Here is a 54,624-nt window from a genome sequence, read left to right as displayed (position 1 = left end):
TCGCGAGCGGGGCTTCCGCGCACCGCTGCAGGTCTATCGCGCGCTCGACACGCTGGTGAAGTCCGGTTTCGTGCACCGGCTCGAAAGTCTCAATTCCTTTGTCGCCTGCGCCGAGCCGCACGATCACAGCCATTCGATGACCGCCTTTGCAATCTGCGACACTTGCGGGCAGGTGACCGAATTTTCCGACCATGATGTCGGACACCGGCTCGACGAATGGGTGCGCTCGACCGGCTTTGCCGCCAAGAAGGCGGTGATCGAGTTCCGCGGGACGTGCGCGAAGTGCCTGGCCAAGGCGGCTTGAGGCGCCTCTACTTCAGCGGCGGCGTTGTGGCGTTTTCGAACTCGTTCAAGAAAGTCTCATAGACCACGTACCGCGTGGTCCGATGTGCCAGCTGCTCGACAAGCAGGGGTCTTACCTCGTCCTGCCAGGATAGTTTGCCGAGTCCTGAGCCGATTTTCGGCAAGGCAACGGATTCCACCGAGTTCCTGTCGGCCCATTTAGCAAGCCCGCGAATTGCTTTGCGCAGGTAGGGAAGCGTGGCGTGGTACATATCCGGTTGCGTTGCTAAATAGATGAATCCTGGCTGGTCGCCGTCTGGCTCTGACGTCCAAAGCTGACCACCTGTAAACTTGCCAGTCCGAGCGTGTTTTTTGAACGCGGCCTGCACATTTGGCCACTTCCTCGAAATCTTCAGTGCAAGTCCGGTACCAAGGCCCTCTTGATTGCCTTCTGCCACCCCTTGGGCGATGTAGTTTTCCTCTGCTGCAAGCAGGTCTCCAGCGACAAAAACGATCATCGCACTTTCAATGCGCCTCTTCCCAATTGTTGGCGGCGCGGGCGTCGACATGCAGCGGCACCGACATCGAGACCGCCGGCATCGCGGCGTTCTCCATCACATGGCGCACGACGGGGATCGTCGCCTCGACCTCCGCTTCCACCGTCTCGAAGACCAGCTCGTCATGCACTTGCAGCAGCATGCGGGCGGAAAGCTTCGCCTTTTGCAGCGCGTCGTCCATACGTATCATGGCGCGGCGGATGATGTCGGCGGCGGTGCCCTGCAGGCGTGCGTTGATCGAGGCGCGCTCGTTGAAGGCACGGATTGAAGGGTTCGACGACCGTATCTCCGGATAATGGATGCGGCGGCCGAAGATCGTTTCGACGAAGCCGTGCTCGCGGGCATAGGCCTTGGTTGCGTCGATATAGTCGCGGATGCCGGGGAAGCGCTCGAAATATTTCTTGATGTAGGCGCCCGCCTCCTCGCGCGGGATCGAGAGCTGGTTGGCCAGGCCAAAGGCGGAAATTCCGTAGATGATGCCAAAATTGATCGCCTTGGCGCGGCGGCGTATTTCCGAGGGCATGCCCTCGACCGGCACGTTGAACATCTCCGACGCGGTGATGGCGTGGATGTCGGCGCCGTCGGCAAACGCCTGCTTGAGCTGCGGGATCTCGGCGACATGGGCGAGCACACGCAGCTCGATCTGGCTGTAGTCGGCGGAAACCAGCTTGTTGCCCTTGTCGGCGATGAAAGCCGTCCTGATCTTCCGCCCCTCGACCGTGCGTACCGGAATGTTCTGCAAATTGGGATCGGAGGACGACAGCCGGCCGGTCGTCGTCGCGGCAAGGGCGTAGGAGGTGTGGACGCGCTTCGTATCGGGATGGACGAAACCGGGCAGCGCATCGGTATAGGTCGATTTTAGTTTGGTCAGCTGGCGCCAGTCGACGATCTTGCGCGGCAGCTCGTGGCCTTCGGCGGCGAGGTCTTCCAGGAGCTGCGCCGAGGTCGACCACTGGCCGGTCTTGGTCTTGGAGCCGCCGGGCAGGCCCATCCTGCCGAACAAGATGTCGCCGAGCTGTTTCGGCGAGCCGATATTGATGCGCTCGCCGACGAGCTGGTAGATTTCATCCTCTAGCCGCGCGGCGCCCTGTGCCAGTTCGCCGGAGAGCCGCGACAGGATCTGCCGGTCGACGGAGATGCCGCGCTGCTCCATCCTTGCCAGCACCGGCACCAGCGGCCGTTCCAGCCGCTCGTAGACCGAGACGAGGCCCTTGGCGGCAAGCCGTGGTTTCAGCACCCGCCAGAGCCTGAGCGTCACATCGGCGTGCTCGGCGGCATAGGCCGTTGCCTTGTCGATATCGACCTGGTCGAAGCCGACGAAGCTCCTTCCCGAGCCGGCCAGTTCCTTGAGCGGAATGGTCGAGTGGCCGAGCCATTTTTCCGAGAGAGCCGCCATGCTGTGGCCGCCGGACGTGCCTGCATCAAGCACGTAGGAAATCAGCATGGTGTCGTCGAAGGGGGCGATATCGATGCCGTGGCGGCTCATGACGACGAGGTCGTATTTCAGCTCCTGAACGATCTTGAGAACCGACCTGTCCTCCAGCAGCGGCTTCAGAATGCCAAGCGCCTCACGGATCGGAATCTGGTTTTCGACCACTCCGCCGCCGAGCAGGTCGCCGTTGCCGCTTTTGTGGGCGAGCGGCACATAGGCGGCGCGACCGGGCGCGGTGGCCATGGAGAGGCCGATCAGCTCGGCCTGCATTGGGTCAGCTGAGGTGGTCTCGCTGTCGAAGGCGACGATGCCGGTCTCCATCGCCTCGGCCACCCACGCCTTCAGCGCTGCTGTGTCGCGGATGGTGACGTAGGCGCTGGTGTCGATCTTGCTGGCGGTGGCGTCCTCGAAGCGAAGCGCCGAGAGAAGCGAAGGGGTGTCGCCTTCCTTGGGTTCCACCTTGACGGTGGCCGGCACCGCTTCCCCGGCTTCGTCTGTCACTGTGCCTGCCGCGCTTTCGGCGGCTGCCGGCACTCCAAACCCGACATCGGGACCATGCGCGGTGTCGGCGCGCTCGATAATGACGGGAACGGCCTTGACATCAGCCGCATCCGTTCCGGTCGCTTCCGCCACGCGGCGGGTCAGCGAGGAGAATTCCATCGTCTTGAGGAAGCCGATCAGCTTTGGCCCGTCGGGCGGGTGCAACACGAAATCATCGAGCCCACCGATCCCCGGCACGTCGTTCTTCAGCGTCACCAGTTCACGCGAGATGCGCGCCTTGTCGGCATTGGCGATGATCGATTCGCGACGCTTGTCCTGCTTGATCTCGCCGGCGCGCGCCAGCAGCCCGTCGAGGTCGCCGAACTGCTCGAGCAATTGCGCCGCCGTCTTCGGCCCGATGCCGGGCACGCCCGGAACATTGTCGACCGAATCGCCGGTCAGCGCCTGCAGGTCGATCATCTTTTCGGGCGGCACGCCCCATTTCTCGACGACTTCGGGAATGCCGATCTGGCGGTCCTTCATCGGGTCGTACATGCCGACCGTTGCGCCGACCAGCTGCATCAGGTCCTTGTCGGAGGAGATGATGGTGGTGTCGGCGCCGGCTTCGCAGGCAAGCCGGCAATAGGTGGCGATCAGGTCGTCGGCCTCGAAGCCTTCCATCTCGATGCAAGGCAGGTTGAAGGCCCTGGTCGCCTGGCGGATCAGGCCGAATTGCGGGATCAAATCCTCCGGCGGCGCCGAGCGGTTGGCCTTGTATTCGGGGTAGAGATCGTTGCGGAAGGTTTTCGACGAATAGTCGAAGATGACGGCGAAATGCGTCGGCACCACGCCGACATCGGTGTTGCGGGCGTCCTGCGTCAGCTTCCACACCATGTTGCAGAAGCCGAGCACGGCACTGGTCGGCAGCCCGTCGGATTTGCGGGTCAGTGGCGGCAGTGCGTGATAGGCACGGAAGATGTAGCCGGAGCCGTCGACAAGGAAGAGATGATCGCCTTTTTTCATGGGACGAAGGGATAGCGCGGCGCAGCGCCGTGGTCCATGCCAAAGGCGGCCTCAACCACCGGTTCCCGCAACATCCCTGACAAGTCGATCGGATCACGGGTATGTTACAAAAGTGTAATCTTCGTGCCCTTGAATCGCCACGTTCGGAGACACAGATAAACGCCATCGGCATTTTTCGCCGAAGTCCGGAGCAAGGCCCGTCCCCCGCCTATCCCGGACACTTGCGGCAGCCTATCCCCCCTCTCCGGGCTGCCGCATCGTTTCGAGTAAAGGCCGCCGTGGTTCCCCCTCCACCACGGCGGCATTTTTTTTACCTTTCGACGCCCGTGGTCCAACGACCGCCGGCTTTTCGTTTCTGCCTCGCAGCTTTAGGGTTGCCGCTCAGAATCGAAAGGCTGATAAAAATGTCCACAATTTCCCCCGTCCTCGACCGTCTCGACAAAAATCTCGACGAGAGCCTGGAGCGCCTGTTCGGCCTGCTCAGGATCAAGTCGATCTCCACCGATCCGGCCTACGCCGCCGACTGCCGCAAGGCGGCGGAATGGCTGGTGGCGGAACTCAAGCTGATCGGGTTCGATGCCAGCGTGCGTGACACGCCAGGCCACCCGATGGTGGTGGCGCATCATGACGGGCCGGCGGGCGCGCCGCATGTCCTGTTCTACGGCCATTATGACGTGCAGCCGGTCGACCCGATCGAGCTCTGGGAAAGCGACCCGTTCTCGCCTTCGGTGAAGGAGATCGAGCCCGGCCACCAGGTGATCACGGGGCGTGGCTCGGCCGACGACAAGGGGCAATTGATGACCTTCGTCGAGGCTTGCCGCGCCTGGAAGCAGGTGCATGGCGGGCTGCCATGCCGCATCACGATCCTGTTCGAGGGCGAGGAGGAGTCCGGCTCGCCCTCGCTGAAGCCGTTCCTCGAAGCAAACGCCGCCGAGCTCAAGGCCGACTTCGCGCTTGTCTGCGACACCGGCATGTGGGACGGCGATACGCCGTCGATCTGCGTCGCGCTGCGCGGGCTAGTCGGCGAGGAGGTCACGGTGAAAGCCGCCGACCGCGACTTGCATTCCGGTCTCTATGGCGGTGCTGCCGCCAATCCAATTCGCATCCTGGCCAGGATCCTGGCCGACATCCACGACAAGGACGGCCATGTCACCATTCCGGGGTTCTATAACGGTGTCGAGGAGACCCCTTCGCAGATCCTGAAGTCATGGGAGACGCTCGGCGAGACCGCCGAGACATTCCTTGGGCCTGTCGGACTGTCGATCCCGTCTGGCGAAAAGGGCCGCTCGGTGCTCGAGCTCACCTGGGCGCGACCGACGGCCGAGTTCAACGGCATTACCGGCGGCTATACCGGCAAGGGGTTCAAGACAGTGATCGCGGCGGAAGCCTCGGCAAAAGTGTCCTTCCGCCTCGTCCACAAGCAAGACCCGGAAAGGATCCGCGCCGCTTTCCAGGCCTTCGTGAGGGAGCGCATCCCGGCCGACTGCTCAGTCGATTTCCACCCACATGGCGGCTCGCCGGCGATCCAGCTTTCCTACGACTCGCCGTTTCTCGCCAAGGCCAAGGACGCGCTGTCCGACGAGTGGCCGAAGCCGGCGGTGACGACGGGAAGCGGCGGCTCGATCCCGGTGGTCGGCGATTTCCAGACCTATCTCGGCATCGAATCCTTGCTGGTCGGTTTCGGGCTCGACGATGACCGCATCCATTCGCCGAACGAGAAGTACGAGATGAGTTCCTTCCACAAGGGACAACGCTCCTGGGCACGCATTCTCGATGCGCTGACACGCTGACAGGGCAAGAATTCAACTTTCTGTTGATTTTTCATCGGATCGCGGCGAGGACGGGCTAGAGCGACGTGCGTCCGGTTGGGTGCACAAATCACCGCACGGGCTGCGACCGGAGAATACGATGAGCGATATCCGCTTCCATAAGAACGACCTGCCCGGGCTCTTGCACTACGACGTCGGGTCGGTCGCTATCGACACGGAGACGCTGGGGCTCAATCCGCATCGCGACCGGCTTTGCGTGGTTCAGATCTCGCCGGGCGACGGTTCCGCCGACGTCATCCAGATCGCGCCCGGCCAGAAGAAGGCGCCAAACCTCGTCAGCCTGCTCAGGAACCGCAGCATAACCAAGCTCTTCCATTTCGGCCGTTTCGATCTCGCCGTGCTCTACAATGCCTTCGGCGTCATGCCGGAGCCGGTGTTCTGCACCAAGATCGCCTCGCGGCTTACCCGAACCTACACCGACCGGCACGGGCTGAAGGACATCTGCTTTGAGCTTCTCGGCGTCAGCCTATCGAAGGCGCAGCAATCGTCGGACTGGGCGGCGGAGACGCTGTCTCCCGAACAACTCGAATACGCAGCCTCCGACGTGCTCTATCTGCACCAGCTGCGCGATGTGCTGACGGCCCGGCTGGCGCGCGACAACCGGACCAAGGAGGCCGAGGCCTGCTTCCGCTTCCTGCCGACGCGTGCGAAACTCGACCTGATGGGCTGGGATGAGGCAGACATCTTCGCCCACAGCTAAGGTGGAACCAGATGTTCGCCGCGACGTTCTGTCGGTCCACGGAGAGGATGAAATGGCTGCCCGGAAACCAATCGAAACGGCACCCAAGGATGGTTCCAAGGTCACCGTCTACTGGAAGGACAGCGACGGCGTGATGAACGAATCCATCGCGCAGTACCGGTCGCTCGACCGGCTGAAAGCGGCCGGCGGCGACTGGGACGAGAACGACACCGGCTGGTGGGCCTATACGGACGGTCATACGCAAAGGAAGATCGAGCCGATCAGCTGGCGGCCTGCATCTGGGGACGACGACGAATGACGCCGCTGGCGGGGCCGTCTCGTTTCCAATAGTTTGGGCCTGTTGCAATCGGGGGTCGATTCGGAGCTTTCTGCTCCACGACCGTTCGCTCAGGAGGGATCTGCAATGGGCACTGAGAGCCTGCTTGTCTTCATCGTCATCGGTGCGATCGCCGGCTGGCTCGCCGGCCTGATGGTCAAGGGTTTCGGCCTCGGCCTTGTCGGCAATATCGCCGTCGGCATTGTCGGTGCCTTTATCGCTGGCTGGCTCTTCCCAAGGCTGGGGTTCGCCATAGGCGGTGGCATATTTGCCTCCATCGTCCACGCCACGATCGGCGCGGTCATCCTGCTCGTGCTGATCAAACTGGTGAAGCAGGCCTGATCCTCGAAGCACATCAAGGGCGCGCCATGAAACAGAACATGCTCTATCTCATCATCGGCGCGCTCGTCGTCGTGGTCATCGCGCTCGGCGTCTATGTCTATCGCGAGCAAACCAGGCCGAAGGGCGTGGAACTCAAGATCGACGAGAAGGGTATTTCGATCCAGGAGAACTGAGCGTGTCGGGTGCTGCCGCGCAAGGGTGCCGATGACCTATCCCCATCCTGTCCATCGTTCTCGCCCTTCAGGCCAGGCTCTCAGGTGATATCCCGAATCGACTTCAAAGCCAGCGAGGCTGTACGAGCCGCGCTCTCGACCATCGGACGCACGGAAGACCTGCGCTTTTCGCCGGACAATCGATTGCTGGCAATTGCTGGATATACGCGAGAGCGCTGTCTGATCCTGCGGGTCGACGTCGAAGCGGCGCCGAGCGGCCCACGAATCACCGTCCATGATTTCATGGAGCTGACGTCGGAAAGCATGGGCGAGGTCCATGGTCTCGATTTCATCGATGACCGAACCCTGGTGATTGCCAATCGTGATGGGCTGGTTGCGATATTTGCCCTGCCCTCGGGAGAGCCAGCCGGCCGCCAGTGCCACATTGTATCCATTCGCGAGATCAAGGGCGGGCTGTTTTGCAAGCTGAAAACACCAGGGTCGGTCGCGGCCAGGCATGAGTCGCGTGGCCGGGTCAGCCTCCTGGTCTGCAACAATTACAGAGACCGGGTCACGCGGCATGTCGTCGACCGGTGGGGCTACCGCGCGTGGAAGAACCAGGCGCTTCTGAAGCGCGGCCTGAACATACCCGATGGCATTGCGCTCAGTCATGATGGCCAATGGATCGCCGTCAGCAGCCACGGCACCAACGATGTGAAGCTCTACAACATGTCCGCGCGGTTGGGGCCGGATACCGAACCCGCCGGAATCCTGCAGAACGCCAATTACCCGCATGGCCTGCGTTTTACGGGCGATGACCGGCAGATCCTTGTCGCCGATGCAGGCAGCCCACTGCTTCACGTGTACGATCGCGACGCGGGCTGGAGCGGCAGCCGCACGCCCTCCCGCTCTGTTGCCGTCCTTGACGACGAGACTTTCGGGCGCGGCAGGGCCAGTGTCGAAGAAGGCGGCCCGAAGGGTCTCGACATCGATCGCTCGAACAGCGTTGTGGCGGTGACCTGCGAAGAGCAGACGCTGGCCTTCTTCTCGCTGACATCGATAACCGGTCGACCACCGAAGTTTGAGCCCAGTTAATGCAAGTCATTGGTTTTGTTGCCGCTATTGCCGACGAGACCAAAAATTGACGCCAAGGCAGGGCCGCTCCATCCTTCGATGCGCCCGGAGAGAAAAGCCAGGCCGAATATCGAATGAGAGTGACGTATCGACACATCCGCGGTATGATCTTGGCACAGGGAGTTTTGGGGCCAACCCACCTACTTTTAGGAGGTTGCCATGAGGCACCAAACACTGGACCAACTGCATACGGTGGCAAAGGTACACAGAGACCCAACACCTCCTGGAATGGACCGAACCCAGCGTCTCGAACGTTGGTCAAAACTTCTCGAACGGCAGCCCAATCGGCTCCTTACCGCACTTACCGGGACCGAATATCGTTCGTCGCCAGAGCGCGACGTAATGCGTGGCGAAGGCTCGCCAATATCGGTTGCCTTCGACGATCCGATTCTGCGGGATGAGGGGTTGAAAGACGACACTTATGGCGAAGCAAAGCGTTTCTTCGAACTGACCGACGATCAGCTCCACGAAATCGTCTGCTACTGCCATGTGGGCGAGACGATGCAATCATCCCGGGCAGCGCTTTGCGTTCGTGATGCGATCGACTAACGGATGATCCACCAAGGTGAATGACTTTGGTGACAAGTCATATGCAGATTCAATTGTTTAGAGCGCGATCGAATGTAAACCCACTTTACCGGTCGCGCTCTAATGACGGCATTACGGCTACCTTGCTATGAGCGGTTCGCGCCGAACGACGGTGGCTGAGCAGTTGACGCCGAATGCGAGAAGGCGCCGCCGTCTCGCCAGGGATTCCGTTGTTGCAGACCGCCAGAAGCAAGAAACGCAGCGGTGACATGCATAACGCATTGAATTAACTTTGAACCATTTAACCCGCCCTTAAATCGCCGCATCTACTCTCCACCCCGGACGCCATGGAGCGACGTGCGACCGTTCGGACGCACAGAGTACGCTCTTGAAGCTTCGCATCGTGCTTTCCGAAAATCGATTCCGATTTCGGGCCGATGCGATAGGCATCGGGATAGACAGCACAGCGCATGGCGAACCGCAGAGACAGCCGCATCGACCCCAGCTTCGAGGGACCGCCACGGGCGAAATCCTCGGCCGGTTTTTCGGTGAGCGAGGAGGATCGCGTCGTGCCGAGCAACCGGAAGACCTCTGCAAAGCGCCAATCGGCCAAGACAAAATCGTCGCGTCGCGGACGCGGCAAAAGCCGGCGCGGTCTGTTCGGCGTGCTCGGCCGGTTGTTCTACTGGTGCTTCGTGCTGGCCATCTGGGGCGGGATCGCGACTGCCGGCATCGTCGTCTACTACGGTGCGAAAATGCCGGCGGCCACCACCTGGGCCATTCCCGACCGCGCGCCCAATATCAGGATCGTCTCCGTCGATGGAAAGCTGCTCGCCAATCGCGGCATGAGCGGCGGCGAAGCCGTCGGCCTGCATGAAATGTCGACCTATATTCCCGAGGCTGTCATCGCCATCGAAGATCGCCGCTTCTATTCGCATTTGGGCATCGATCCGATTGGTCTGTCCAGAGCCATGGTGGCCAACGTTGTCGGCGGGCGTTTTTCGCAGGGCGGCTCGACGCTGACCCAGCAATTGGCGAAGAACCTGTTCCTGACACCCGATCGCACGCTGGAACGCAAGGTGCAGGAAGTGCTTTTGGCGCTGTGGCTCGAGCACAAGCACACCAAGGACCAGATCCTCGAAATGTATCTCAACCGGGTCTATTTCGGCTCCGGCGCCTATGGTGTCGAAGCGGCCTCGCGCCGCTATTTCGGCAAGAGCGCGCGCGATGTCACGCTGCCCGAGGCCGCACTTCTCGCTGGCCTGTTGAAGGCGCCGTCGCGACTGTCTCCGGCGCGTGACCCGAAGGCGGCCGAGCAGCGCTCGCAGCTCGTTCTTGCCGCCATGCGCGACGAAGGCAAGATCAGCGCCAAGGAACTGACCACGGCGATGAGCGCACCAGCGACGCGGGTGGCATCCTACTGGACGGGCTCGGAAAACTATGTCGCCGACACAATCGTGGAAGAACTGCCCGACCTGATCGGCGATGTGCGCAGCGACATCATAGTCGACACCACCGTCGACCTCACGCTGCAGAAGCTCGCCGAACAATCGATCCGCCGGCTGATCGACGGGAGCGGCAAGAAGCTCAATGCCAGCCAGGGTGTGCTGGTGTCGATCGACAATTCCGGCGCGGTGCGTGCCATGGTCGGCGGCTATGATTATTCGACCAGCCAGTTCGACCGTGCCTCGGAGGCGCGCCGCCAGCCGGGCTCGGCGTTCAAGCCCTTTGTTTACATGGCGGCACTGGAGGCCGGCCGCACGCCCGACAGCGTGCGCAATGACGCGCCGATCAGAATAGGCAAATGGACGCCAACCAATTACGGCGGCAAGTATTTCGGCAAGGTGACGCTGGCGACGGCGCTGGCGAAGTCGCTGAACTCGGTGGCCGCCCAGCTGACCATGGAAGTCGGACCTGACGCCGTGGTCGAGGCGGCGCATCGCATGGGCATCCAGTCCGACCTCACGGCCAACACCTCGATCGCGCTCGGCACATCTGAAGTGACGCCGCTGGAATTGACGTCGGCCTATGTCCCCTTCGCCAATGGCGGCTACCGGCCGGAGGTCCATTTCATCCGCCGCGTGACGACAACCGGCGGCAAGGTGCTCTACGACAACAATGGCGGCGGCGCCCCGCGCGTCGTCAAGCCCGAGATCGTCGGTATGATGAACTCGATGATGACCGGCACGGTCGAAATCGGCACTGCCAGGAAGGCGGCCTTTGCCTGGCCGGCAGCCGGCAAGACCGGCACCAGCCAGAATTCGCGCGATGCCTGGTTCATCGGCTATACCGCCAATCTCACCACCGGCGTCTGGTTCGGCAATGACGATGGCAGCCCGATGAAGAAGGTCACCGGCGGCGCGCTGCCGGCGCAGGCCTGGCATGAGTTCATGGTCGCCGCGCATGATGGCGTGCCGGTGCGGCCGCTGCCTGGAACTTGGCGGTCGACGCCTGCGGATACGATCGTGCAGGACGAAATACCGTCCAACACGGCGCAACCGGCGCCGGTGCCGTCCGCTTCGGTTGGCCAATCCGCGCCGTCCGCCCAAAAAGCGTCATCGCCTCGCGCTGTGCGTCCCGCCGAAACGGTCGATGGCGGCGGCTTCGGCATTCCGGGCGGTGACAGCGCCACCGCATCGATCAAGCGCCCGGTGCCGCCGGGCGATGTCGGCGGCCCGGTCAAGAAGCGGCAGACCTCGATCCTCGACATCCTCACCGGCGGCTGACCCCTCGTCATCGCGACAGTGTTCCGCTACATCTCCGGGTTAAAAGTGCTAGAGCGTACTTTGTGCGTCCAAAGGGACGCACGTCGCCCTAGAGAGATCGCGAAATGGCCGAAACCGACACCAGAAAGACAATCGTGCTGACCGGAGCCAGCCGCGGCATCGGCCATGCCACGGTCAAGCGCTTTTCGCGTGAAGGCTGGCGCGTCATCACCTGCTCGCGCCAGGCCTTTGCCGAGGACTGCCCGTGGCCGGCCGGTCCGGAAGACCACATCAAGGTCGATCTCGCCGACCAGGAGGATGTCGGCATCGCGATCTCGGAAATCCGCCATCGGCTGGAGGCGCATGGCGGCCAGCTTCATGCGCTGGTCAACAATGCCGGCATCTCGCCGAAGCTCAAGGACGGCAACAGCCGCATGAATTCGATCGACACGCCGATGCATGTCTGGCGCGACGTCTTCCAGGTCAATTTCTTCGCGCCGATCATGCTGGCGCGAGGATTGTTTAAGGAGTTGGCGTCGGCCAAAGGCTCGATCGTCAACGTCACCTCGATCGCCGGCACCCGCGTGCACCCCTTCGCCGGCACCGCCTATGCGACGTCGAAGGCGGCGCTCGGCTCGCTGACGCGCGAAATGGCGCATGATTTCGGCCCGCACGGCATCCGCGTCAACGCCATTGCACCCGGCGAGATCGACACGGCGATCCTGTCGCCGGGCACCGAAAAGATCGTCGAGACGATTCCGCTGCGGCGGCTGGGCACCACGGCAGAAGTCGCCGACATCATCTTCTTCCTGTGCTCGCAGCAGGCTTCCTATGTGACGGGCTCGGAAATCCACATCAATGGCGGCCAGCACGTGTGAGACTTGAGGCTAAGGACTGCTCATCCGGTTATGGTGAGAACAGCCTTGCCGCTAATGCTGCGCCGTCGCAGTGCGTCCAGGGTTTGGGCGATGTCTGTCCACTGCACGGTCAAGGCCACGCGGGTTTCTAGCCGGCCAGCCGCGACCAGAGCGAGCAGCGAGGCGATGTCCGCGCCAATGCCCGGGCCAGAGGCGTAGTACGCGAAAGTCTGAAGCCTCGCCCCCTCGTGACCCGGAACGAACTGACGGAATCCAACTGATGTGAGTTCGCCACTGCTCGAACCGAACATGACGATGATCCCGCCAGGTGTGACACGTTCGATCGCGTGTGCGAGGCTTTCACCGCCGACTGACTCAGTGATCAGCGAAAACGGCCCCTCAGCCAATTCGATCGACTCGACAACTTGCTCGGCTCCAAGGCCGCGGAGATCGTCGGCATGCCGGGCGGCGGCGATCGCGGTCACAGACGCGCCCTCCTGGCGGGCGATCTGGATCTGGAAACGACCGACCGCGCCGCTTGCGCCGGTGATCAGGATCTGCTGGCCGGCCAGGTCGCCGCCATGGCGCAATGTCCTTAGCGCCGTCGTGCCCGCGACCGGAAGCGTGGCTGCGGAAACGAAGCTGACTCCATCCGGCAGGACGGCGAGACGATCGGTTGAAACGGCAACACGTTCGGCCCAGCCGGCCTGGTCGACCAAAGCCGCAACCCGGTTGCCCACGGCTGGCCCGGAGCCATCGGCTGCTGCCCGTTCGACAACCCCAACGATGTCCTGGCCGGGTATCCAGCCGTTCGGACGTATGGTGAGCAGGCGCAGCTCGCCGCGGTTCAACGAGGTTGCGTGGACCGAGACAAGCGCCTCGTTCGCGAGGGGCCGAGGTTCCTCGGACTCGGCGAACCTCAGCCCGGTGGCGCTGTCGGGAGCCGTGACTAGGGCGAGCATGGGGATCGTACCTTCTTACTGGTTTGTGGACGCCAGCTTCCTCCTGGAAAGCACGGCAAGCTGGCCCACTCAGAATACTCATCGAGATCGCAAGTCATGCCGGCGATGGGCGCGCGCGCAGCGTCAACGCGATCAACTGCTGCCTGCCATATTTTTGACCGGGGGGCGCAAACCGAAGCCTATCGACTTTTCCGGTTAAAGAATTTAGCTATCATGGCGTTTAATCGCTAAAAGCCGTCAATCATGAGACAGCCTCTTCGCTGGCCCTGGCCAGATCTCGATGTGGATGATGTGCTCGCGCCGGCAATCGCTGTGCGCGTTGACGTCACCGAAACCAGAGCAGAGGTGCCCGCCCATCGGCACCGCAAAGGCCAACTCGTCTTCGCGCTCGGAGGCGGCGTCACATGCCACGTTCCAAGCGGCCTATGGATGGTCCCGCCTCATTGCGGGGTCTGGATTCCCGGCGACATGGAGCACAGCAATGTTGCGACGGCCAACGCCCTGATTTTTTTCGTGTACGTTGAGCCGGAAGCCGCCGATCTGCCGGACCGGTGCTGCACCCTTTCGATCTCGCCGCTGCTCCGCGAACTGATCATCGAGCTGTCTGATGGCGTGCAGGACGACCACGCGAGGGATGAGCTTTTGACCAAGACCCTGCTGACCGAATTGCCGCGTATGCCTGTCCAGCGGCTGCATCTGCCGATTTCATCCGAGCCACGCTTGAGGAGGATCGCCGAAGCGTTGGCGCAAGACCCTGCCGACCGTAGCACATTGGCGGAATGGGCCAACCGCGTCGCGCTCAGCGAGAGCAGTCTCGCTCGCCTCGTGGTTAAGGAGACAGGGCTGAGCTTCGGGCGCTGGCGCCAGCAATTGCACTTGATCGTCGCAATTCGAGAACTGGCCTCCGGTGCCAGCGTCCAGCAGGTCTCGGGTGATCTCGGCTATGGTTCCGTCACGGCCTTCATCACCATGTTCAAGAAGGCGCTTGGGAAGCCGCCGGCAAAATACCTCGGCAGTATCACTCAAAATGGTGGCTCTGCATTCGTGGCGTGATCAACTCGCTGCGGGCGGAGATCGACTGTGCGATCTTCCGCCGGCCATCGGCCAGTGGCGACCAGTACGCATGATCGTGCAGGATCGGCTCAGGCAGCGGACGGTTCAGCCGCCTCTGGCTTGTGACCAAGCACCACTTCGACGATACCACGGGCGATCTCGCGCTCGCCCATGATCACCGTGTCGGCACCGAGCCCTTTGAGATGCTCGACCTCGGCATCGGAGTGGGCGCGGGCGATGACGTTGATCTTCGGGTTGGCGGCGCGGGCGCGCAGCACGATCTGTCCCGCCTCGAAGGCATTGGGGATGGCGAGGATCAGCCGCTTCGCGCCCTCGGGATTGGCAGCGGCGAACACCTCGCTGTTCGCGGCGTTGCCGGACACGGTCTCGATGCCGTCATCCCTGAGCTTCGCCAGCGTCTTGTCGGCATCCTCGATGACGAGGAAGGGCAGGGCGGCCTCCTTCAATGATGCGCCGACGAGGCTGCCGACACGGCCGTAGCCGACCAGGATTGAATGGCCGGTAAGCGCTGTCCTGGGCGGCGGCCCGTCCTCTTTCACCGGTGCCGCAACCGAAGCCAACTGGCCTGGCTCCGTCGCGGGGCCAATCGGCTTTGCCTCGTCGAGCGGCGCCGTCTTGCCGGCGCGCCTTTCCAGCCACGGTTTCATCCAGTCGACGGCAAGGAACATCAGCGGGTTGAGAACGATCGACAGGATAGCGCCGGCGAGGATGAGGTCGCGTCCTTGTTCGGGCAGCAGCTTCAGCCCGACGCCAAGCTCGGCCAGGATGAACGAGAATTCGCCGATCTGGGCAAGGCTTGCCGAAATCATCAGCGCGGTCGGTATCGGATAGCGGAAGGCGACGACGATGACGAAGGCGGCCAGCGATTTGCCGATGACAATGATGGCCAGTGTCGCCAGGACCGGCCAGCCATTGCTGATCAGGCTGAACGGGTCGAACAGCATGCCGACCGAAACGAAGAACAGCACGGAAAAAGCGTCGCGCAGCGGCAGCGATTCCTCGGCCGCCCGATGGCTGAGTTCGGATTCACTCATGATCATGCCAGCGAAGAAAGCGCCCAGCGCCAGCGAGACGCCGAATAGCTTGGCCGCGCCAAAGGCGACGCCGAGCGCGATGGCAAGCACCGCCAGCCGGAACAATTCACGCGACCCGGTATGGGCGACGTAGTGCAGGATCCAGGGGATGACCCGGCGGCCGACCACCAGCATAACGACGACAAAGGCCGCGACCTTGGCCAGCGTGACCCCAACGACGCCCCAGATGCCGTAGCTGGCCGGCAGCGACAGCAGGCTGCTATGGGCCTCCACTTGCTGCTGGCCGCCCAGCACGCCAGCCAACGCCGGCAAGAGCACCAACGCCAGCACCATCGCCAGGTCCTCGACGATCAGCCAGCCGACGGCGATGCGGCCGCGCTCCGTCTCGATCAGCCGCCGTTCCTGCAAGGCACGCAACAGCACCACCGTCGAGGCGACCGACAAAGCCAAGCCGAATACCAGCCCAGCGCCGATCGACCAGCCGAGCAGCCAGGCAAGACCGGCGCCAAGCGCTGTCGCGAAGCCGATCTGCACGATGGCGCCGGGCACGGCGATGGCGCGGACCGACAACAAATCCTTCAACGAGAAATGCAGGCCGACGCCGAACATCAACAGGATCACGCCGATTTCGGCGAGTTCATTGGCGAGGCCGGCGTCGGCGACGAAGCCCGGCGTGTTCGGCCCGACCAGAACGCCGGCGATGAGGTAACCGACCAGCGGTGGGATGCGGAAGCGATTGGCGATTGCGCCGAAGACGAAAGCCAGCCCCAGACCGGCGACGATGGTGGCGATAAGGGGCGTGTCATGCGGCATGGTCTATGGAGCGCCTTTCAAAAATCACGATGTCGGATATGCGCCGCCAAAAGAAGCCGCCGCTTTGGCAATATGGGGGCTTGGGTGGCCGCGAGGCAACCCACAATGCCATGAAATCGATGACAAGAATGGCAGAAGGCAAGCCGCCTCGAGGCTGGCAATGGTTGCTGCAAAAAGGAGAAGGCTTGCGCGGCTGATGCCTGCGATCAGGCCGCCTGCAGCAGGTTCTCGATATCGACGATGGTGTGGTTGGTCAGTGTCTTCGGAATTTCCACTGTGATCTTCTCGGCAACTTCCTTGTGCAGTTTTCGGCGCATGTCGCCCAGCACCTGCGGCGGTGCGATCAGCACCATTTCCTTGAAGGCGCCGCGGTGCGCAAGCTTGTACAGCCGCTCGGCAATTTCGTCGGCGAAACGCTCCTTGCCGAGGCGATGCCAGTCAGTGTCCTCGACTGCGCTGCGGTGGACGGAAGGGCCGTCGCTGTAGCGGCCGGGGCGGTCCGAACCCTGCTCTCGCGTCGCCGGATTTGCCTGCTCCATCTCCTGCACGACCTGGAGGTCGGGATATTGGGTGTCGCCACGGTTCTCGAGGAACAGCGCCTTCTCGCCGTCGGCCACCACGATCCACAGTCCGCGTTTCAGCTTGAGGTTGTTCACGGAGCGCTCCTTTTTCCTGTTTTTCATGGTTTTCTAGGCCCTTCTCTGGAGCCATTGCCGCAGCTGAACAGCCAGGCTCGGATTCGCAGGGCAAACGCGCGCCGAGGCAGGAATGTTCCGATGACGATAAGAACAGCGAGCGAGCAAACCGACCACCGAGGATGACGGTGTTCTGCGCGTGTCGGCTTTAATCTACTAGATTGGTAGAATTTAGAAAAAATTGTTTTGCGATACACCTCGCTTGCCGCTAGAACGGCCGCAGATCAAGGCCCGCAACAGCGGCTTGGATCCGCTCCATTCGTGGGTGTGGAATTTTTTTCTCCTGCCTTTGGTGCTTGCAGAAAAGCGATTGCTTCGCACGAAGCGATGCGCGAGTGCTTTCCTTCTGCTTTTTCGCTCCCGCGCGTAGAACTGACAGCGTATTCAGGATTCCACTCGCCATGCCGCAGGCCACACCCAAGCTCAACGCCTTTCCCGTCTTCATGCGGGTCGAGGGCGAAGCCGTGGCCATCGTCGGCGGCGGCGAGGAGGCTCTGGCCAAGGCGCGGCTGATCGGCCAGTCGAGCGCGGTGCTGCGCATCGTCAGCGATGCCGCCGAGCCTGAGTTGCTGGCCTTCATCGCCACGAATGGCGCCGCCATACACATCGCTGCTGCCTATGATGCCGCGCATCTCGAAGGCGCGGTGATGGTGTTTGCCGCCAGCGGCAATGAGGCGCTCGACCGTCGCGTTGCCGAGGATGCGCGCCGGCTGGGCATTCCGGTCAATGCCGTCGACCGGCCGGAGCTGTGCGATTTCTTCACTCCGGCGCTGGTCAACCGCGCGCCTGTCGCCATTGCAATCGGCACGGAAGGGGCCGGCCCGGTGCTTGCCCAAATGCTGCGCAGCCGCATCGACCGCATGCTGTCGCCGTCGCTCGGGCCGCTTGCTTCGCTTGCTGCCTCGTTGCGCGGCACCGCCGAGAGATTGCTGCCGAAAGGCAATGCCCGCCGCCGCTTCTGGAGCGACTTTTTCGGCGGCTCGCCGGCCCGCGCCATGGCGGCCGGCCAGCTTTCGCAGGCGCATGATGCCGCCGTCGATCTGTTGCTTTCGAATGCGCCGGCATCGGGCCATGTTGCCTTGGTGGGGGCTGGTCCGGGCGCCGAAGACCTGCTGACGCTGCGCGCTCACCGCCTGCTGATGGAAGCCGATGTCATCGTCCATGATGCGCTGGTGCCGGAGGCGATCGTCGCCATGGGCCGCCGCGCCGCCGAGCGCCTGCCGGTAGGCAAACGCAAGGGCTGCCACACCAAGAGCCAGGCCGAGATCAACGCGCTGCTGATCGAGCTCGGCCGCGACGGCAAGCGCGTCGTGCGGCTGAAGTCCGGTGATCCGCTGGTGTTCGGGCGGGCGGGCGAGGAAATGGCAGCGCTGCGCGATGCCGGCGTCGCCTATGAGGTGGTTCCGGGCGTCACCGCGGCCTTCGCCGCCGCCGCTGATTTCGAGTTGCCGCTGACGCTGCGCGGCGTGTCGTCATCGATGGTGTTCACCACCGGCCACGACCTCAAGGGAAATTCGTTGCCCGACTGGGCAAAGCTCGCCATTTCCGGCGCCACCGTCGCCGTCTATATGGGCCGCTCGGTCGCGGCCGAGGTTGCCGGCCGGCTGATCGAGGCGGGCCTGTCGCCGGACACGGCGGTCGCCGTGGTCGAGAATGCCAGCCTTGCCAACCGCCGCCGTTTCCACGGCACGCTCGCCGACCTACCGTCGCTGGAGGTCCGCGCCGACCTTACCGGCCCGGTCATGACGATCATTGGCGATGCGGTCGCCGGCGCCAACTTTGAACGTTCCGAGCCGCTCGCGGCACACAGGCATGAAGGCGCGGCCCAAACGGCCGCCGAAGGAGCTGAACGATGAAAGTTCTGACCGCAAACCGCCTCGCCGATGGCGAAGCCGTCTGGCACGCCAATGGCGGCTGGGCCGAGACCATCGACCATGCCGACGTCGCCCATGACAAGGGGGCTGAAGACCGGCTGGAGGCGATCGGCGCCACGGCCTATGCCAACAACGAAGTGGTCGACGTCAATCTGATCGACGTGACCGTCGCCAATGGCGTGGTCGAGCCGGTCCGGCTGCGTGAAAAGATCCGCGCCGCCGGCCCGACCAACCGCAACGACCTGGGCAAGCAGGCGCGCCCGGAAGCCGCTCGGGCGGCGTAAACGACCACATTGATGAAACGGGCGGACGCGCCCGGAAAGACCAGACATGTACCGTTACGATGAGTTCGATCACGATTTCGTCCAGGCCCGCGTCGCCGAGTTCAGCGACCAGGTCGCGCGGCGGCTTGCCGGTGAGATCACCGAGGATCAGTTCCGGCCGCTGAGGTTGATGAATGGCGTTTACCTGCAATTGCACGCCTACATGCTGCGCATCGCGGTGCCTTACGGCACGCTGAACAGCAAGCAGCTGCGCATGCTCGGCCATATCGCCCGCAAATACGACAAGGGCTACGGCCATTTCACGACGCGCCAGAACATCCAGTTCAACTGGCCGGCGCTGTCGGATATTCCGGCGATCCTGGCCGATCTGGCGAGCGTCGAGATGCACGCCATCCAGACCAGTGGCAATTGCATCCGCAACGTCACCGCCGACCATTTCGCCGGCGCCGCCGCCGACGAAGTCGCCGATCCGCGCCCCTATGCGGAAATCCTGCGCCAATGGTCGTCGGTTCATCCGGAGTTCTCGTTCCTGCCGAGAAAATTCAAGATCGCGGTGACCGGCGCCGAGCGCGACCGCGCCGCCATCCAGACGCATGACATCGGCCTGCATTTGAAGAAGAACGCGGCCGGCGAACTCGGTTTCGCCGTCTATGTCGGCGGTGGCCAGGGCCGCACGCCGATGATCGCCAAGAAAATCCGCGACTTCCTGCCCGAGGCCGACCTTCTGTCCTACTGCACAGCGATCCTGCGCGTTTACAACCTCTACGGCCGCCGCGATAACAAATACAAGGCGCGCATCAAGATCCTCGTCCACGAAACCGGGGTCGAGGAGATCACCCGCCAGGTCGAGGCCGAATGGCAGGAGCTGAAGGATGCGGACCTGAAGCTGCCGGAAGCCGACATTCGCGCCATCGATGCCTATTTCGCGCCGCCGGCGCTGACGGACCGGCCGGAAGGCGACGAGGCGGTCAAGCTTGCCCGCCTCGATTCCAAGAGCTTTTCGGAATGGCTCGACCAGAACGTGGTGACCCACCGCCATCCCGATTATGCCGCCGTCACCATCTCGCTCAAGGGCATCGGCGAAGCGCCGGGCGATGCCTCCGACAGCCAGATGGAAGCGATCGCCGACCTTGCCGAAAAGTACGCCTTCGACGAGCTGCGCGTCAGCCACGAGCAGAATCTGATCCTGCCGCATGTTGCGCGCGCCGACCTCAAGGCGGTCTATGACGCTCTGGTCGACATCGGACTGGCGACGGCCAATTCAAACCTGATCACCGACATCATCTCCTGCCCTGGCCTCGATTATTGCGCGTTGGCCACGGCGCGTTCCATTCCGGTGGCACAGGAAATCTCGCTTCGTTTCGCTTCGCTTGAGCGGCAGCGCGAGATCGGTGAATTGAAGCTGAAGATTTCCGGCTGCATCAACGCCTGCGGCCATCACCATGTCGGCCATATCGGCATCCTCGGCGTCGAGAAGAAGGGCGCCGAACTCTATCAGGTCACGCTCGGCGGCTCGGCCGACGAGAATACCTCGGTCGGCGAGATCATCGGCCGAGGCTTCTCGTCGGCAGAGATCACCGACGCCATCGAGCAGATCGTCGAGACCTATCTCGGCCTCCGGCTCGACAGAAACGAAAAATTCATCGACGCCTACCGTCGTGTCGGTCCCGCGCCGTTCAAGGAGGCGCTCTATGCTGGCGAAGCCAAGGCCGCTTGATCGTATCGTCGACGTAGAGGCCGGCATCGCTGCCGAAGCGGCGGGGCTCGATGCGCTCTATGGTCATCTGAAGCCGCTGGAGATCATCGAGCGGTCGGCCCAGGAATTCTTTCACGGTGAAATCGCCGCGGTTTCCTCCTTCGGCGCCGATTCAGCCGTGCTGCTGCACATGATCGCCAAGATCGACCGGACGCTGCCGATCATCTTCCTCGACACCGGCAAGCACTTCGAGGAGACGCTCGGCTATCGCGACGCGCTCGTTGCCGATTTCGGGCTGACCGATATAAGGGTGATCACGCCCGAAGAAGCGGCGCTCGAACGGATCGATCCGACCGGCAATCTGAACGAGACCGACACCGACGCCTGCTGCGATGTCCGTAAGGTCGAACCGCTGGCGCGCGGCGTTGAGCCGTTCCGCGCCTGGTTCACCGGCCGCAAGCGTTTTCAGGCGACGACGCGGGCGGCGCTTCCGGTGTTCGAGGCGGTCGGCTCGCGCATCCGCATCAATCCGCTGGCGCATTGGACGACCGCTGACCAGGCCAACTACATGCGCGCCCATGCGCTGCGCGAAAACCCGCTGGTCGCCTATGGCTATCTCTCGATCGGCTGCTTCCCGTGCACGCAGCCGGTGCAGCCGGGTGAGGACGCGCGCAGCGGCCGCTGGGCAGGGCATGCCAAGACCGAGTGCGGCATCCATCTGTCGGGGCTGGAGAAGTCACTGACCGACGCGTCGCTTTAGGGTATATTGATATTCAGCCGGCCTGCGAACGGCAGGTTCCTGCGCTTCGGTGCTGACGTATCCAGAGTGCGCGCCGCTCCGGTTCTCGGAAGCCTCCATCCCCGGCCCGGACCTGAATCTCAGTCCACCCTAGGATTTTTTGGACTTTAGGATTTTTTGATGACTGAACCGACGCCGGTGACCGTTACCCGCCTCTGGACCCCGAAGGGTTTTCGCGAGGACGAGTGGACCCATGCGGAAAGTGCCGACGCACTGTCCGGCAATGGCCGCTTCATCCTGCCGCTGCAGGTGTTTCTCGACCTCGACCCGGTGGTGCGCCGGTCGGCGAAGGAACGCATCGGCGTGCTGCTTCAGCCCGGCGACCAGCTCGAAAAGATCGCCGACCTGCTCGACCAGACATCGCTGGTGGCGTTGGCCTTCCCGGCTTTCAGTGACGGCCGGTCTTTCTCCAAGGGCGAATTGCTGCGCAGCCGCCACCGTTTCGAGGGCGCGGTCCGCGCCACCGGGCAGGTTCTGGTCGATCAGCTACCGCATATGCTGCGCCTCGGCTTCGATGAGTTCGAGGTGTCGCATCCGGTGCTCTTGAAAAGGCTCGAGGCCGGCCGCACTGGCGGCCTGCCTCTGCACTATCAGCCGACCGAGAAGCCGGAGGCCAAAGGCCCCAAATATTCCTGGCGGCGCGTGCGCGCCGACTGATCGCCTGCGCCGGCCACGGCGAGATCCTGACGCGCGACGAACGCAAAGCGGCTTGAGTCGGCTCTTGGAAAACCGCCGCACTTAGAGCGGTTCAGCTTTTGATAGAATCGCCGAACCGCTCTAAGTATTTATTTTTACGCAATTCCGGACGGAAAACCGCTACGCACTTTTCCTGGAATTGCTCTAGGTGCGGCTGCGCGTTTTATGCAGTCATCCGCGCTTCGCGAAACGACACCAGCTTGCTGCGGCTCTCATCCCACAGTGCGAGCTTGACGCAGCGCAGGCTGTCGAGAAGCGTGACGCGGCCGATTTCGCGCAGTTCCGGATAGTCCCTCAGGACCTCCTGGAGCCGGTAGCACGGCACCTTGGCGGAGAGGTGATGCACGTGATGGACGCCGATATTGCCGGTGAACCAGTTCAGCACCGGCGGCAGGTCATAGTAGGACGAGCCGTGCAGCGCCGCATGCTGGAATTCCCATTCGGAATCCTTCGCCCACTCGGTCTCTTCGAACTGGTGCTGGACGTAGAACAGCCAGATGCCGGCGGAACCGGCGAGGACGACGATGGGCAAATGGACAACCAGGAACGCTTCGAGGCCGACGAACCAAATGAGGGCAGCGGCGGCAACCGCGATGGCCACATTGGTGGCCATTGAGGAAACCCAGGGCGTGAGGCCGCCTCGCATCATGCCGACCGGCAGTCGCTGCTCAAAGATGAAAAGCCAAATCGGGCCGAGGCCGAACATGACCAGCGGATGGCGATAGAGACGATAGGCAAGGCGGCCCCGCCAGGACATTTGCCGGTATTCGGCAACAGTCAGCGTCCTGATGTCGCCCGTGCCGCGCTCATCGAGATTGCCGGCGCTGGCGTGATGGGTTGCGTGGGCGCGTCGCCAGCAATCGTAGGGGGTCAAGGTCAGGATGCCCAGCCCGCGGCCGATCCAGTCGTCGGCAGTGCGGTTGGCGAAGAAGGAGCCGTGGCCGCAATCATGCTGGATCATGAAGATCCGCACCAGAAAGCCGGCGGCCGGTAGGATGAGGATCAGACCCCACCAATGACCATGGGCATAGGCAGCCGTGGACAGGGCCCACAGCGTGGCAAAGGGGATAAGTGTGATGGCAAGTTCGACGGCGCTGCGCCGCCTGTCAGGCGTCTTGTAGCGCGCCAGGATCTTCAACCAGGCACGTTTGCTGTTCGCCACAGCTTCGGGGGAAATCATGTTCATCAGGAAGCATAGACGGACCATACCGTCGCCGCAAGGCAGGGATCACGCCAAGTTACTGCGCGTAATTGTCGCGCGACGCGCAAGAGGCTGCATGTGGAAGGGCATGCTTGGTTCCGACGGCACGCGACGACAGGCGAATGTGCTCGTCTACCGCCGGCGGCCACCGGCGGCTACGCTGCTCTCGATACCGTCCAGGCGGTCGAGCAATTCCTTGAAACGATCGGGAATATCGTTCTCCATCCGAAACGCCGGCAACGCACGCAGAAAGCCCATCGTTGCCTCGGTGCCGAACTGGCGCCTGATGCCGGCCGCGAGCCTTTCACGTCTTTCATCATTATTGCGGTCGCCATTCTTGTTGCGGTCGCCGTTGTTGCGGGTCGTCATCTCAAAATCCTGTGTCGGCTTCGAAACTCTTCCAGCAGACGAATGGTTCCCCCATCGCAGCATCTTGGCAAGCAAAGCTAGCGGTTACAGTAAAATTTGAATTAATATCGAAAGGTCTTCATGATGCGTCGTCAAAGCGCGAGCGGCCTCTCCAGTATCGCTTGCCCCTTGATTTTTGGCCGCCAAACCTCGATATCGGGCACAAAATCCACATCATTCGAAATGACGGGAAACGGCGATGAGCGACCAGGCAAAAGACGAACGCGCGCCCGATGAAGCCGAGACGGTCGGGGCTGCCACCGAACACACGGAAGGCAGCGTCGACGGCGACTACGAAGCGCTTGTGCGGCTATTGAAGGAAAACGACGAGTTGAAGGACCGCGCGCTCCGCGTCGCGGCCGAGATGGAGAATCTGCGCCGCCGTACCGCCCGCGACGTGCACGACGCGCGTGCCTATGCCGTTGCCAATTTCGCCCGTGACATGCTGTCGGTATCGGACAATCTGCGCCGCGCGCTGGACGCGATCCCAGCTGAGACCAAGGCGTCGGGCGATGCCGGCTTCAAGGCGCTGATCGAGGGCGTCGAGCTCACCGAGCGCGCCATGCTGTCGGCGCTGGAGCGGCACGGCGTGAAGAAGCTCGAGCCGGAAGGCGAGAAATTCGACCCGAATTTCCACCAGGCGATGTTCGAGGTGCCCAATCCAGAGGTGCCGGCCAACACGGTGGTCCAAGTCGTGCAGCCAGGCTATTCGATCGGTGAGCGGGTGCTGCGGCCGGCCATGGTCGGCGTTGCCAAGGGCGGCCCCAAGCATGTGGCTGGTGAAGCGCCGGTCGAGCCAGGGCCGGTGAATGAGCAGGCTGAGAAGGATGCTTAAATTAGACTAGGGGAGTAGGGGAATAGGGCAGTACGGGAGTAGGGAATAACGCTACGCACGGCAAAGTAGAGCAATTGCCTACTCCGGCCGTTGCCTTCTCTCCCCCTACTCCCCTACTGCCTTATTCTCCTACTGCCCTACTCAGGCCGCGAAGCGCTGGGCTTCCCCGCCATAATAGCTGACGTAGCGGGCGCCGATCTCCTTGACCGGCATCACCACGAACACGTCGACCGTCGAGAATTCGCGGTCGATGACGCAGCCGTCGCCGATGCGCGCTCCGACGCGCAGATATCCCTTGACCAGCGGTGGCATAGCCGCGATCGCGGCCTTGGCGTTGACCGCCTCGATCGGCATTAAATCCATGGAACAGTAGCGGCCGGCGACCGCGCGCACGTCCCAGGCCGAGTTCGTCCGGCAATGATGGGCGAGATAGGTCAGCGCTTCGGCGTGCGCCGCCGGCACGGTGCCTTGGAATGAGGCGCAACCGGTCATCACGCCGATGCCGTAATGGTTGATATAGGCCCAAATGCCTTGCCAGAGCGCCTCGATGGTGCGCTTCGAGCGGTATTCCGGCAAGACGCAGGAGCGACCGAGCTCGAGGAAACGCTGGCCGGGGTGACGGGCGATAAGATTGGTCAGCTCGAATTCGCCCTCGGAATAGAAGCCGCCGGCCGCTGCCGCGATTTCCTGCCGCAGCAGGCGGTACGTGCCGACAATGCGGCGGTGCTCGGGACCCGACAGCGAGGTGTCGAAGACGAGCAAATGATCACAAAGCGGATCGAAATGATCAGCATCGCGGCGGTCCTGCGCCTGGAACAGGTTCTTCCTGGCGCCAAGCTCGTCGTAGAAAACCCGGTAGCGCACTTCCTGCGCGGCAGCGACCTCGGCCTCGTTGCGGGCGAGCCGCACTTCGAGGTTGCCTATGCGGCCGAGCGCTTCGCCTTTTATGACGGCATCGACGTTCCGCCCGGTGAGCAAAGCACCGCTGGCGTTCGGCCGAGCGTCACATTCCGGCATAACTGTATGCACGAGTGATTCTCCTTCGAGCCATCCCTCTTGGCACGGGGATACGGTGTAGGTGCAACAGGATTGTGACAGTACCGTGATACGGCGTTGCCGGCAATACTTCGTCGGCTGGGTAATCCTTCAACCGGCTATGTTACGCCGGGAAACTTGGTACGACAGCTCGGCGGATCACGCCGCCACCTGGCCTTCGACCGCATGGACAAGCGCGTCGGGGTCGAGCGGCTTGGTGACGAAGCCGCTGGCGCCATGGGCAAGCACGGCGTGGCGGGTCTTTTCCTGACTATCCGCCGACAGCACCATGATCGGAACCGGCGGCACGGCGGTTTCCTCCTCGTGGCGGCGGATTGCGGCGATGGCGTCCAGCCCGTCCATGACAGGCATGTGCAGGTCCATCAGCACCACGTCGAAGCGGTGCTTGTGGCCGGTGCCAGTGACGGCCTCGACGGCGGCCTTGCCGTTGCCGACCACTTTCACGCGGTGCCCGGCCTTCAGCAGCGTGGCCCGGGCAAGCATGGCGTTGATGTCGTTGTCCTCGGCGATCAGCACGGACAGGCCCTGCCGGCGGCCGGCGATGGCGCGGACGGATGGCGCGCCGCGCTTTTCCGCCTGTGGCTGGGTGAGGGCGGGTACGCTGCTGGTCAAAAGCACGCGCAGCAACGTCTCGCCACGCACCGGCCTTGCCAGGAAGGTGGAGTAGCCGCTGGCGCGGAACTCGCCCAACATGCCGCGATCGGTCGGTGCGATCAGCGTGATCGCCTCGCAATCGGCAAAGCCGCTCTGGCGAAGGCGCTTGAGCAACCTGCCGTCGCTGTCCTCCATGGCCGCGTCGACCAGAAGCACGTCGCAGCCTTCGGCGAAGGGTTCTGCCTGGGCGGCGGTCGCGGCCAGATCGACCATGCCGCCATTGGCGCGGATGGTGCGAGCGATGGCGTCGGCCTCGATGGCGTTCTTCGACAGGATCACGGCGCGCCGGCCAGACAGCGCATTCTGGCGCATCTGCGGTGCTTCGATGGCCGATATTACGGGGATTTCGAAAACGAATTCGGAACCTTGGCCAAGCCGGCTCGACACCGAAATCGTGCCGCCCATGGCGGTCACCAGGCGCTTGGAGATGGCAAGACCGAGACCGGCGCCACCATGCGCGCGGGTTGACGAGCCATCGACCTGTTCGAATTCCTCGAAAATGCGCTCCAGGTCGTCCTCGCCGAGGCCGGGACCGGTGTCGGTGACGCTGAAGCGTATGCGATCGGTGGTTTCGGTGCGGGCACGGGCGACGGTCACCAGCACGCCGCCGCTGTCGGTGAACTTGATGGCATTGCCGATCAGGTTGAGCAGCACCTGCCTGACTCTTCCCGGATCGGCTGATATCATTTGCGGCACGTCGGGCTCGACATGGCAGCCAACGCCGATATTCTTGGCGAAGGCGCGCGCCGCTAGGAGCTCGATGATGTTGTCGGCGATCTCGCGCACGGACATTGGCTGCGGTTCGGGATCGAAGCGGCCAGCCTCGATCTTGGAATAGTCGAGCAGATCCTCGATCAGCGCCAGCAGCGCGCTGGCCGAGGTCGATACGGCGCCGACATAGGTCCGTTGTTCAGGCGAGAGATTGGTGTCCGCCAGCAGCCTGGCCATGCCCATGATGCCGTTCATCGGCGTGCGGATCTCGTGGCTGACGGTGGCGAGGAAGCGCGATTTGGCCTGGCTCGCATATTCGGCTCGCTCACGGGCGGTGATCAGCGACGATTCTGCGTGCTTGCGGGCGGTAATGTCGCGGGCGATGGCGCGATGCGAGACGGCGCCGCTCTCCTTGTCGCGCACGGACAGTTCGATCCATGAGAACCAGCGCGGGCCGCTCGGCATGTTAATGGCGACGTCGGTGGAACTCAGGCATTCGTGGTCGGAAAAGGCGGCATCGGGAACGATGCCGACGTCGATGCCGAGCTCGGCCAGAGTCCTGCCGGCAAGGTCGCGCTGGTCGCTTCCGACAAGATCGGCGAAAACCTTGTTGGCATAGACGATGTGGCCGTCACGGTCGCGGTGGACGACGAGATCGCCAAGCGCGTCGATCAGCCCGCGAAAGCGTTCCTCGCTCTCCTGCATCTCCCACATGCGGTCGGCCAGGGTCTCGACCTCGGCGCGGCTGCGAGCTGCGGTCTCGCCAAGGAGGGCAACGGTGCGGCGCTCCGTGCGCCTGGCACGCAAATGCACGGCAAGACCGGCCATGCCAGTCGCCAAAAGGCCGACGGTGATGAAGATCGGCGCTCCGGTCAGATGCGACAGGCCTGCCAGCACGACTATGGCGACGAGCGTCAGGAACGGCAGGCCTTCACGATTGGCAGTGGGCAGTTCGGGCGCCAGTGGCGGCGCTGCAATATGCTGCCGCTTTGGCGCCTCCGGGCCGATCCCATCGACCCTTTCGGCGCTCTCCGTTTCTCTGATGCCGGATTCCGTGACCATGCGAAATCCTTGCCAGACAGAGATTATGGAAAATTGCGGCCGATCGTTCGAATTTTATCGGTCGCGCGGTTTTTGCCTTCCTTTCTTGCAAAAACGGCAGACGACGGAACTCACATGTCCACCACCACGCGGCCACGGATCTTGCCGTCGACGATGTCGTGCGCGGCGTCGATGATGCCGTCGAAGCCAATGGTCGTGGACAGGCTGGCGAGTTTCTGGAGGTCGAGGTCAGTGCCGATGCGGCGCCACGCCTCCATGCGGACCGCTTTTGGCGCCATCACCGAATCGATGCCGAGCAGACAAACGCCGCGCAGGATGAACGGGGCGACGCTCGCCGGCAGATCCATGCCGCCGGCCAGGCCGCAGGCGGCGACGGCGCCGCCATAGGAGGTCATCGAAAGGACGTTGGCCAGCGTATGACTGCCGACCGCATCGACGCCGCCGGCCCAGCGTTCCTTGGCGAGCGGCTTTGCCGGCTGGGCAAGCTCTTCGCGCGAAATCACTTCCGCAGCACCCAGGTCGATCAGATAGGGGCTTTCAGCGCTGCGGCCGGTCGAGGCGATAACGTGATAGCCGAGGCTGGACAGGATCGAGACCGCGACCGAGCCGACGCCGCCGGCCGCGCCCGTCACCACCACCGGGCCGCGATCGGGCACGATTCCGTGCCGTTCCAGAGCGATGACGCAAAGCATGGCGGTGTAGCCGGCGGTGCCGATCGCCATGGCATCATGCGGGCTCATGCCCTGAGGCAGCGGCACCAGCCAGTCGCCCTTGACACGGGCGCGCTCGGCATAGGCGCCAAAATGCGTTTCGCCGACGCCCCAGCCGTTCAATATGACCTTGTCCCCCTTGCGCCAGTCGGCATGGGAGGACGAGATGACGGTGCCGGCGAAATCGATGCCCGGCACCAGCGGCCAACGGCGGATCACCGGGGCCTTGCCTGATATGGCGAGGCCATCCTTATAGTTCACCGTCGTCGCCTCGACGGCGACGGTGACATCGCCTTCCATCAGGTCGGCTTCGGTGAGGTCGGTCACCGCGACCGACTGTTTCTTCTCGGCGTCGCGCGAAACGAGGATGGCTTTGAAGGTTTCGGGCATGTCTTCTCCTCGGGCTTTTCGAATGGGCACTGTATGGCCGCAGAAGGCCAGGTCAATCGCTTGAGGGCTTGGCTTCGTGCCGCCAACCGATGAGTTCGTCGAAGACGACCAGCACCGCGCCGACCGCGATAAAAGCGTCGGCGAGGTTGAAGATGGCGAAGGACCACACCGGGGTGTGGAACAGGATGTAGTCGATCACGTGACCGTAGGTAGCGCGGTCGAACAGATTGCCGAGCGCGCCGCCGACGATCAGCGCAAAGCCGATGCGGGTCAGCACGTGGCCGGGCGGAGTGCGGGAGGCGAGATAGAGCACGAATGCGACGACGAAAGCGGCGATGACCACCAGGCCGGTGTCACCGAAGGACGAAAACATCGAGAAGGCAATGCCGGTGTTGTAGGTGCGATACAATGCCAGGAACGGCACAAGATCGACCTTTTCCTGAAAGGCGAGGCCGGTCTCGACCAGGTATTTCACCCACTGGTCGAGTGCTATCGCGGCGGCGACCAGCAGGACGTAGGGGAACCATGATTTTGCTGTTTGCGATTTCACCATTTGGGATGTCACGGTTTGGCGTCCTCCGGGGCAAGTTTCAGCGCGCCGCGCCGGATCTCGAACAGCATGACGCCGGTGGCCACCGCGAGATTGAGCGAATCGGCGCGGCCGGCCTGTGGAATCCGCAGCAACCTGTCGCAGCTTTCGGCCAGGCTGTCGGGCAGGCCGTGCTGTTCGTTGCCCATCATCAGCAGCACCGGGCCTTTGGAAAAATCGACCGAACGGTAGTCAACGGCACCCTTCAAATGCGTGCCGGCAACGAGGCCAGGAAAGCTTTTTCGCCACGCGAGGAAGGTTTCCGGCGTCGCCTTGGCGACCGGCACCGCGAAGATCGAGCCCATGGTGGCGCGCACGGTTTCGACGGAAAAAGGATCGGTGGTCTCGCCGACCAGGATGATGCCCTTGGCGCCGACGGCATCGACGGTGCGGATGACGGTGCCGAGATTGCCGGGATCGCGCACGCGATCGAGCGCCACCCAGACATCGCCGTCTTGAGCGCGGATGTCTTTCAGCGGCAGGAACTTCTGCGAAAAGACGCCGACCACCATTTGCGGGTTGTCGCGACGGGTGATGGCGACGAGCACTTTTTCCGAAACTTCGAGCACGGTGCCGCCGGCGGCGACCGTGCGCGCCGCGACCTTTTCGACAGCCGCATTGCCGCGTCCGGCCTTGGCGAAGACCAGCGTCCGGATCGACCAGCCGAGGTCGAGCGCGTCGATGACCAGCTTCAGCCCCTCGGCCATGAAGGCGTTCTGCTGGTCGCGGAATTTCTTCAGCGCCAGCGCCTTGATGTCCTTGACCAGCGGGTTGGCGAGGCTGGTGACCTCTTTCACCTGTCCGGGCGCGCCTGCATGCCGCTCGCTCATTGTCAGGCCACCCAGCGCGAGAACAGCGAGGTCGACAGCGCCCGGCCGGCGGATTTCTCGCGGATGATCAGCTCGCCGGATTCGACCGTGCCGCCCATGCCTGCGAAAGTGTCGCGCATCAAGGCATGGATGGCGAAGAAGGAAGCGCGGATCGAATAGGCGGTCAGCACCACAGCAATCGGCTTCGGCGTCAGGATCGAGCGGCAGAGGTCGGTCAGATCAGGCAGATCCTCGAACAACTGCCAGACCTCGCCCTTGGGGCCACGGCCATAGGCGGGCGGATCGAACAGGACGATGTCGTAGCGGCTGCCGCGGCGCTCCTCTCGCTCAGCGAATTTCATGGCATCGTCGACGATCCAGCGGATCGGCTTTTGCGACAGGCCCGCCATCTCCTGGTTCTCCCTGGCCCAGCCGATCGCCTTCTTGGACGCATCGACATGGGTCACCTCGGCGCCGGCACGCGCCGCCACCAGTGAGGCAAGGCCGGTATAGCCGAACAGATTCAGCACCTTGACCGGTCGCTTCGCCGCCGCGATCAGCCCGGCCATGTGGTCCCAGTGCGAGGCCTGCTCGGGGAACACGCCGACATGGCGAAACGAGGTGAAGCGGCCGAGATAATCGATGCCGTCATGCTTCATCGGCCAGGTCTCGCCGAGCGGCGTCCTCGGGAAGCGCCAGCGGCCGATGCCTTCCTCGTCGGTGTCGCCGGTGAAAATGGCGTCGACGCGGTCCCAGTCCTTGGCCGGCAACGCTTTTTGCCAGATCGCCTGGCCTTCGGGCCGGACGATGCGATAGGGCCCGTACTGCTCGAGCTTTTGCCCGGCGCCGCTGTCGAGCAGCGCATAATCGGCGTTGGGCGCCACTTCGAGGATCAGCGGCAGGTGTTCGACCGGCAGGGCGCCGTCGCGGCGCGAAAGGACGCGCGGCGTGGGCTTCGGAACAGACCGGTCGTCCGGTTTTGTGCCGGTTCCGCGCGGCTGTTCCGCCCCGCCCTTTGCGGGCTGATGCGAGCGGCTGTCGCGGCGTTTGTCGCGAAAAGGTTTCAAAAAGAGCATCTCCGGGGCGACTTGGCCCGCTTCTGCCACAGCACATTCACCGGTGCAACAAACGCGGTCGCTGGAGATTTCCGAAACGATCAGCCGCGCTTGATCCAAAGCAGGGCGATAACCAACGATACGAAACCGACGGCCTTGAAGCCGGCGACGACCATATGGCCGGTTTCCCAGCGCAGCCGGATCGCTTCGAAGTTTTCCGGGATCGGTCCAGGCACCCAGGTGGCTAAAACATCGTTAGCCGGTTTGACGAGAGCGGACCACGTCGCAAGAGACACAGCAAAGAGCACGGCGGCGGCCAAGGCGAACCAGAACGCCGGACGGTCGTTGCGCAGCATCCATGCGAGAAGTGCCGGGCAGGCGATCGCTGCCACATCAAGCGGCGCGCCAATCACGGCAAACAGCTGGAACTGGGCGTTGAAGACAGTCGTCTCGCGCCAGAGAGAAGGCGGCCACTTCAGCCGAGGAGCCGATTCCAGGACATGGGCGAAGGATGGTCCAAGGCTGAGCGCCGCGACGACAGCGGCCAAGATGGACCAGAACAACAGGAACCCGCGTATCTCCATAACGTCCGAACAACGGCGTGACGCCGGAGACGTTCCCGTCCGAACGGGAGTAGGGGAGTAGGGGAGTAGGGGAGTAGGTATGCGCGTCGCCGTGACTTCCCTTACTACCTTACTACCTTACTGCCTTACTGCCCTATTCCCCTACTCCCCTATTCCCCTACTCCCTCCCAAAGGCAACACGACACCATGACGTCAGGCCCGCAATTCCCGGACGATTTTCGCGCCCAGCTGGTCGACCTCTTCCGGTGGCGGCGGGACGTCAGGCGATTCAAGCCGACGCCGCTTCCCGAAGGCGCGCTGGAGCGGCTGCTTGATGTTGCCAGCATTGCGCCCTCGGTCGGGCTGAGCCAGCCCTGGCGTTTCGTCATGGTCGAGAGTGCGGAATGCCGTGCCGCCGTCAGGGCCTGCTTTGAGCGCTGCAATGCGGAGGCGCTCGCATCGTTCGGCGGCGAACGCGCCGCGCTCTATGCGCGCCTGAAGCTCGCCGGGCTGAACGAGGCGCCTTGTCAATTCGCGGTTTTCGCCGATCGCGCGACAGAACAGGGGCATGGCCTCGGCCGCCTGACCATGCCCGCGACCATCGAGTATTCGGCGGTGATGGCGATCCATACCTTTTGGCTGGCGGCGCGCGCCGAAGGAATAGGCATGGGATGGGTCTCGATCCTCGATCCGGCCGAGATGGCGACGATCCTCGACGCGCCGCCCGAGTGGACGCTGATCGGCTACTTCTGCGTCGGCTACCCCTGCGAGAACCACAGCGTGCCGGAGCTGGAACGGGAGGGCTGGGAGGTCCGGCGCGCTTCGACCATCATAACGCGCTGACTGAGCACCTCCCCTGTCGAGCACCTCCCCTTGGCAACAAGCCGGGCGGCTTGTATAGAGCCCGCCACCCTCAATTCCATTCTCCATCACAAGGACGACCCCATGGCGCTCGAACGCACATTTTCCATGATCAAGCCGGACGCGACCCGGCGCAATCTCACCGGCGCCATCACCCAGATGCTCGAAGAAGCCGGCCTGCGCGTCGTCGCCTCGCGCCGGGTGTGGATGAGCCGCCGCGAGGCGGAAGGTTTTTATGCCGTCCACAAGGAGCGGCCGTTCTTCGGCGAGCTGGTCGAGTCCATGTCGTCGGGCCCGACCGTCGTGCAGGTGCTGGAAGGCGAGAACGCCATTGCCAAAAACCGCGACGTGATGGGCGCCACCAACCCGGCCAACGCCGCCGAAGGCACCATCCGCAAGGTGCACGCGCTGTCGATCGGCGAGAATTCGGTACACGGCTCCGACGCGCCGGAAACCGCCGCGCAGGAAATCAAATACTGGTTCTCGGACACCGAGATCGTCGGCTGAGCTGATAGTCCAGATCAACATGTCATATGAAAAAAGGCCAGCGCAATGCTGGCCTTTTTTCGTTGCGGCGATCCAGCACCGGAGGCAGGGGCCGACACCTCCAACTGCGCATGATGCTCAAAAACCGAAACCGGTTTTTTGAGCGATCAGGTCGCGGCATTGAAGCGCAGGATGACGCGATCGTCCTTGTCGACGATGATGAGCTTGCCGGCGTCGACGTGATATGATGCCGCCTTGGCCAGCGCCTCGAACAGCGCCTTTTCCTCGGCCATGACGTCGGACGCGCAGGCCTTAAAGGTCGAACCGATGTCACTGATGGCGATGGTCGAACCATCGACTTTTGCGGTGGCGAAGTAGACGTTGCAAGGGCCGCTGCCGCCGGCCTTGCCGGCCTCGTCGATCCTGAACGTCGCCTGCGGCTCGGCGATCACACCAATGCCGTCGATATATTCGATCAGCCAGCTCTGCCCGAATACCGGGGCCGATGCCGGTTTTTCGCTCACCATCTTCAGCATGATGGTCTGCGGCGCGTTGCTCAGCGGATCGACCTGGTGGCGCGTATCGGAGATGAACAACAGCCTGTCGTCGACGGTGATGCGCGCCTGCAGCGCATAGGTCATGCCAGGCCGGATCACCTGGGGATCAAAGCTGATCTCGAACTTGATCGGCACCTGGCCGGCCGGCGCGACCTTATGCTCGCCGATGACAGTGGCTGGCGCATCGGCGAGCGAGACATCGGCAAGCTGCACGGAAAGCACGGCGTTGGGCGGCAGCGCGATGCGCTCGCGATACATCACCTCGCCCTTCAGGGTCCTCTCGGCAGCAACGGACAACTCAGGCACCACCAGTATACCAACGACCAGCGGCATGACACCGAAGATGAAGAACTCGGCGATCCTGCCCAGCATGATCCTGCTCCCCATAGCGCACCAAACTGGTCGGAAGGTCTCGCAGGATTGCGGTGGTTCCGTGGCGCCCACACGGACTATTCGCACGACGGTGCGTTCCGGCGGCTTGCGGGCTTGTCGTCGGTCTCTTTTGGCGTGACCGGCAAAATTTTGCTTGAGCCAGGCCCCTCGCGATCACGAAGTCGTGTTCCCAAAAAGATGTAACACAGCGAGCCTCGGGACCGAACTGACCAATGCGCGCTTGAGGAACGGCGCGCTCAACAACCCAACCGGAGGTGAAATCATGTCAACAAGATCAACCGTGAGCGCGGCATTTCTGGCCGGCGCCGTTGCCACGGCTCTTGCTTCTTTTGCGACAGCCGCGCCGCTGTCCGAGGCAGAGGTCAAGGCAGCGATGGATGCCGGCAAGGAGAAGTGCTTTGGCGTCGCCCTGAAGGGGCAGAACGACTGCGCAGCAGGACCTGGCACGACCTGCCAAGGCACCTCGACTGTCGATTACCAGGGCAACGCCTGGAAGTTTGTCGATGGCGGCACCTGCACGACGATGGACCTGCCCGGCGACCGCAAGGGCTCGCCCACGGAGCTGACCCGCGACATCCCGTCCTAAGCAATGCAACCTGCCCGGAAAGCGGAGACGAAGATGTACGGTCTGGCCATTCACCCAGCGTCGCGCATGTCGAAAACCTCGCGCTTTCCGGCGCACCGGGTCGCCGGCCTTGCCGGCACCAGTTTCAAGCATGAACATCTACCCGCGATCCTCGGCGACGACCCAAAAGACGGTTTCTTCGAGGTCCACGCCGAAAACTACATGGGCGCCGGCGGCCCGCCGCACGATGCGCTGACCAAGATCCGCCGCGACTATCCCGTTTCACTGCACGGGGTGTGCATGTCGATTGGCGGACCGCGGCCGCTCGACAAAGCCCATCTCGGTCGTTTCACGGCGCTCGTCGACCGCTATGAGCCGGCGCTCGTTTCCGAGCATCTCGCCTGGTCGACCCACGACACCACCTATTACAACGACCTGCTTCCCCTGCCCTATACGCCGGCAACGGTTTTGCGCGTGGCGGATCACATCGACGAAGTGCAGGAGGCGATCGGCCGCCCGATCCTGCTCGAGAACCCCTCGACCTACGTCCTTTTCCCGGAAGCGACGATGAGCGAGACGGATTTCATCCGCGAGCTGATGCGGCGTACCGGTTGCGGCTTGCTGCTCGACATCAACAACGTCTTCGTTTCGGCCACCAATCACGGCTACTCAGCCCTTTCCTACCTCGCGGATTTCCCGCTCGATCATGTCGGCGAAATCCATCTGGCCGGGCACGCCGAGCAGGAGGATGACGAGGGCGATCTGCTGCTCATCGACAGCCATGACGGCCCGGTCGCCGACGCGGTCTGGACGCTTTTCGATATCGTTATCGGCCGATGCGGGCCGCTGCCGACGCTGATCGAATGGGACAGCGACATTCCCGATTGGCCGGTGCTCAAGGCGGAAGCCGCCGCCGCCCAAGCGATCCTCGATCGTCATGCCGACAGCCATTGTATATTCGGAAAAGCCCATGCCGCAGGATGAGCTCCAATCGGGCGATCTCGGCCGCCGGTTCGACTATGCCGCGGCATTCACCGCCGGTTTGTTCGATCCTGATTGTGTCCCGCCTGACGCTGTCTCGGGGCCGAACGGGAAGGCTGCGGTCAAGCGATATGCGGTCCACCGCAACAACGTCACGGTCAGCCTGATCGATGCGCTGGCCGCCAGTTTTCCAGCGACGCTGCGCATCACCGGCCCGGACTTCTTTCGCGCGATGGCGCGCTTTCATGTCCGCGAAACGCCACCCACCTCGCCGCTTCTGTTCGAATACGGCCGCGACTTTCCCGATTTCATCGAGCGCTATGAATACGCGCAGTCGATGCCGTGGCTGGCCGATGTGGCGCGCCTGGAGCGGGGTTGGCTCGATGCCTATCATGCCGCTGACGCGGAACCGTTGGCTTCCGGAGCGCTGGCGTCGATCCCGCCCGAACGACTGGCCGATACCGTGTTCATGCCGCACCCGGCAACGCGCGCCATATGCTCGCGCTATCCGGTCGTGACGATCTTTGCGACAAACCGGAGCGACGGTCCTGTCGGGCGGATCGAGGCGGGCGGCCCGGAAGATGCGCTGGTCACGCGGCCCGGCCTCGAAGTCTATGTTCGCCACCTGCCGCCCGGCGGCGCAGTTTTCTTGGATCGTCTCATGACGGGCGAGCCGCTCGGCGCGGCGGCCGCGGCGGCATTTGCGGAGCGTGCCGAATTCGATCTTTCCGCCAACATTGCCGGACTGCTGCAAGCGGGCGCCTTCACAGCGGCACACCAGGGAGGATGACCATGACGAACCATGGGCAGAACGCCAGCACCGAGCCGCGAGGGATCGCCGCCCTCGTCGAGACGGTGAATAGAGCCCTTCGCACGAGTGCCACGCCGTCGCTGACGCAGCTCGTCCTGCGTTGCGCACTCGCCGTCCCGTTCTGGCGGTCCGGCATCAACAAATGGGACGGTGTTTTGCAGTTGAATGACGTCGCAGTGCTGCTTTTCAGCTCGGAACTCAAGCTGCATCTGCCCGGCGGCCCTTACGATTTTCCTGCACCTGGGCTGGTGGCATTCGTCTCAGGATCTGCTGAAATCCTGCTGCCAATTCTCCTCGTTCTCGGCCTGGCGACACGACTGGCTGCATTCGGGCTGCTGCTGATGACGCTGGTCATACAGCTCGCCGTGCCGGACGGCTGGCCGCTGCACATCACCTGGGCGGCGATGGCGCTTGGCATCATGGCGTGGGGACCCGGCCGGATTGCGCTCGATCACTGGATCGGCGCCGACAAGGGCTGATGGGCTTCCACGCCTCTGGCGGTGACGCGAAGCATCAATTTCGTTTCGGCACGGCCTGCTTCCAGCGGCTTGCGGCCTCGTCGTCGGCCTCCTTGGCGTCGACCCAGCCGCCTTGCGAGCCATCGGTATGGTGTTCCTTCTTCCAGAACGGCGCGCGCGATTTCAGGTAATCCATCAGGAAATTTGCCGCCTCGAACGCCGCCTGCCGGTGCGCGGAGGCTGCGACCACCAGCACGATGTTCTCGCCGGGCGCGATCCTGCCATGGCGATGGATGGCGGTGAGGCCCTGCAACGGCCACCGGGCGACCGCCTCGGTGGCGATGCGGCCGATCTCGGCCTCGGCCATGCCGGGATAATGCTCGAGCTCGAGTGCCGCGAGCCTGCCCGCTTCATCGCGGCAGAGACCCGAGAAAGTCACCACGGCGCCGATGTCGGCGCGGCCTTGCGTCATCTTGGCGATCTCGGCGGCGACATCGAAATCCTCCGCCTGGATGCGCACCGTCGGCACCACCGCGCCAGGCATTTCAGCCACCCGTCATCGGCGGGAACAGCGCGATCTCGCGCGCGCCTGATATCTTCTCGCGGTGCTCGACATGTTCCTGGTTGATGGCGACGCGGATCACATCGGGATATTGCAGCGCGTTCTCGTACTCCTCGCCGCGCGATTTCAGCCAGCGCAGCAGGTCGGCCACGGTCTCGATGCTGGCGGGCAATTCGACATCCTCTTCCGGCTTGCCGATGCGCTCGCGCACCCAGGCGAAATAAATGAGCTTCGTCGACATCCTACTCGTCCATGATGTGCTTGAGGCCGGCGCGGAAATAGTCGTAGCCGGTATAAAGCGTGACTAAGGCGGCGATCCACAACAGCACCAGCCCGGTCTGCGTGGTCAGCGGGAAGATCTTGTCGCCGGCAGGTCCCGCCAGCAGGAAGGCGATGGCGACCATCTGGATGGCGGTCTTCCACTTTGCCAGCTGCGTCACCGGCACCGAGACCTTCAGCGCCGCCAGATATTCGCGCAGGCCCGAGACCAGGATCTCGCGGCACAGGATAATGATCGCCGCCCACAGCGACCAGCCGGCGATGCCGGCATGGCTATCGGTGTCGGCCGCCAGCAGCAGCAGGCAAGTGGCGACCAGCAATTTGTCGGCGATCGGATCGAGCATCTTGCCGATATTCGAGGTCTGCTGCCAGGCGCGCGCCAGATAGCCGTCCAAATAGTCGGTGATCGAGGCCAGCAGGAAAATGATCAGCGCCGACCAGCGGGCGAAGTCGCTCGACTTCAGATGCCCTTCGAGAAAAAAACACAGCACAACCAGCGGCACCGCAAGGATGCGGGCGTAGGTGAGCATGTTGGGCAGGTTGAATGCGCGCTGGGCCATATTTTTGGGAACTCTTTCTGCCTGCGTACTCAAATCAGAAGCGAATGTGGGGGGTCAACAGGCGATAGTCGATGGACCAACCGAAAATAGCAATCCATCAACTCTCGTGAAAATGGTTGTAGACCAGCTTCGCCACCTGCTCGGATATACCATCGACCTTGACCAAATCCTCGATCGCGGCGCGGCTAACCGCCTTGGCAGTGCCGAAATGCATGAGCAGCGCGCGCTTGCGGCCGGGGCCGATGCCGCTGATCTCGTCGAGCGGGCTCTTGACCATCTCCTTCTTGCGGCGGGCGCGGTGCGAGCCGATGGCGAAGCGGTGGACCTCGTCCCGCAGCCGCTGGACGAAATAGAGCACTGGATCGCGCACTGGGAGCGAAAACGAATCCCTGCCCCTGACGAAGAAGCGTTCGCGGCCGGCGTCACGGTCCTGTCCCTTGGCGATGCCGATTGCCACGACACGGTCCTCGATGCCGAGATCGACGAGCACTTTTCGCACCGCCGTCATCTGGCCCTGGCCGCCGTCGATGAGGATGACGTCGGGCCAGGCCGGGAAACCGCCGGTGTCCTCGATGTCGTCCTCCTGTTCACTCGGGACGGCGTCGTCCGCCGGCAGTTCGCTCTGCGGCACATCGCCATGTTCCTTCAGCAGCCGCGAAAAGCGCCGCTCCATCACCTCGCGCATCATGCCGAAATCGTCTCCCGGCGTGATCTCGGTCGAGCGGATGTTGAATTTCCGGTACTGGTTCTTGACGAAGCCTTCCGGCCCGGCGACGACCATGGCGCCGACGGCGTTAGTGCCCATGATGTGCGAGTTGTCGTAGACCTCGATGCGCGCCGGCGGCTTTTTCAGGCCGAAGGTCTCGGCGAAGCCAGTGAGCAGCCGCCCTTGCGTCGAGGTTTCGGCCAGTCGGCGGCCGAGCGCCTCGCGGGCATTCTGCAGTGCGTTGTCAGTCAAATCCTTCTTCTCGCCGCGCTGCGGCACCGAGATCGCCACCTTGCGACCCGCGCGGGTGGAGAGAGCCTCCGCCAGCAATTCCTGGTCCTCGACACCATGCGACAACAGGATGGCGCGCGGCGTCGGCTTGTCATCATAGAATTGCGCCAGGAACGAGCCCAGCACTTCCGATCCCTCCAGCGCCGGATCGGCCTTGGGGAAATAGGCGCGGTTGCCCCAGTTCTGGCCGGTGCGGAAGAAGAACACCTGGATGCAGACCTGGCCGCCTTCCTGGTGGATGGCGAAGACATCGGCCTCGTCAACGGTCTGCGGGTTGATGCCTTGGTGGCTCTGCACATGCGACAGCGCCGCCAGCCGGTCGCGATAGATGGCGGCCCTCTCGAAATCGAGATTTTCCGAGGCCTGCTGCATGGCGGCGGAGATATCGGTCTTCACCTTCTGGCTGCGGCCGGAGAGGAAGTCCTTCGCCTCGGCGACCAGCCTGGCATAGTCGCCATGCGAGATCTCGCCGGTGCACGGGCCGGCGCAGCGCTTGATCTGGAACAGCAGGCAAGGCCGGGTGCGGTTCTCGTAGAAGGAGTTGGTGCAGCTCCTGAGCAGGAAGGCGCGCTGCAGCGAATTGATGGTGCGGCCGACCGCGCCGGCCGAGGCGAAGGGGCCGAAATAGTCGCCCTTGCGCGAACGCGCGCCGCGATGCTTGTAGATGCCGGGCGAGACATGATCGCCGGTCAGCAGGATATAGGGGAACGACTTGTCGTCCCGCATCAGAACATTGAAGCGCGGCCGCAAGCGCTTGATAAGGTTGGCTTCCAACAGCAGCGCTTCGATCTCGGTGCGGGTGACGACGAATTCCATCGTCGACGTCTCGCGCACCATCCGGCCGATGCGGCTGGTGTGGAAACGGCCTTGCGCGTAATTGGTCACCCGTTTCTTCAGGCTGCGGGCTTTGCCGACGTAGAGCACGTCGCCTGCGGCATTCATCATGCGGTAGACGCCGGGCGCGTTGGGCAGCCGTTTGACCAGTGTCTGGATGACTTCGGCGCCGACCATGCCGTCGGCATCGCCGGCATGCGGCGTCCAATCGATGGCGGTGAAGGCGACATCCGGGCCGCCGGAACCGGGAGCTGACGGCTCGACGCTCTCCTCCGTCGCCTCGTCCTCGATGTCGATATCGGGGGGCAGGTCGTCGGCGGCGCTGCCTCGTTTGTGTTTCTGGTCCATGGGACTCATTCGACAATGCCTGTCACATCCGGCGTCTGCCATGCAAGGTGCTGGCCGCCGTCGAGCGCTATCATCTGGCCGGTGACCGAGCGCGCGCCCCAGAGATAGCGGATGGTGGCGCCGAATTCAGGCAATTCCGGGCCGCGCTTCAGGATCAGGCCGTCGACCTGAGCGGCAAAATCGCTGTCGTCCTGGCGTGCGCTCTTCAGCGTCGGGCCGGGGCCGATGGCGTTGACGCGAATACGAGGTCCCAGCGCCTGCGCCATCATCTGCGTCTGCGTCCACAATGTCGATTTCGACAGCGCATAGGAGAAATAGCGTGGCGTCGGGCGCCAGACGCGCTGGTCGATCATATTGACGATCAGCCCTTCCTGGCCTTCCGGCAGCGCGCGGGCGAACTTTTGCGCCAAAAGTGCCGGCGCCTTCACATGGATGGCGAAGTGACGGTCCCAGGCAAGCCAGTCGAAGTCCTGAACCGTATCGTCCACGAACAGCGAGGCATTGTTGACCAGCAGTGTAACAGGTCCGAGCGCGGCTTCGGCGCGGCCGACCAGGTCGCCGACCGCGGCCATATCGGTCAGGTCGGCGGCGACCACAGCGGCGCGGCCATCCTGGCCAAAATGGCCGCCATTGATCCGCGCGGCCAGCGCTTCCGCCTCGGCCCGCGAGCGGTTGCAATGGATGGCGACGGCAAAACCGTTCGCGGCAAGATCCTCGACGATAGCCTTGCCGATCCGCTTGCCCCCGCCCGTCACCAGTGCCGTTCCAGCGGCCTTGCTCATCCTGTCAATCCTCAATGGCCTCGATTTCAGCCCGACGGCGAAATATGGCCGGCCAAGCGTTAAATGCCGTTCGTACCTTGGGCAGCATTGTGGCAAAGCGGCCGGATCGGTCTTTCGCAACTGGCCGGGACTTGGCCGCCAGACCGCAATATAGGGTGCTGGACTCCTTGCTCCAAGCCGTGTTCAGCGCAGCATTGCAAAGCCTCCTGACACCATCTGTTGCGCAGATGCAACGTCAAAGTTCGGCCTCATTCGTGCCCGGTAATGACCCAAGTTCAGGTTCGCTTCAGCCGTATTTCGACACGACATTCGGAACCGTTGAGCGCCAGATCCGTTTATCCCCCCGGCGGGTTGAGGGCGCTCGTGAAAAGCAAGCCTGTGCCTGTGGCTTAAGGAGTAAAGAACAATGCAAGCCAATCTTAAATTTGCGCGACCGCTGGCGGTGGCGTTCGGGCTTTTCGCCCTCGGCGGAACCGCCTATGCTGCTGACGTGATCTCGGAAGAGCCGCCGGCACCCGCCCCGATCGCCGAACTTCCCGTCGCGTCTTGGGCTGGTCCCTATGCCGGTGTGAGCGTCGGCTACGGCTTCAGCGGCCATGCCGATGCCACGGATGTCGGCGTCGACGTCGGCACCGATGGATTCGTCGGCGGCGTCTTCGGCGGCTATCAGTGGCAGCAGGAGAACTTCGTGTACGGTGCTGAAGCCGATATCGGCTATAGCGGCATCGAGGGCGACGATGCTGGCATCGAGGCTAAAGGCGGCTTCGAAGGCTCGCTGCGCGCCCGCCTCGGCTACGCCGTCACCCCGGAGATCCTGCTCTACGGCACCGCCGGCGGCGCGCTGAAGAACCAGGAGATCGAAGCCGGTGGCGTCAGCGACGAAAACACCATGCTCGGCTGGACGGCCGGCGTCGGCACCGACATCAAGATCACCGACAATGTGTTCGGCCGTGTCGAGTATCGCTACACCGACTTCGGCGACAAGGACTTTGACGGTGTTGGCAAGGTCAAGTCCAGCGACAACCGCGTCACCTTCGGCGTCGGTATGAAGTTCTAAGTCGTCCAAGCCACGACACGAAAAAGCCGGGCCTCGTGCCCGGCTTTTTTTGTGCCCGGCGCCTGCCTGTCGGTACAGCCTGCGTGATCTCAAGTTCAGCGTCGAGCCAGCACCCTGTCGACCAGAACCAGGGCTTCGGCTGCTGCGACAAAACCGAGAGCGATCACGACGGCATTTGACATCGCCCCGACCCAGCCATTCGCGGACACATCTATGAACGGGTAAGCGTATTTCCCTTCAGCGGCGCCACGAGCCAGGGCATAGGCTAGATACACCAGGGGATAGAGCGCCCAGAGAAGCGGATCGCGCCACGAGAGCGTCCCCTTTCGCGTGAACAGCAGCCAGAACAATACGACAAGAACAGGGTTGAGCTGATGGAGCAGAAAGTTTGCTTCAGCGGTGGCGCCAGCCAAGGTGCGCAGCCCTTGGAGCAGCAACGCGAAAATCACGCCGAGACCAAGGCCATGACGGCGGCAACCCCCGCCACCAACCGTGGGTGATCGAAACGCTCCCCGAGGAATGCGGCGGCTCCGAATACAACGGCGACAAGACCGTTGGTCAGGATCGTGAAATATCCCATCAACACCCATAGCGAGCCGAATATCGAGGCGCCACCATTCATCAAGGTGCTGAGTTCAAGCCCAATGCCAGCGCAAGCGGACAGACAAATGATCAGGGCAAGTAAACGACAGATCAAATCGCCACCCATCGGTCGGCAGCCCCGCTTCAGGCACTCACCCCGGAACGCAGGGTTTCAGCTCCGGGAACTTCTCGTCGAAACGCGCTGCCCAGCGGACCAGCCGGCTGCGGCCCTTTTCCCATTTTCCGGCAAAGCGCAGTGAGAGATAGCCAAGGCAGGCGCGCAGCGCCATCTGGCCGGCGGTGATCTTCTTGGGCAGCTTTGGCGGATTGGCGTTGAGCAGATCGAGCGCGCCGGTTATTTTCGCCCACTGGCGGTCGAGCCAGGGTTGGTACACCATGTCTTCGGGGCGCGTGCGCCGCTCATAGACCATTGACAGCGCGCAATCGCAGATGCCATCGGCCAGCGCTTCAAGCACTTCCGCCTCAAGGCGCTTGTCGGGATTGCGCGGAAACAGCGTGTTCTTCGACACGCGATTGAGATGCTGGGTAATGGCGCGGCTGTCGTGAATCGAACGACCGTCGTCGAGCACCAGCGTTGGAATCTTGCCGAGCGGGTTGGCGCCGATCAGCTCAGCCGGCTTGTCTTCGGTTTTTACCGGGACGAGATCGACGGCAATGCCGGCATAAAGCGCGGCCATGCGCACCTTTGAACTGTAGGGGGACGTGGCAGCGTAGAGCAGTCTGGGCATGATCGGGTTCCTGTTTGCCAGCGGGCACTGTTGACCGATCAGCTTCCGCCGATCAACGGCCAAAAGCGGGAAAACCAGCCGCCAGCAAGCAGCAGTTGTCTCAACATCGATCTAGACGCGATAAGCAGAGCAGACGTGAGCAGATCTGTCCTTCCGGGCGCAAGGAAATGCCCCACCGGACTTCGCCGTAGGGCGAAGTCCTGGGAGCTGCGAAAAGCTGTCTTCCCTCCGCCTCTGTCTGCTCGCCCGAGCACCGAACCAGCGAGCGAGGCGCCTGTCCGGCACCCGCCCTCAACTGTCCTCAGTACTGCCCTCCGCGTGCGAAGAAAGGCGATTTACTTCTTGGCCTTCGCCTTCGCAGGCGCCGCCTTCGGCTTGGCCGCAGGCGCTGCTTTCTTCACGGCTGCGGAAGACTTCGCTGCCGCCGCTTTCTTTGCGGGCGCAGCCTTCTTGGCCGGTGCAGTCTTGGCAGGTGCAGCTTTTTTCACTGCCGGCTTTGCCGCGGCCTTTGCAGCTGGCTTCTTGGCCGGAGCTGCTTTTGCCTTGGCCGGCGCAGCCTTGGCCTTGGCAGGTGCCGCTTTGGCCTTGGCAGGCGCTGCTTTCTTCACTGCCGGTTTTGCCGCGGCTTTCGCGGCCGGCTTCTTGGCCGGCGCTGCTTTTGCCTTGGCCGCGGCGGCCTTCGGCTTGGCAGCAGGTGCCGCTTTCTTCACAGCGGTTGCGACTTTCGCCGCCGCTGCTTTTGCCGGTGCTTTCTTTGCTGGTGACTTCTTTGCCGGTGACTTGGATGCCGGCGCTTTGGATGACTGTTTAGCCATGTCATGCCCCTTCCGTTGTGCCGACGGCCATTAGTGACCCGGCGTGCAATGCATATCTGACTCGCGGCTTGCTAGCCAGCGAAGCATCAGCATGAATTTTGCAGTTTAAGTTTTGGTTACAGGCGACACAAGCTCGTGCTGATTTCACAAAATGCCGCTGCTGCTCTTCGACCTTTGCCGAGGGTTTGCGACAGACATTCTGCCCGCTTTACCGGAACCAATCCCGCTACGAAACGCTGAAGGTTAGCAAGCGTTTTTGCTCGTTGATCATCGACCGGCAACACCATGATGCGCTGCTTCATTGATCTCGTCGTCTTGTGCAAACGGACGGTCTACACAAGCGACAAAAGCAAAGCGCGATCCGTTCTGCGCCATGAGCTTGCCTGATCTCTATGAGGGCAACGGCCTTCGCTTGCATCGTTCCTTTTTGCTAGGCTTGACAGATTACTCCATCTCACAGAGTATTCTGCAGTACGCGGGAGCAGCGCAATGTCATTCGCGCAAGATCGAGTAGCGCTGGCCGAGATCAGTGAGACTGAACGCCGGACACCACAGCAGGCCCGATGATGGCTGCCGACGAAATCATCCACCAGAGCGTGCGGCTCAGGATCATGGCGACGCTGAATTCTCTGGAAAGGCGCGAAGCGCTGGAATTCACCCGATTGAAGGCCATCGTCGATGCGACTGACGGCAATCTCGGCGCGCATATCGATACGCTTGCTAAGGCGGGATATATCGATGTCGAAAAGCTGTTCGTCGGACGCCGGCCGCAAACGCGCGTCAGGGCGACGTCAATCGGACGACGCGCCTTTCGCGGTCACGTCGCCTTCCTTCGCAAAATTCTCGATGAGGCGGAGCAGCCAGTTAAACGCGTTCAGCGCAGGACGCGGCAGCGACCGTTGTAGACCATCCAGCGGTCGAAGCCCGAGACGCAGAATTCGACGTTGTCGCCGATCGAGGCAAAGCCCTGCCCTTCCTCGATCAGATACCAGATGGTGCGGGCGTGGCCGTCGGAGAGGCTGACGGTGGCGCCGCAATAACGGCGGCCGATCGGCCAGGTGTCGTTGGCCGGGAAATAGCGGTGCTGGTGGATGCGCTGGAAATCGGTGATCTCCACATCGGGCAGATTCGGCACGTGGTGCACCTGGTAGGAGAAGCGGCTGGTGATCTTGTTCAGCACCCAGGCCTCGCCGCAAACGCCGCTGTCTTCGTCGGTATAGACGGCAAGGTCGGCCGCCTTTGCTGCCTGAGTGACAGCGAGGGATGTGCCGAGCGGCGTGCAAAGGGCGATCAGTGCGGCAAGGGCGGATTGGGCGAAGCGAGTCATGGCAGCCTCTTATGGTCGATTTGCGCGCACTGTGCGGATTCGCTTGCGCGCGGTCAAGCGGTTGTAGAGACGATGGTTTCTTAGTTTGAAATTGCCTTCAACCGAGGCAGGCGCGAGAATACCTCTGCCGCCCTATGCCGCCAGCCATTCCAGCGTCCAGTGCGCCGGCTGCTCGACCACGAGAAGCCTATGTAGCGCCGGCAGCAGCGTGCGCAATTCGACTTCCAGCGTGAACGGCGGGTTGACCACCACCATGCCGCTGCCGTCGAGGCTGGGCTCGGCCGATGGCGGCCTGATCTCGAAGCCGATATCGAGCAGCTTCGGAATGCCCGACTGCACCAGCGCCTTCCTGAAGGCGGCGACCGCCTTGCGGTCTTTGACCGGATACCACAGCGCATAGATGCCGCCCGGCCAGCGCTTGTGCGCTTTCTGCAGCCCGTCGACCAGACGGGCGAACTCGCCCTCCTCCTCGAACGGCGGATCGACCAGCACGAGGCCGCGCTTTTCCTTCGGCGGCAGATGCGCGCCGAGCGCCAGCCAGCCGTCGAGCTCGATCACCCGGGTCTGGAAATCGCCTTGGAACAGCGCTCTCAGCTTCGCGGCATCCTGGCGGTGCAATTCGATCGCCGACAGCCGGTCCTGCTTGCGCATGAGATGCCGCGCGATCAGCGGCGAGCCCGGATATTTTTTCACGCCGCCTTCGGGATTGAGCGAACGGACGGCTTCCAGATAAGGCGCCAGGAGTGCTGCCGCCGGCGCATCCAATGCGGCATCGACCAGCCGGCCGATGCCGCCTTGCCATTCGCCGGTCTTTTGCGCTTCGGTCGACGACAGGTCGTAGCGGCCGATGCCGGCATGGGTGTCGATGACGCGAAACGCCTTGTCCTTCTGTTTCAGATATTCGACGAGCCGGCTCAGCACGACATGCTTGACGACATCGGCGAAGTTTCCGGCGTGATAGGCGTGGCGATAATTCACGAGCTAATTCGAGCCCCTGCCCCAGCGCGGCGGTGGCGGCTGCGAATTCGGATTTTGCGGCCGGCCGCCGCCGCCGAAACGCAGCGCCAACAGCAATCCGATCAGGCCGGCCGCCATCAGCGAAAACCCGACCGGCCGCGCCCGGCTGTCGATCTCGCCGACGCCGGAGCGCAGCAAGAGGTCCACCGCACGCATCTCGATGCCCTCGGCGTCGCCGGCGCCAACGGTGAAGATGTAGGGGCCGGGGCTGACCGTCGCGATCAGGCCTGCCTCATCGCGGAAGACCTTGTCCGGCAGTTGCGGGCTGACCTGGCGCGGATTCTCCGAATGGGTGAACTGCAGCGTCGAGGCGAGCACCGTTCTGCCGCCGGTGGCGGCGGTCAGCGTCAGCACCGTGCGCTGTTGCGAGACGACGATGCGTTCGGTCCTAGCGGTGAGATCGACCAGCACCCGCACCGGCGCGTCGCGAGCGGCCAGCGGCACCGTCACCGGCTTGAACCGGCCCTGTTCGTAGACCCGCCAGGTGCCGATCTCATGGCCGGAGAAATTGGTCATCGCCCAGGGATAGACGACGCCGATGCCGGTGCCGGCAAGCAGGATCAGAAGAAACAGAAAGCGCATGCACTCAACTACCTAGCCCTCTTGTTGTTTGACCATGATCTTATCCGAAAACCGGTTCCCACTTTTTGCTTCGCTGACCTTCGGTTCGGGATCATGGTCTAGCGCCGTCGCGGGCGCGTTCCATCTCGTCCAGGACCCATGTCGAGGCCGAGATCGAATGTCGTATCGAATTCGGCGGTGCCAAGATAGACAATAGCATCGGCCTCAAGGGTGGGAACCGGTTTTGGGAAAATTCGAATGATCTGAAACCGAACGGAGGATCAGCTCTTCCTCTTCTGGAGGCCCGATTCCAATGCGCGCTTTCCAGTCCCATCGAACAAATGCAAATGTTGCGGCGGGAAAGCGACCGTCACCGTCGGACCGGCCGTAAGCGCAGCCCGATCGAGCGTGAAGACATTGAACGGCAGGCTATGCAGGCCAAGGTGCAGAATGATGCCGAAGCCGGTCGGCTCGATCAGGTCGACCGTCGCCCTCAGGCTGCTCTCCGAGGCCGGCGACATCTCGACATGCTCCGGCCGGATGCCGAGCGTCACCGCCGCGCCTTCCTCGAGTTGATAGGCTGACGACAGCGCAATCAGCGTTCCATCAGGCAGTCGTGCGCCAGCCCTGCTCCCAGTGACCTGGTAGCGTGCCGACAGAAAATTCATGGCCGGCGATCCGATGAAGCCGGCGACGAACAGGTTGGCCGGGCGGTCGTAAAGCTCCAGCGGGCTGCCAACCTGCTGCACCACGCCCTCATGCATGGCGACGATCCGGTCGGCCAGTGTCATCGCCTCGATCTGGTCGTGGGTGACATAGATTGAGGTCGCGCCGAGATCGCGGTGCAGCTTCTTGATCTCTGCCCGCATCTGCTCACGCAAGCGCGCGTCGAGATTGGACAGTGGCTCGTCGAACAGGAATGCCTTGGGCTGTCGCACGATCGCGCGTCCCATCGCCACGCGCTGGCGCTGACCGCCCGACAGTGCCTTCGGCCGCCGCGCAAGCAGCGGCTGCAGCTCAAGCTTCCTGGCCGCATTGCTGACAGCAGCTGTGATCTTCTCGCGGGCGGCCTTCCGGATCCGCAGGCCGTAGCTCATGTTCTCGGCAACGTTCATGTGCGGGTAGAGCGCGTAGGACTGAAACACCATAGCGATGTCGCGGTCCTTAGGTGCCCGCTCATTGACGCGCACGCCGTCGATCCGGATCTCGCCTTCGGTCACCTCCTCGAGCCCGGCGATCATCCGCAGCAGCGTGCTCTTGCCGCAGCCGGACGGACCCACGAGCACCACGAACTCGCCGTTATCTATCGCCAGATCGACGCCGTGCAGCACGGAGACGATGCCGAAATTCTTGCGAACGTTGCGGATGTCGATCGATGCCATGAAACCTCGCTCAGCCCTTGACCGCGCCGGCCGTCAGGCCCTGGACCAGATAGCGCTGGATGAACAGGAAGAAGAGGCAGGCCGGGATCAGCGCCAGCACGCCGGCCGCCATCATCTGCCCGAAATCGACCGAAAACTTCGACACGAAGGTGAGCAGACCGACCGGAAACGTGGCGGCGCTGTTGCCCGAAATCAGCATCAGCGCGAACAGCAGCTCGCTCCACGCGGCGGTGAACACAAAACCCAGCGTCGCGGCAATGCCCGGCAGCGTCAGCGGCAGGACGATCTGGCGAAATGCCATGAACTGCGTGGCGCCATCGATCTTGGCCGCCTCCTCCAACTCCTTGGGAATGCCGTCGAAGAACGACTGCATCAGGAATGTCGCGAAGGGAATGTTGAAGGCAGTGTAGACGACCACCAGCCCGGTCAGGCTGTTGGTCAGGCCGAGCGGCGAGAGCATCTTGAAGATCGGCGCGACCAGCATCACCAATGGAAACATCTGGGTGAGCAGCATCAGCGCGACCAGCCAGTATTTGCCGCGGAAGGTGAAGCGCGACAGTGCATAGCCAGAGAGGGACGCGAGCAGTGTCACGATCACGGCCGTCGCGCCGGCAACGATCATGCTGTTCCTGAAGAAGACCGGGAATGCGCTGTGGGCCAGCACGAAGCGGAAATGTTCAAAGCTCATCCGCGACGGCCACATCCGCACGCCCTCCGAATAGAGCAGGTCGTTCGGCGTGACCGATACTTTCAACAGCCAGAACAGCGGGAACAGCGCAAAGACCACGTAGCAGAGGATCGCCAGGCGGTGCAGTGCAGTGCCGAAGATCGAATACCTGTTCATCTGGTCATCCCCGATCCATCAGGCCCGGTCCATCAGGACTTGCCGAAGCATGACGATCAGCATCGAATAGGCGAGCAACAGGACGAGCAGCACCAGCGCGATGGCCGAGGCGTAGCCGAAATCAAGCGCCCTGAAAGCCTGCGTGAAGATGTAGCTCGCGACGATCTGCGTGCGGTCGGCCGGCCCGCCGCTGGTCATGACGATGATCAGGTCGGCGAAATTCGAGATCCAGACGGTGCGCAACAGCACGGTGATCGCAATGGTCGGCGCAAGGAACGGCAAGGTGATCGATGTGAACCGCCTGACCGCACCGGCGCCGTCGATCGCCGCCGCTTCGTAGAGGTCGCGCGGGATGGCCTGGAGCGCGGCCAGCAGCGTGATGGCGAAGAAGGGAATGCCCCACCAGACGTTAGCAATGATTGGTCCCCACATGGCAAGCTGCGGATTTGAAAGGATGTTGGCTGGCTCGCTCATGAGGCCGAGGGCATAAAGCCAATGCGGCAGCGGTCCGATGACGGGATTGAACAGCCACGCCCAATTGAGCCCGGTCAGGAAGGTCGGCACCGCCCAGGGCAGGAACACCAGCGCCTGCGCGATGGCGCGGCCGGCAAACGGCCGGTCGAGCAACAGCGCCAGGATCAGGCCGAACACGAATTGCAGCAAGACGGATGCGCCGGTCCACCACAGCGTGTTGCGCAGCGCGCGATAGAAATTGTCGTCGTCATAAAGGGTGCGAAAATGATCGAGCCCGACATAGCCGCCAGAGAAGGGATTGAGCAAGTGCACGTCGCGGAAGGCGTAGGACAGGCCAAGCACCAGCGGTGCCAGCATGATGGTGACGATCAGAATCAGCGCCGGGGCGGTGTAAAGATATGGCTCGGCGTGGCGCGCAATCCGGTCGACCAGCGACTGGCGGCGCGATTCCGGGAGGCCGGCAGTGGCGTCAAAAACCATCAGCTAACGCTTTCGTTCCAATTCGCCATCCTTCCAATCGACCATGGACGAGACCTATTCGGAGCCGCCCGCGATAAGCGGCTCCGAAGCTCGCGGTCCGCCGTTTATTTCTTGGCCAGGAATTTCTGCTGCGCCTTGGTCAGATAGTCGGCCCACTGGTTGGCCATTTCCTCGGGCGTGATGTCGCCGAGCAGGGCCTGTTGACTGGTCTTGATGACCATCGAGTCCTTGAAGAAGGCGAACTCCTCGAGGTAGGTCGGCATGACCGTCGGCACCGCATCCTTGTCCTCGAGTTCGGCGAACCAGCCCTTGAACTGCTCGCTCGCGTAGAACGGATCCTTTTCGGCCGACTTGTGGACCGGCAGCGCTCCGGTGCGCTTGTTCCACTCGACATTGCCCTCGGGCCCTTCGAGCGTTTCGATCAGCTTCCAGGAGAGGTCCTTGTTCTGGCTGGCCGCCATCATCGACCAACCGGCGTAGCCGATGGTCGGAAACGTCTTGCCGGACGGCCCCTTCGGCATGGTCATGACGCCGTAGTCTTCCGGCTTCATCCGCTCGGCGATTGCGATCAGCGCGTCTGGATCCTGATCGAGCATGGCACAGGTGCCGGTGTAGAAACCGGCGACGATTTCGTTGAAGCCCCAGTTGACGCTGTCCTTCGGCGCCAATCCCTTCTTGTAGAGGTCGACGACCCAGGTCAGTCCCTTGACCCAGCCTTCGCTGTTCATCGTCGAGGTGCCGTCTTCATTGAAGAATTTGTTGGAGCCGGCCATGGTTGCGCCGAACATCATCCAGCCGTTGAGACCACCCGGCCCGCCGCGCAGGCAGTAGCCATATTTGCCCGGAAGCTTGGAGACTTTCTCCGACGCCGCCACGAACTCGTCCATCGTCTTGGGCGGCTCGGCGACACCAGCCTCCTGGAACAGCTTCTTGTTGTAGAACATCGCCCGGAGATAGAAACCATAGGGCAGCATGTAGGCGGTGTTGTTCACGTCGCGGCCGAGCTCTAGCGCGCGATCGGTGAGGCCCGAGGTGTGCTCCCATTTGGCAAGATAGGGTTCTAGGCTTTCGAGAAGGCCGTTGTTGGCATAGAGCGAGAGCCACGTGTCCGGCATCTCCATGACGTCGGGAATTTCACCGGCGGACACCATGGTCGCGAATTTCTGGAACGCCTCGCCCCAGGGTAGCGAGATGACCTCGACCTTTGTGCCCGGGTTGGCAGCCTCGAATTTGGAGACGATCGATTTCAGGGTTTCGGTGCGCTCGGGGCTGGTGATCACCTCCACGAGCTTCAGCGTCGTGTCGGCGAGTGCAGCACCCGACATCAGCACGGTGGCGAATGCCGCGATAAGAAGCTTCTTCATTTTCCGTTCCCTTCTTGTCTGGTTGCTTCAGGTCTTTTCTTCGGAAGCGGCTGTGATCGCCGTTTCCAGGTCACTCCACAGCGCCTCGGTTCCCTCGAGGCCGACATGGAGACGCACGGACCGCGGATGGACGCCGAACGCCATCGCGGAATTGGGTTGGGCCTTCTGCTGCAGCACGACCTCGCCGGGCACGATGAGGCTTTCGTGGCCGCCCCACGACACGCCCAGCTTGAACAGCTTGAGGCGGTCGGCAAACGTCCGGATGTCGATGCCGTCACGGAAGACAAATGAGAACAGGCCCGACGTGCCGGTGAGCCCGGCGGGAAGCAGGTTGGCCAACCCCGGATGGCAGACCTTCTCGACGATCGGATGATCCTGCAGGCGCCGTGCGATTTCGAGGCCGGAGGCCTGATGCGCGCGCATGCGGATCGGCAGCGTGCGCAAGCCACGGATCAAGAGCCAGGCATCGAATGGCGACAGCTTGCCGCCGAGATATGGATAGGCTTCGCCGCGGATGCGGCCGATCAAGTCCTTCGAGCCCGCGACCACGCCGGCCACGACATCGCTGTGGCCGCCCAGATATTTGGACGCGGAGTGGACCACGACGTCGACGCCGAGCGACAGCGGCCGCTGGAAGACCGGGCTGGCCCAGCTGTTGTCGATGATGGTCGGGATGCCACGGGACTTCGCCAGCGCAGCGAGCGCAGCGATGTCATGCGTTTCCATGACCCAGCTGGTCGGGCTTTCCATATAGAACAGCTTGGCGCCAGGCAGGACGCTTGCGACGGCAGCTTCGTCGCGCCCGTCGACATAGGTCACCTCGATGCGCATGCGCGCGAGCAGCGTCCCGAACAGCCGGAACGCGTCCGGGTAGATGTGCCTGACCGCGACGATGCGGTCGCCCGGCTCGACGAAGCTCAGCACGGCCGATGAGATGGCGGACATTCCGCTTGCAAAACCGATCGCGTCATCGGCGCCTTCCAGTTTTGCGAGCATTTCCTCGAACATGCGCACGGTCGGGTTCAGCCCGCGCGTGTAGGTCGGCCGCACTTTTTCGCCGCGGTATGTCTCGAGCATCTCGTCATAGTTCGGGAAGGTGAAGAGCGAGGTCTGCACGATCGGCGGCACGACGGCATCGAAGGCGTTGCCCTCGTCATGCGCGGCGATCAGCGATGCCTGGTCGAAAAAATCGGGACCGTTCATTTCGACATTTCCTCGATATCCTCTTCCACGATCTCGAGGATCTTCAGCGTTTTTCCGCGCGCCAGCTCCGCGTCCCCGGCGACGATGGCATCGAACAGCTCGCGGTGATGCGGGAACGATCGCCGCGCGAAATCCTGGCGATCGAAAGGGTGGTCCCAGAAGCGCTCGAACGCTTCGCGCATCTGCCCCAGGAGCTGCCGGAAAAGCGGGTTGTGCGTGGCGTCGTAGACGGCCAGGTGAAAGGCCAAATCTTCCGGACCCGACGTGCCGGTGGCAAGATGGACGCGCTCCATCTCGATGAGCTTTTCCTCGATCGTCCGCAGATCGTCGGTTGTACGCCGCCGCGCCGCGATCATGCTCGCCTCGGCCTCGATGCCGCGGCGCACCTCAAGGGTGTGCAAGAGGCCGTCGCGCAGCTCTGCCGTATTGAGCGACAGCGGCAAATGGATCGTGCCGGCGGATATCGGCTTGAGCAGATAGGTGCCGCTGCCTTTGCGGGTCTCGGTGACGCCGAGCGCTTCGAAACGCCCCATCGCCTCGCGTATCGTCGAACGTCCGACGGAAAGCGCGGCCATCAATTCGCGCTCGGTCGGAAGCCGGTCACCGCTCTTCAGCGCGGCGCGCTCGACATAGTCAGCCAGCGCTTCCATGACCTGCTTGCCGCGATCCAGCGGTGGGAGCGTGGCGATTGCCACACGCGTGGCCCCGGGCAGTTCGCCGCGCGCCATGGCCACCTACATCCAAAATTGGTCTGACATCTTAGCAGTTTTGCGCGCGGTCATCCTTTCGTCAAGTGGCTGGGCAGCGTCTCAGTTTGAATTGCGGCTCACGACCCTTCTCCGCCAGAAGTTGAAGCTGAAGCCGTGACCCTAGTCGGTCATCCCCCCTGCCGAGATGGCATCTCGAAAGCCGACGTTAGAGGCAACTGGCGCTCGTGGGTCGGAGTTCGCATTCGCTAAGGCAAATCGCCGGGTAGGACGGATCTCTA

Annotated in this window: 60 protein-coding genes (1 of these 60 running past the window's edge); 26 read left to right on the top strand and 34 right to left on the bottom strand. The window is 62.9% G+C overall.

Translation table 11 applies throughout. The features are described from left to right. On the top strand, nt 1-304 hold the 3' portion of the coding sequence (locus EOC94_RS19410; RefSeq protein ID WP_127204944.1) for a Fur family transcriptional regulator. Its footprint begins 101 nt before the window's first position; 304 of the gene's 405 nt are visible here — the last part of the coding sequence; the start codon falls outside the window, past its left edge; it ends in the stop codon at nt 302-304. A gap of 7 nt (nt 305-311) precedes the next feature. Here the strand turns inward: EOC94_RS19410 and EOC94_RS19405 are convergent, their stop codons facing one another. Next, nucleotides 312-800 (bottom strand): macro domain-containing protein, encoded by a 489-nt coding sequence (locus EOC94_RS19405; RefSeq protein WP_127204943.1) that lies wholly within the window; start codon nt 798-800, stop codon nt 312-314. A gap of 7 nt (nt 801-807) precedes the next feature. Continuing rightward, nucleotides 808-3,774: a DNA polymerase I gene (gene polA, locus EOC94_RS19400; protein ID WP_127292707.1), complete on the bottom strand. Its 2,967-nt coding sequence runs from the start codon at nt 3,772-3,774 to the stop codon at nt 808-810. Between the two features lie 404 nt (nt 3,775-4,178). Here polA and EOC94_RS19395 point away from each other — a divergent pair, with 404 nt between their 5' ends. The 9 genes from EOC94_RS19395 (at nt 4,179) to EOC94_RS19355 (ending at nt 12,358) form a co-directional block, all read left to right on the top strand. After that, nucleotides 4,179-5,564: a M20/M25/M40 family metallo-hydrolase gene (locus tag EOC94_RS19395; RefSeq protein ID WP_127292704.1), complete on the top strand. Its 1,386-nt coding sequence runs from the start codon at nt 4,179-4,181 to the stop codon at nt 5,562-5,564. 118 nt (nt 5,565-5,682) lie between these two features. Further along, complete coding sequence (locus EOC94_RS19390; RefSeq protein ID WP_095488337.1) at nt 5,683-6,303, top strand: ribonuclease D; 621 nt, start codon at nt 5,683-5,685, stop codon at nt 6,301-6,303. A 52-nt stretch (nt 6,304-6,355) separates the two neighbouring features. Further along, nucleotides 6,356-6,601 carry a hypothetical protein gene (locus EOC94_RS19385; protein WP_126104866.1) on the top strand — a complete coding sequence of 82 codons (246 nt, stop codon included), beginning with the start codon at nt 6,356-6,358 and terminating at the stop codon, nt 6,599-6,601. Nucleotides 6,602-6,706: 105 nt separating this feature from the next. After that, nucleotides 6,707-6,961: a GlsB/YeaQ/YmgE family stress response membrane protein gene (locus EOC94_RS19380; protein ID WP_126104867.1), complete on the top strand. Its 255-nt coding sequence runs from the start codon at nt 6,707-6,709 to the stop codon at nt 6,959-6,961. A gap of 26 nt (nt 6,962-6,987) precedes the next feature. Further along, entirely contained in the window at nt 6,988-7,134 is a 147-nt protein-coding gene (locus EOC94_RS19375; RefSeq protein WP_126104868.1) for a hypothetical protein, read from the top strand. Between the two features lie 9 nt (nt 7,135-7,143). Beyond that, nucleotides 7,144-8,208: a hypothetical protein gene (locus tag EOC94_RS19370; protein WP_245465600.1), complete on the top strand. Its 1,065-nt coding sequence runs from the start codon at nt 7,144-7,146 to the stop codon at nt 8,206-8,208. A gap of 198 nt (nt 8,209-8,406) precedes the next feature. After that, nucleotides 8,407-8,796: a hypothetical protein gene (locus tag EOC94_RS19365; protein WP_095488347.1), complete on the top strand. Its 390-nt coding sequence runs from the start codon at nt 8,407-8,409 to the stop codon at nt 8,794-8,796. Between the two features lie 449 nt (nt 8,797-9,245). Beyond that, nucleotides 9,246-11,501 carry a transglycosylase domain-containing protein gene (locus EOC94_RS19360; protein WP_127292701.1) on the top strand — a complete coding sequence of 752 codons (2,256 nt, stop codon included), beginning with the start codon at nt 9,246-9,248 and terminating at the stop codon, nt 11,499-11,501. A gap of 104 nt (nt 11,502-11,605) precedes the next feature. Further along, on the top strand, nt 11,606-12,358 hold the full coding sequence (locus EOC94_RS19355) for an SDR family oxidoreductase (protein WP_023675240.1): 753 nt from the start codon (nt 11,606-11,608) through the stop codon (nt 12,356-12,358). Between the two features lie 20 nt (nt 12,359-12,378). Here the strand turns inward: EOC94_RS19355 and EOC94_RS19350 are convergent, their stop codons facing one another. Next, nucleotides 12,379-13,299, bottom strand: coding sequence for a zinc-binding dehydrogenase (locus tag EOC94_RS19350; RefSeq protein WP_127292699.1), 921 nt, complete (start codon nt 13,297-13,299; stop codon nt 12,379-12,381). Nucleotides 13,300-13,542: 243 nt separating this feature from the next. On the opposite strand from EOC94_RS19350, the gene EOC94_RS19345 reads away from it, so the two are divergent. Continuing rightward, nucleotides 13,543-14,352 (top strand): helix-turn-helix transcriptional regulator, encoded by an 810-nt coding sequence (locus tag EOC94_RS19345; protein WP_127292696.1) that lies wholly within the window; start codon nt 13,543-13,545, stop codon nt 14,350-14,352. Between the two features lie 89 nt (nt 14,353-14,441). Here the strand turns inward: EOC94_RS19345 and ybaL are convergent, their stop codons facing one another. Then, nucleotides 14,442-16,220, bottom strand: a complete 1,779-nt coding sequence (ybaL, locus tag EOC94_RS19340; RefSeq protein WP_127292694.1) for a YbaL family putative K(+) efflux transporter — start codon at nt 16,218-16,220, stop codon at nt 14,442-14,444. Nucleotides 16,221-16,225: 5 nt separating this feature from the next. Here ybaL and EOC94_RS19335 point away from each other — a divergent pair, with 5 nt between their 5' ends. Further along, the gene (locus EOC94_RS19335; protein WP_095488356.1) at nt 16,226-16,417 is read left to right on the top strand and encodes a hypothetical protein; all 192 of its coding nucleotides are present in this window, start codon (nt 16,226-16,228) and stop codon (nt 16,415-16,417) included. A gap of 9 nt (nt 16,418-16,426) precedes the next feature. Here EOC94_RS19335 and EOC94_RS19330 read toward each other — a convergent pair whose 3' ends face one another. Next, entirely contained in the window at nt 16,427-16,876 is a 450-nt protein-coding gene (locus EOC94_RS19330; RefSeq protein WP_095488474.1) for a host attachment family protein, read from the bottom strand. A 440-nt stretch (nt 16,877-17,316) separates the two neighbouring features. Between EOC94_RS19330 and cysG the strand changes: the two genes are divergently transcribed. The 5 genes from cysG to EOC94_RS19305 all read left to right on the top strand — a co-directional run bounded on the left by cysG (nt 17,317) and on the right by EOC94_RS19305 (nt 22,225). After that, the gene (cysG, locus tag EOC94_RS19325) at nt 17,317-18,771 is read left to right on the top strand and encodes a siroheme synthase CysG (protein ID WP_127292691.1); all 1,455 of its coding nucleotides are present in this window, start codon (nt 17,317-17,319) and stop codon (nt 18,769-18,771) included. After that, complete coding sequence (locus tag EOC94_RS19320; protein WP_127292688.1) at nt 18,768-19,073, top strand: DUF2849 domain-containing protein; 306 nt, start codon at nt 18,768-18,770, stop codon at nt 19,071-19,073. The genes cysG and EOC94_RS19320 overlap by 4 nt, the downstream gene beginning before the upstream one ends. Nucleotides 19,074-19,119: 46 nt before the next feature. Then, nucleotides 19,120-20,790, top strand: coding sequence for a nitrite/sulfite reductase (locus EOC94_RS19315; protein WP_127292686.1), 1,671 nt, complete (start codon nt 19,120-19,122; stop codon nt 20,788-20,790). Further along, complete coding sequence (locus tag EOC94_RS19310) at nt 20,765-21,529, top strand: phosphoadenylyl-sulfate reductase (RefSeq protein WP_126104874.1); 765 nt, start codon at nt 20,765-20,767, stop codon at nt 21,527-21,529. Before EOC94_RS19315 ends, EOC94_RS19310 begins: the two co-directional genes overlap by 26 nt. Nucleotides 21,530-21,688: 159 nt before the next feature. After that, entirely contained in the window at nt 21,689-22,225 is a 537-nt protein-coding gene (locus EOC94_RS19305; protein WP_127292683.1) for a DUF934 domain-containing protein, read from the top strand. 202 nt (nt 22,226-22,427) lie between these two features. Here EOC94_RS19305 and EOC94_RS19300 read toward each other — a convergent pair whose 3' ends face one another. Further along, complete coding sequence (locus EOC94_RS19300; protein WP_095488368.1) at nt 22,428-23,450, bottom strand: fatty acid desaturase; 1,023 nt, start codon at nt 23,448-23,450, stop codon at nt 22,428-22,430. A 147-nt stretch (nt 23,451-23,597) separates the two neighbouring features. Next, nucleotides 23,598-23,834 carry a hypothetical protein gene (locus EOC94_RS19295; RefSeq protein ID WP_095488370.1) on the bottom strand — a complete coding sequence of 79 codons (237 nt, stop codon included), beginning with the start codon at nt 23,832-23,834 and terminating at the stop codon, nt 23,598-23,600. A 238-nt stretch (nt 23,835-24,072) separates the two neighbouring features. On the opposite strand from EOC94_RS19295, the gene grpE reads away from it, so the two are divergent. Continuing rightward, nucleotides 24,073-24,708, top strand: coding sequence for a nucleotide exchange factor GrpE (gene grpE, locus EOC94_RS19290; protein WP_095488372.1), 636 nt, complete (start codon nt 24,073-24,075; stop codon nt 24,706-24,708). 141 nt (nt 24,709-24,849) lie between these two features. Here grpE and EOC94_RS19285 read toward each other — a convergent pair whose 3' ends face one another. The 7 genes from EOC94_RS19285 to EOC94_RS19255 all read right to left on the bottom strand — a co-directional run bounded on the left by EOC94_RS19285 (nt 24,850) and on the right by EOC94_RS19255 (nt 32,328). Continuing rightward, nucleotides 24,850-25,725: a GNAT family N-acetyltransferase gene (locus tag EOC94_RS19285; RefSeq protein WP_185928282.1), complete on the bottom strand. Its 876-nt coding sequence runs from the start codon at nt 25,723-25,725 to the stop codon at nt 24,850-24,852. Between the two features lie 177 nt (nt 25,726-25,902). Further along, nucleotides 25,903-28,191 carry a PAS domain-containing hybrid sensor histidine kinase/response regulator gene (locus EOC94_RS19280; protein ID WP_127292677.1) on the bottom strand — a complete coding sequence of 763 codons (2,289 nt, stop codon included), beginning with the start codon at nt 28,189-28,191 and terminating at the stop codon, nt 25,903-25,905. A gap of 110 nt (nt 28,192-28,301) precedes the next feature. Beyond that, a complete protein-coding gene (locus EOC94_RS19275) occupies nt 28,302-29,291 on the bottom strand; it encodes an MDR family oxidoreductase (RefSeq protein ID WP_127292674.1) in 990 nt (329 codons plus the stop codon). A gap of 52 nt (nt 29,292-29,343) precedes the next feature. Then, on the bottom strand, nt 29,344-29,844 hold the full coding sequence (lspA, locus tag EOC94_RS19270) for a signal peptidase II (protein WP_127292876.1): 501 nt from the start codon (nt 29,842-29,844) through the stop codon (nt 29,344-29,346). Nucleotides 29,845-29,852: 8 nt separating this feature from the next. Beyond that, on the bottom strand, nt 29,853-30,710 hold the full coding sequence (locus EOC94_RS19265; protein ID WP_127292671.1) for an RNA methyltransferase: 858 nt from the start codon (nt 30,708-30,710) through the stop codon (nt 29,853-29,855). A 2-nt stretch (nt 30,711-30,712) separates the two neighbouring features. After that, nucleotides 30,713-31,756 (bottom strand): class I SAM-dependent rRNA methyltransferase, encoded by a 1,044-nt coding sequence (locus EOC94_RS19260; protein ID WP_127292669.1) that lies wholly within the window; start codon nt 31,754-31,756, stop codon nt 30,713-30,715. 89 nt (nt 31,757-31,845) lie between these two features. Further along, nucleotides 31,846-32,328: a DUF1772 domain-containing protein gene (locus EOC94_RS19255; RefSeq protein WP_127292666.1), complete on the bottom strand. Its 483-nt coding sequence runs from the start codon at nt 32,326-32,328 to the stop codon at nt 31,846-31,848. A gap of 186 nt (nt 32,329-32,514) precedes the next feature. Between EOC94_RS19255 and bluB the strand changes: the two genes are divergently transcribed. Together bluB and ndk are read left to right on the top strand one after the other, a co-directional pair. Further along, entirely contained in the window at nt 32,515-33,150 is a 636-nt protein-coding gene (gene bluB, locus EOC94_RS19250; protein ID WP_127292663.1) for a 5,6-dimethylbenzimidazole synthase, read from the top strand. 102 nt (nt 33,151-33,252) lie between these two features. Next, nucleotides 33,253-33,675, top strand: a complete 423-nt coding sequence (gene ndk, locus EOC94_RS19245; protein ID WP_095483228.1) for a nucleoside-diphosphate kinase — start codon at nt 33,253-33,255, stop codon at nt 33,673-33,675. Nucleotides 33,676-33,821: 146 nt separating this feature from the next. Here the strand turns inward: ndk and EOC94_RS19240 are convergent, their stop codons facing one another. Next, on the bottom strand, nt 33,822-34,583 hold the full coding sequence (locus EOC94_RS19240) for a YbaY family lipoprotein (RefSeq protein ID WP_095483308.1): 762 nt from the start codon (nt 34,581-34,583) through the stop codon (nt 33,822-33,824). A gap of 283 nt (nt 34,584-34,866) precedes the next feature. Between EOC94_RS19240 and EOC94_RS19235 the strand changes: the two genes are divergently transcribed. From EOC94_RS19235 to EOC94_RS19220, 4 genes are read left to right on the top strand one after another with little or no spacing between them, the layout of a single operon-like run. Next, a complete protein-coding gene (locus EOC94_RS19235; RefSeq protein WP_095483227.1) occupies nt 34,867-35,190 on the top strand; it encodes a DUF2282 domain-containing protein in 324 nt (107 codons plus the stop codon). Nucleotides 35,191-35,223: 33 nt separating this feature from the next. Beyond that, nucleotides 35,224-36,153, top strand: coding sequence for a DUF692 domain-containing protein (locus tag EOC94_RS19230; RefSeq protein ID WP_127205911.1), 930 nt, complete (start codon nt 35,224-35,226; stop codon nt 36,151-36,153). Beyond that, nucleotides 36,140-36,940 carry a DNA-binding domain-containing protein gene (locus EOC94_RS19225; protein WP_127292660.1) on the top strand — a complete coding sequence of 267 codons (801 nt, stop codon included), beginning with the start codon at nt 36,140-36,142 and terminating at the stop codon, nt 36,938-36,940. The genes EOC94_RS19230 and EOC94_RS19225 overlap by 14 nt, the downstream gene beginning before the upstream one ends. A gap of 2 nt (nt 36,941-36,942) precedes the next feature. Continuing rightward, a complete protein-coding gene (locus tag EOC94_RS19220; protein ID WP_127292658.1) occupies nt 36,943-37,440 on the top strand; it encodes a DoxX family protein in 498 nt (165 codons plus the stop codon). Nucleotides 37,441-37,474: 34 nt separating this feature from the next. Here EOC94_RS19220 and EOC94_RS19215 read toward each other — a convergent pair whose 3' ends face one another. The 5 genes from EOC94_RS19215 to EOC94_RS19195 form a co-directional block, all read right to left on the bottom strand. Then, a complete protein-coding gene (locus EOC94_RS19215) occupies nt 37,475-37,963 on the bottom strand; it encodes a molybdenum cofactor biosynthesis protein MoaE (protein ID WP_127292873.1) in 489 nt (162 codons plus the stop codon). A 1-nt stretch (nt 37,964) separates the two neighbouring features. Then, nucleotides 37,965-38,222, bottom strand: coding sequence for a molybdopterin converting factor subunit 1 (moaD, locus tag EOC94_RS19210; protein WP_127292655.1), 258 nt, complete (start codon nt 38,220-38,222; stop codon nt 37,965-37,967). A 1-nt stretch (nt 38,223) separates the two neighbouring features. Beyond that, nucleotides 38,224-38,820 (bottom strand): CDP-diacylglycerol--glycerol-3-phosphate 3-phosphatidyltransferase, encoded by a 597-nt coding sequence (gene pgsA / locus EOC94_RS19205; protein WP_126107108.1) that lies wholly within the window; start codon nt 38,818-38,820, stop codon nt 38,224-38,226. 97 nt (nt 38,821-38,917) lie between these two features. Further along, nucleotides 38,918-41,008, bottom strand: coding sequence for an excinuclease ABC subunit UvrC (uvrC, locus tag EOC94_RS19200; protein ID WP_127292653.1), 2,091 nt, complete (start codon nt 41,006-41,008; stop codon nt 38,918-38,920). Continuing rightward, complete coding sequence (locus EOC94_RS19195) at nt 41,005-41,781, bottom strand: SDR family oxidoreductase (RefSeq protein WP_126107110.1); 777 nt, start codon at nt 41,779-41,781, stop codon at nt 41,005-41,007. The genes uvrC and EOC94_RS19195 overlap by 4 nt, the downstream gene beginning before the upstream one ends. A 406-nt stretch (nt 41,782-42,187) precedes the next feature. On the opposite strand from EOC94_RS19195, the gene EOC94_RS19190 reads away from it, so the two are divergent. Further along, nucleotides 42,188-42,838, top strand: a complete 651-nt coding sequence (locus EOC94_RS19190; protein WP_126107111.1) for an outer membrane protein — start codon at nt 42,188-42,190, stop codon at nt 42,836-42,838. Between the two features lie 95 nt (nt 42,839-42,933). Here EOC94_RS19190 and EOC94_RS34350 read toward each other — a convergent pair whose 3' ends face one another. The 5 genes from EOC94_RS34350 to EOC94_RS19170 all read right to left on the bottom strand — a co-directional run bounded on the left by EOC94_RS34350 (nt 42,934) and on the right by EOC94_RS19170 (nt 45,286). Beyond that, nucleotides 42,934-43,251: a Pr6Pr family membrane protein gene (locus tag EOC94_RS34350; protein ID WP_210212088.1), complete on the bottom strand. Its 318-nt coding sequence runs from the start codon at nt 43,249-43,251 to the stop codon at nt 42,934-42,936. Between the two features lie 32 nt (nt 43,252-43,283). Beyond that, entirely contained in the window at nt 43,284-43,547 is a 264-nt protein-coding gene (locus EOC94_RS34345) for a hypothetical protein (RefSeq protein WP_210212087.1), read from the bottom strand. 25 nt (nt 43,548-43,572) lie between these two features. After that, a complete protein-coding gene (locus tag EOC94_RS19180) occupies nt 43,573-44,169 on the bottom strand; it encodes a glutathione S-transferase (RefSeq protein WP_127205905.1) in 597 nt (198 codons plus the stop codon). Between the two features lie 335 nt (nt 44,170-44,504). Further along, entirely contained in the window at nt 44,505-44,984 is a 480-nt protein-coding gene (locus EOC94_RS19175; protein WP_126107112.1) for a histone, read from the bottom strand. Nucleotides 44,985-45,100: 116 nt separating this feature from the next. Next, nucleotides 45,101-45,286: a hypothetical protein gene (locus EOC94_RS19170; RefSeq protein ID WP_126107113.1), complete on the bottom strand. Its 186-nt coding sequence runs from the start codon at nt 45,284-45,286 to the stop codon at nt 45,101-45,103. Nucleotides 45,287-45,547: 261 nt separating this feature from the next. Here EOC94_RS19170 and EOC94_RS19165 point away from each other — a divergent pair, with 261 nt between their 5' ends. After that, nucleotides 45,548-45,889, top strand: coding sequence for a transcriptional regulator (locus EOC94_RS19165; RefSeq protein ID WP_164759264.1), 342 nt, complete (start codon nt 45,548-45,550; stop codon nt 45,887-45,889). Here the strand turns inward: EOC94_RS19165 and EOC94_RS19160 are convergent. The 9 genes from EOC94_RS19160 to EOC94_RS19120 all read right to left on the bottom strand — a co-directional run bounded on the left by EOC94_RS19160 (nt 45,859) and on the right by EOC94_RS19120 (nt 54,364). Beyond that, on the bottom strand, nt 45,859-46,311 hold the full coding sequence (locus tag EOC94_RS19160; RefSeq protein ID WP_095483215.1) for a hypothetical protein: 453 nt from the start codon (nt 46,309-46,311) through the stop codon (nt 45,859-45,861). The two genes, EOC94_RS19165 and EOC94_RS19160, sit on opposite strands and share 31 nt — an antisense overlap. Before the next feature lie 132 nt (nt 46,312-46,443). Then, the gene (locus EOC94_RS19155) at nt 46,444-47,289 is read right to left on the bottom strand and encodes a 23S rRNA (adenine(2030)-N(6))-methyltransferase RlmJ (protein ID WP_127292650.1); all 846 of its coding nucleotides are present in this window, start codon (nt 47,287-47,289) and stop codon (nt 46,444-46,446) included. 3 nt (nt 47,290-47,292) lie between these two features. Next, nucleotides 47,293-47,910 carry a hypothetical protein gene (locus EOC94_RS19150; RefSeq protein WP_127205902.1) on the bottom strand — a complete coding sequence of 206 codons (618 nt, stop codon included), beginning with the start codon at nt 47,908-47,910 and terminating at the stop codon, nt 47,293-47,295. A 260-nt stretch (nt 47,911-48,170) separates the two neighbouring features. Beyond that, the gene (ugpC, locus tag EOC94_RS19145) at nt 48,171-49,271 is read right to left on the bottom strand and encodes a sn-glycerol-3-phosphate ABC transporter ATP-binding protein UgpC (protein ID WP_127205901.1); all 1,101 of its coding nucleotides are present in this window, start codon (nt 49,269-49,271) and stop codon (nt 48,171-48,173) included. A gap of 10 nt (nt 49,272-49,281) precedes the next feature. Beyond that, nucleotides 49,282-50,115: a carbohydrate ABC transporter permease gene (locus EOC94_RS19140; RefSeq protein ID WP_095483211.1), complete on the bottom strand. Its 834-nt coding sequence runs from the start codon at nt 50,113-50,115 to the stop codon at nt 49,282-49,284. Between the two features lie 18 nt (nt 50,116-50,133). Further along, complete coding sequence (locus EOC94_RS19135; RefSeq protein WP_127292647.1) at nt 50,134-51,069, bottom strand: sugar ABC transporter permease; 936 nt, start codon at nt 51,067-51,069, stop codon at nt 50,134-50,136. Nucleotides 51,070-51,173: 104 nt separating this feature from the next. After that, nucleotides 51,174-52,433, bottom strand: coding sequence for a sugar ABC transporter substrate-binding protein (locus tag EOC94_RS19130; RefSeq protein WP_095483209.1), 1,260 nt, complete (start codon nt 52,431-52,433; stop codon nt 51,174-51,176). 27 nt (nt 52,434-52,460) lie between these two features. Beyond that, nucleotides 52,461-53,636 carry a PLP-dependent transferase gene (locus EOC94_RS19125; RefSeq protein ID WP_127292644.1) on the bottom strand — a complete coding sequence of 392 codons (1,176 nt, stop codon included), beginning with the start codon at nt 53,634-53,636 and terminating at the stop codon, nt 52,461-52,463. Beyond that, nucleotides 53,633-54,364, bottom strand: a complete 732-nt coding sequence (locus EOC94_RS19120; RefSeq protein ID WP_127292641.1) for a FadR/GntR family transcriptional regulator — start codon at nt 54,362-54,364, stop codon at nt 53,633-53,635. Before EOC94_RS19120 ends, EOC94_RS19125 begins: the two co-directional genes overlap by 4 nt. Between the last annotated feature and the right edge of the window lie 260 nt (nt 54,365-54,624).

Source organism: Mesorhizobium sp. M6A.T.Ce.TU.016.01.1.1 (genome assembly GCF_003997065.1).
Taxonomy (GTDB): Bacteria; Pseudomonadota; Alphaproteobacteria; order Rhizobiales; family Rhizobiaceae; genus Mesorhizobium; species Mesorhizobium mediterraneum.
The sequence above is the reverse complement of the archived record's forward strand: the minus strand, read 5'-3'. Positions and strand labels throughout refer to the sequence as shown.

Excerpts from the sequence above, each read along its gene's own strand:
- EOC94_RS19405 (WP_127204943.1), bottom strand. The coding sequence starts at position 800 with ATGATCGTTTTTGTCGCTGGAGACCTGCTTGCAGCAGAGGAAAACTAC.
- EOC94_RS19150 (WP_127205902.1), bottom strand. The coding sequence starts at position 47,910 with ATGCGCTTTCTGTTTCTTCTGATCCTGCTTGCCGGCACCGGCATCGGC.
- EOC94_RS19385 (WP_126104866.1), top strand. The coding sequence starts at position 6,356 with ATGGCTGCCCGGAAACCAATCGAAACGGCACCCAAGGATGGTTCCAAG.
- EOC94_RS19180 (WP_127205905.1), bottom strand. The coding sequence starts at position 44,169 with ATGCCCAGACTGCTCTACGCTGCCACGTCCCCCTACAGTTCAAAGGTG.
- EOC94_RS19280 (WP_127292677.1), bottom strand. The coding sequence starts at position 28,191 with ATGGTCACGGAATCCGGCATCAGAGAAACGGAGAGCGCCGAAAGGGTC.
- cysG (WP_127292691.1), top strand. The coding sequence starts at position 17,317 with ATGCCGCAGGCCACACCCAAGCTCAACGCCTTTCCCGTCTTCATGCGG.
- EOC94_RS19380 (WP_126104867.1), top strand. The coding sequence starts at position 6,707 with ATGGGCACTGAGAGCCTGCTTGTCTTCATCGTCATCGGTGCGATCGCC.
- EOC94_RS19320 (WP_127292688.1), top strand. The coding sequence starts at position 18,768 with ATGAAAGTTCTGACCGCAAACCGCCTCGCCGATGGCGAAGCCGTCTGG.
- EOC94_RS19170 (WP_126107113.1), bottom strand. The coding sequence starts at position 45,286 with ATGAAGCAGCGCATCATGGTGTTGCCGGTCGATGATCAACGAGCAAAA.
- EOC94_RS19225 (WP_127292660.1), top strand. The coding sequence starts at position 36,140 with ATGCCGCAGGATGAGCTCCAATCGGGCGATCTCGGCCGCCGGTTCGAC.
- EOC94_RS19350 (WP_127292699.1), bottom strand. The coding sequence starts at position 13,299 with ATGCTCGCCCTAGTCACGGCTCCCGACAGCGCCACCGGGCTGAGGTTC.
- EOC94_RS19190 (WP_126107111.1), top strand. The coding sequence starts at position 42,188 with ATGCAAGCCAATCTTAAATTTGCGCGACCGCTGGCGGTGGCGTTCGGG.
- EOC94_RS19160 (WP_095483215.1), bottom strand. The coding sequence starts at position 46,311 with ATGACTCGCTTCGCCCAATCCGCCCTTGCCGCACTGATCGCCCTTTGC.
- EOC94_RS19275 (WP_127292674.1), bottom strand. The coding sequence starts at position 29,291 with ATGCCCGAAACCTTCAAAGCCATCCTCGTTTCGCGCGACGCCGAGAAG.
- EOC94_RS19345 (WP_127292696.1), top strand. The coding sequence starts at position 13,543 with ATGAGACAGCCTCTTCGCTGGCCCTGGCCAGATCTCGATGTGGATGAT.
- grpE (WP_095488372.1), top strand. The coding sequence starts at position 24,073 with ATGAGCGACCAGGCAAAAGACGAACGCGCGCCCGATGAAGCCGAGACG.
- EOC94_RS19230 (WP_127205911.1), top strand. The coding sequence starts at position 35,224 with ATGTACGGTCTGGCCATTCACCCAGCGTCGCGCATGTCGAAAACCTCG.
- EOC94_RS19300 (WP_095488368.1), bottom strand. The coding sequence starts at position 23,450 with ATGAACATGATTTCCCCCGAAGCTGTGGCGAACAGCAAACGTGCCTGG.
- EOC94_RS19355 (WP_023675240.1), top strand. The coding sequence starts at position 11,606 with ATGGCCGAAACCGACACCAGAAAGACAATCGTGCTGACCGGAGCCAGC.
- ndk (WP_095483228.1), top strand. The coding sequence starts at position 33,253 with ATGGCGCTCGAACGCACATTTTCCATGATCAAGCCGGACGCGACCCGG.
- moaD (WP_127292655.1), bottom strand. The coding sequence starts at position 38,222 with ATGTCGACGAAGCTCATTTATTTCGCCTGGGTGCGCGAGCGCATCGGC.
- pgsA (WP_126107108.1), bottom strand. The coding sequence starts at position 38,820 with ATGGCCCAGCGCGCATTCAACCTGCCCAACATGCTCACCTACGCCCGC.
- EOC94_RS19365 (WP_095488347.1), top strand. The coding sequence starts at position 8,407 with ATGAGGCACCAAACACTGGACCAACTGCATACGGTGGCAAAGGTACAC.
- ugpC (WP_127205901.1), bottom strand. The coding sequence starts at position 49,271 with ATGGCATCGATCGACATCCGCAACGTTCGCAAGAATTTCGGCATCGTC.
- EOC94_RS19310 (WP_126104874.1), top strand. The coding sequence starts at position 20,765 with ATGCTGGCGAAGCCAAGGCCGCTTGATCGTATCGTCGACGTAGAGGCC.
- EOC94_RS19240 (WP_095483308.1), bottom strand. The coding sequence starts at position 34,583 with ATGCTGGGCAGGATCGCCGAGTTCTTCATCTTCGGTGTCATGCCGCTG.
- EOC94_RS19335 (WP_095488356.1), top strand. The coding sequence starts at position 16,226 with ATGGAGCGCCTTTCAAAAATCACGATGTCGGATATGCGCCGCCAAAAG.
- uvrC (WP_127292653.1), bottom strand. The coding sequence starts at position 41,008 with ATGAGTCCCATGGACCAGAAACACAAACGAGGCAGCGCCGCCGACGAC.
- EOC94_RS19375 (WP_126104868.1), top strand. The coding sequence starts at position 6,988 with ATGAAACAGAACATGCTCTATCTCATCATCGGCGCGCTCGTCGTCGTG.
- EOC94_RS19390 (WP_095488337.1), top strand. The coding sequence starts at position 5,683 with ATGAGCGATATCCGCTTCCATAAGAACGACCTGCCCGGGCTCTTGCAC.
- EOC94_RS19125 (WP_127292644.1), bottom strand. The coding sequence starts at position 53,636 with ATGAACGGTCCCGATTTTTTCGACCAGGCATCGCTGATCGCCGCGCAT.
- EOC94_RS19395 (WP_127292704.1), top strand. The coding sequence starts at position 4,179 with ATGTCCACAATTTCCCCCGTCCTCGACCGTCTCGACAAAAATCTCGAC.
- EOC94_RS19265 (WP_127292671.1), bottom strand. The coding sequence starts at position 30,710 with ATGAGCGAGCGGCATGCAGGCGCGCCCGGACAGGTGAAAGAGGTCACC.
- EOC94_RS34345 (WP_210212087.1), bottom strand. The coding sequence starts at position 43,547 with ATGGGTGGCGATTTGATCTGTCGTTTACTTGCCCTGATCATTTGTCTG.
- EOC94_RS19215 (WP_127292873.1), bottom strand. The coding sequence starts at position 37,963 with ATGCCTGGCGCGGTGGTGCCGACGGTGCGCATCCAGGCGGAGGATTTC.
- EOC94_RS19255 (WP_127292666.1), bottom strand. The coding sequence starts at position 32,328 with ATGGAGATACGCGGGTTCCTGTTGTTCTGGTCCATCTTGGCCGCTGTC.
- EOC94_RS19175 (WP_126107112.1), bottom strand. The coding sequence starts at position 44,984 with ATGGCTAAACAGTCATCCAAAGCGCCGGCATCCAAGTCACCGGCAAAG.
- EOC94_RS19315 (WP_127292686.1), top strand. The coding sequence starts at position 19,120 with ATGTACCGTTACGATGAGTTCGATCACGATTTCGTCCAGGCCCGCGTC.
- EOC94_RS19305 (WP_127292683.1), top strand. The coding sequence starts at position 21,689 with ATGACTGAACCGACGCCGGTGACCGTTACCCGCCTCTGGACCCCGAAG.
- EOC94_RS19220 (WP_127292658.1), top strand. The coding sequence starts at position 36,943 with ATGACGAACCATGGGCAGAACGCCAGCACCGAGCCGCGAGGGATCGCC.
- bluB (WP_127292663.1), top strand. The coding sequence starts at position 32,515 with ATGACGTCAGGCCCGCAATTCCCGGACGATTTTCGCGCCCAGCTGGTC.
- lspA (WP_127292876.1), bottom strand. The coding sequence starts at position 29,844 with ATGGTGAAATCGCAAACAGCAAAATCATGGTTCCCCTACGTCCTGCTG.
- EOC94_RS19285 (WP_185928282.1), bottom strand. The coding sequence starts at position 25,725 with ATGCCGGAATGTGACGCTCGGCCGAACGCCAGCGGTGCTTTGCTCACC.
- EOC94_RS19165 (WP_164759264.1), top strand. The coding sequence starts at position 45,548 with ATGATGGCTGCCGACGAAATCATCCACCAGAGCGTGCGGCTCAGGATC.
- EOC94_RS19120 (WP_127292641.1), bottom strand. The coding sequence starts at position 54,364 with ATGGCGCGCGGCGAACTGCCCGGGGCCACGCGTGTGGCAATCGCCACG.
- EOC94_RS19235 (WP_095483227.1), top strand. The coding sequence starts at position 34,867 with ATGTCAACAAGATCAACCGTGAGCGCGGCATTTCTGGCCGGCGCCGTT.
- polA (WP_127292707.1), bottom strand. The coding sequence starts at position 3,774 with ATGAAAAAAGGCGATCATCTCTTCCTTGTCGACGGCTCCGGCTACATC.
- EOC94_RS19195 (WP_126107110.1), bottom strand. The coding sequence starts at position 41,781 with ATGAGCAAGGCCGCTGGAACGGCACTGGTGACGGGCGGGGGCAAGCGG.
- ybaL (WP_127292694.1), bottom strand. The coding sequence starts at position 16,220 with ATGCCGCATGACACGCCCCTTATCGCCACCATCGTCGCCGGTCTGGGG.
- EOC94_RS19135 (WP_127292647.1), bottom strand. The coding sequence starts at position 51,069 with ATGGTTTTTGACGCCACTGCCGGCCTCCCGGAATCGCGCCGCCAGTCG.
- EOC94_RS19140 (WP_095483211.1), bottom strand. The coding sequence starts at position 50,115 with ATGAACAGGTATTCGATCTTCGGCACTGCACTGCACCGCCTGGCGATC.
- EOC94_RS19295 (WP_095488370.1), bottom strand. The coding sequence starts at position 23,834 with ATGACGACCCGCAACAACGGCGACCGCAACAAGAATGGCGACCGCAAT.
- EOC94_RS19130 (WP_095483209.1), bottom strand. The coding sequence starts at position 52,433 with ATGAAGAAGCTTCTTATCGCGGCATTCGCCACCGTGCTGATGTCGGGT.
- EOC94_RS19360 (WP_127292701.1), top strand. The coding sequence starts at position 9,246 with ATGGCGAACCGCAGAGACAGCCGCATCGACCCCAGCTTCGAGGGACCG.